This window comes from Nitrospirillum guanabarense (genome assembly GCF_034653355.1).
GTDB lineage: Bacteria > Pseudomonadota > Alphaproteobacteria > Azospirillales > Azospirillaceae > Nitrospirillum.
Genome location: NZ_JAYEER010000003.1, coordinates 1540636 through 1597606, shown reverse-complemented (window position 1 = coordinate 1597606; position 56971 = coordinate 1540636). Strand labels below are relative to the sequence as shown.

Genomic DNA, 56971 nt, shown 5'->3' with positions numbered 1-56971 from the left:
GATGATGGGATCGGTCTCGCCCGGGCGCGCGGGGGGCAGGAAGTCGGCCCGGGCCGGCACAGCGCCAGCCGACAGCGCCATCAGGATACCCAAGGCCCAGATACCCAGGCTGGAGACACGTCGGGGGAAAAAAGCCATGGCTGCGGTCCGGGCGGGAATGAAACGGGGCTGACTTTATATGGGGCGGAGCCCCTACTTTCCAACGGAAAGCCCCGGCGCCACCTGTCGCTCAGGCCCCCGCCTCCGCGAGGGCCGGCCCCTGGACGACCACCGTGCCCTTGCGGCCCAGGATCTTGGCCAAGGCGTCCAGGCGGCGCTGCACGGCGTCGCCGTCCAGCATGGCGGCGTCGCGGGGCAACAGCAGCGTCAGGGTATCGGGCGTCAGACGCAGGGCCGTACGCTGCAGCAGCGTGGCGGCGCCACCGGTCAACGTGTGGGCCAGGCGCAGCGCCAGGCCCACGATCACGGCCCGGCTGAGTTGCGCCTCCGACAACAGGGAACGGGTCAGGCCCAGGGGCTGGCCGTCCGTGGTGCCGGCATAGCGCACGAAGGAGGCCAGCGCCAGGAAGGCGCGCTCCGCATGGTCGGCACCGGCGAAAGGCATGCGCAACACCCGCAGATAGGCATGTTCCGCCCGATAGTCGGGATGTTCGGACCAACCCAGGTCGGACAGCAGGCAGGCAGCCGTGCGCAGGCGGGCGGCCGCCTCATCCTCGCCAACGAACAGCGGCGCAGTCCATTGCGTCAGGGTGGCGGCCTCGCCGAACCGGCCCAGCCGCTCCGCCACCTGGGTGCAGCTGTCGATCAGCGGGTCGCGCCGGCGTTCCTCGGCCGACAGCTGGTCGAAAAGGAAGCCTTCACGCAGGCCGTAGGCGGAGAAAACGACATTGGACGGCTGCACGGTGCGCAGCACCCGCTCCATCACCAGGGCCGCCATGGGCAGGGTTTCCAGCCGTCGGCGGGACACGCCGGGCATCTTTTCCAGCGACGCGCGGCTCTGCCGCCCCACCAGGCCGGCGAAGTCGGCCATCACCCGGGCATCGACCACATAGTGATGGATGATGTGCAGCGGGTGGCCCGTCTGCTCCATATGCATCTTGGCGAGCGCGCGCCAACCGCCGCCCACCGGGTGGAACTCGCGCCCCCGGCCATCCAGGGCCCAGGGCAGCTTGGCCAGCTGGGTGTCAATCAGTTTGGCGGCCGATCCCGGCTTGCCCTCCACCGCCTCGATCAGGCGCAGGGGACCCAGCGGCAGGGTGGCCTGGCGGCCGATGACGCCCTTGTCCAGGGTCACCAGTTCCAGGCTGCCGCCGCCCAGGTCGCCCATCAGGCCATCGGCGCCGGGCGTGCCCGACAGCACGCCCATGGCGGACAGCCGCGCCTCCTCCTCCCCCGCCAGCACGGTGACGGGAACGCCGGTCAGCGCCGCGACCTCGGCCACGAACTTGGGCCCGTCCTTGGCGTCGCGCACGGCGGCGGTGGCCAGGATGTCCACCCGGCCCACCTGCATGCCCTCGATCAGCCGGCGGAAGCGGGCCAGGTTGGCCAGGGCCAGCCTCACGCCGTCGGGATGCAGCTTGCCGGTCTTCTCCACCGACCGGCCCAGCCCGCACATGATCTTCTCATTGAAGATGGCGATGGGTGAACGTTCCAGGCGGTCATAAACCACCACCCGCATGGAGTTGGAGCCGATATCGATGACGGCCAACCGGTCGGCGCCGACGTGGCGTTCAGGGGCAGGTCGGTCAAACTTCACGGGCATGGCATCCGGTACGGGCTATAAGGCAGGCGGTTCAGTCGGCGCGCTTGGCGGCCTTGGCCGCCTTCAGCAACAGCTTGGTCGGCCCCTTGGGATCGGTGACCGCGCTGCTGCCCCGCCCCGATAGGCTGGGGTTGGTCATGAAGAACGTGTGGGCGTTGAAGGCGCCCAACGGAGCTTCGACGCGATGATACTCGCCATCGGGGTTCAACTGCCAGCTTTGCGCCTCATCCTTCAGGTTGGCGACCATGATCTGGTCCATCACCTGACGGTGGCAGGACGGCGTCTCGATGGGCACCAGCGTCTCGATGCGGCGGTCCAGGTTGCGCGGCATCCAGTCGGCGGAGGAGATGAAGACCTTGGCGCCAGGGTGCGGCAGGCCCACCCCGTTGCCGAAGCAGACCACGCGCCCATGCTCCAGAAAGCGGCCGACGATGCTCTTCACCCGGATGTTTTCCGACAGGCCCTTCACACCCGGCCGCAGGCAGCAGATGCCGCGGATGACCATGTCGATGCTCACACCCTGCTGCGAAGCCTCGTACAGCTTGTCGATGATGCGGGCGTCGACCAGGGAATTCAGCTTCACCCAGATCTGCGCCGGGCGGCCGGCGCGGGCATGGGCGATCTCCGCGTCGATCAGGCTGACCAGCCGGTCGCGCAGGCCGACCGGGGCGATGGCGATCTTCTCCAGCGCCTTGGGCGTGGCGTAGCCGGTCATGTAGTTGAACATGTGGGCCGCGTCGTGCACCAGCGCCGGATCGCAGGTGAAGAAGCTGAGGTCGGTGTATATCTTGGCGGTGATGGGGTGGTAGTTGCCCGTGCCGAAATGAACGTAGGAGCGCAGGCCCTTCTGTTCCCGGCGCACCACCAGCGACACCTTGGCGTGGGTCTTCAGGTCGACAAAGCCATAGACCACCTGCACGCCCGCCCGCTCCAGGTCGCGGGCCCAGCGGATGTTGGCCTCTTCATCGAAGCGGGCTTTCAGCTCCACCATGGCCGTGACGCTCTTGCCCGCTTCCGCCGCCTCGATCAATGCCGCGACGATGGGGGAGTTCTTGGAGGTACGGTACAGCGTCTGCTTGATGGCCAGCACCGACGGGTCCTGCGCCGCCTGGCGCAGGAACTGCACCACCACGTCGAAGCTTTCGAACGGGTGGTGGACGATGATGTCCTTGTGGCGGATGGCGGCGAAGCAGTCGCCGCCGAAATCACGGATGCGCTCCGGGAAACGGGCGTTGTAGGGCTGGAACAGCAGGTCCGGCCGTTCGTCGATGATCAGCTGCTTGGTCTCGGCCAACCCGATCAGGCCGTCCAGCACGAACACGTCGTCGGTGGGCACATGCAGCTGCCCCGCCAGGAAGTCGCGCAGGTCGCGCGACATGCCGGCGTTGACGCACAGCTGGATGACGCTGCCGCGGCGGCGGCGCTTCAGCGCCGTCTCGAAGGTGCGGACCAGGTCTTCCAACTCTTCCTCGATTTCGATGTCGCTGTCGCGCAGCACGCGGAAGAAGCCGTGGCCCTTCAGGGTGAAAGGCGGGAACAGCCGGTCGATGAACAGCAGCACCAGCTCTTCCAGCAGGATGAAGCGTACATCGTTGCCCGGCAGGCGCACGAAGCGGTCCAGCTGCGCCGGCAGCAGCACCAGGGCGTCGAGGTGGGTGTTGCGCGCCGGGTCGAACAGCTGGACGGCCAGCGAGAAGCCGGAATTGGCGATGAAGGGGAAAGGGTGGGCCGGGTCGACGGCGATGGGCGTCAGCACCGGGAAGATGTCGTCCAGGAACTTGGCTTCCAGCCAGTCGGTCTCCGACGGGGTCAGGTCGCTGGGGTCGATGGCGGCGATGCCGGCCTTGGCCAGATCGGCGCGCATCATCAGCCAGCAGGCCTGCTGCTCGCGCATCAGCTCGGCCGCGCGCTCGTTGATGGCGGCCAGTTGCTGCGCCGGGGTCAGGTTGTCGTCCGAAGGGGTGGCCACGCCCGCCGTCACCTGCGCCTTCAGCGCCGCGACGCGAACCGTGTAGAACTCGTCCAAGTTGCTGGCGGAAATGGACAGGAAGCGCAGCCGCTCCAGCAGCGGGTGCTGGGCGTTGTACGCCTCTTCCAGGACACGCTGATTGAAGGCCAGCCACGACAGTTCGCGGTTGATGAACCTGTCCGCCGAGGTCATATCGATGGGAGCGGGCTCAACTTCGCGGATCGGGGTTTCCACCGCCGTGGACATGGTCGCCTCATTGTCAGGAAAGGTATCGGGGTCAGGAAAGGTATCGGGCACAGCATCGGTATCGGATCGATCACCATAGGCCGCCAACGTTACCGTTTCTCGTTCCTTCGCCGTCGATGCCGTTGTTTTCGTTGTCATGACCTTTTTCTTTTCCGGGGCCGCCGGATGCACCGCGGGCTCGGGCAGCCGGTCCATCCTGGGGGATGTCACGTGAAGACCCTGTTCCTGCTCCGGCATATGAAATCCTCCTGGGACGATGACAGCGTCCCTGATCATGAGCGTCCCCTGTCGGCACGGGGGGAGCGCGCGTTAGCGACCATGGCCGACTATTTTAGGCGCCGCAAGGGTGGAACACCCCGGCCCGACCTCATCCTCTGCTCCACCGCCGTCCGCACCCGGGCCACGTTGGCGGGCCTCCTGCCCCTGTGGCACGAGCCGCCACCCATGAGCGTGGACCGCGTCTTTTATATGGCATCGGCCCCCGCCCTGGCCGACCGCCTGCGCGCCTTGGCCGATCCCACGGCCACCGTCCTGCTGATCGGCCACAACCCGGGGCTGGAGGACCTGGCGCTGGAACTGGCCCACCCGGAAGAGAGCCCCCTTCGCACCCGCATCATGGAAAAATACCCCACCGGCGCGCTGACACGGCTGGAATTCGCCATCGACCGCTGGAGCGACCTGGCCCCCGGCAGCGGTCGTCTGGCCGAATTCATCACGCCGCGGGAGGTGGCGCCGGTGTGACGGCCGGGCCCGAAGGTTCATCCGCCAGGGTTGTATAATCCATACAATCAAGCGGTGCGCATGAAGGCGAAATCCGCTCCATCCCAAATCCGCAAACTCCATCAAAAAAGTAAATGGCAGCGCGCTGGATCAATGATATAAGGCGCCCCGCTCTAGCGAATATGCGGCAGCGGAACACGAAACCGATTTCACTTTCGGACACCGCCTATAGGTTGCACATCGACTGTGCAGCCCCTTGCCCGCAATTTGGCCAATCCTCCACTTTCGGTTAGGAACTGGACAGCCTTGCTGTCGCGGATGAATAGGCCATCCCCCTTGATTCTTAACGACTTATTAACGGCAAGGCGCACCATTCGGCGACCGGCACGTCTTTTGCGTTAGCGTAGTAACGTGACGTTCTTTGCTGCGACGCACAAAAGCCAATCAAGAGAGTGGGGAGCCGATGGACAACAGCCTGATCGACCTGACGAAGAACGTTCTGGACGTGGCCAGCCAGAAGGTCTCGGTGATCGAGGATATCAACCGGACCACCAAGATGCTGGCCTTCAACGCGCTGATCGAGGCCGGCCGCGCCGGCGATGCCGGCCGGGGCTTCGCCGTCGTGGCCAACGAGGTCAATTCCATCTCCCAGCGCGTCAGCGTGGTGGCGGGTGAACTACGCAGCGAGATCGGCCAACTGGTCGACCGCATGACCACGGTGGGCGAGGATCTGATGACCCGCTTCCGTGGGCAGCGCCTGGCCGACCTGGCGCTGAACAGTATCGACATCATCGACCGCAATCTCTATGAGCGGTCCTGTGACGTGCGCTGGTGGGCCACCGACAGCGCCGTGGTCGCCGGCCTGCAGAGCCCGTCGCACGACGCGTTCCGCCACGCCAGCGAGCGGTTGAACGTTATCCTGCAGAGCTACACCGTCTATCTCGACCTGTGGGTGGCCGACCGCAGCGGCCGCGTCATCGCCACTGGCCGCCCCGACCGCTTCCCCCACGCCATCGGCACCAACGTTTCCAACGAGGCCTGGTTCATCGACGCCCTGCGCACCCGTGACGGTGGCGACTTCGCGGTGGAGGACGTGCGCCCCAACCCGGTGCTGGAGAACCGCACCGTGGCGACATACTCCACCGCGGTGCGCCGCGACGGCGCTCAGGACGGCGAGGTGCTGGGCGCGCTGGGCATCTTCTTCGACTGGGAGCCGCAGGCCCGGGCGGTGGTAACCGGTGTCCGGCTGGAGACGTCGGAACGCTCCAACACCCGCTGCCTGCTGCTGGACGCCGCCGGCCGCATCATCGCCGCCAGCGACGGCCGCGGTGAACTGACGGAAAGCTTCCACCTGGTCACCCAGGGCCAGCCCATGGGCCATTACCTGGACCGCCACGGGCGCCTGATCGGCTTCGCCCGCACCCCGGGGTACGAGACCTATCGCGGCCTGGGCTGGTATGGTGTCCTGGTCCACAACCCGCCCGGCCAAAGCTGAGCGCCGTCCAGCCAGACCAGGAAAAGCGAAGGGCGCCCTCCCAAGCCGCGGAGGGCGCCCTTTTTCATGGCACGCGTCAGCCGAAGAAGCCGATGCGCTGGGTGATGCCGTTGCCCACGCGGCGCACCAGGTCGTACAGGCTGGCGATGGGCTTGAAGATGCGCTCATTCTCCTGCCCGTAGTTCTGGCTGTCGTCGCTGACATAGGTCGCGGTCTCGCCGAACTCGCCATCACCCGCCGTCTCGGTCACCGGGAAGATGCGGGACAGCAGCTCCAGTGCCCACGGCACGTCCAGCTGCATCAGGCGGGCCAGCAGGCGGCGGTGGGTGATGTTGTGCTGGCTGGAGAACTGCGGGATGTGCGTCGCCCGCAGGAACAACTCCTGGATCAGGGCGATGCGCAGGGCGTGCAGCACCAGGAGGCCGTTGCTGAGCGCCTCATCCGGTGGCGGCACCTGGCCCGGCACCGGCTGGCGCTCCACCCGGGCCAGCCCTTCCTCCAGCACGTCGAAATCGCGGTAGAGCTTGCGGAAGATGCGGATCAGGCGGCTGTGGAGCGGGTTGTCCTCCAGGATGGCGGCCAAGCGCCGCATCTCCTCCACCCGGGCGGGGTCGGCGGTGTGCGCGGCGCGCAGCAGCCAGAAGGCCGGATCCAGGGTGTCAATGTAAGCCTTCAGCGCGTCCGGGCTGGCGATGGCCACGCCGTATTCCACCATGCCCAGCAGCTGCCGGAAGCGGGGAGAGGTGCGGTAGAGGTCGGCGAAGTGTTCCGGGTCCTTGTCGATGGCCTCGCCCACACCGCTGACGGTGTTCGCCGGCAGGCCCATCTGCTGCAGGATGGCATTGTGCGGGATGGCGCGGAACTGCGAGGCGCGGCTCTGGTCCACGTCGTCGGTGTTGCCGTCGTGCTGGCGCTTGATGGCCCGGCTGCCCGAAGGATACAGCAGGTTGGTCCCCAAGGCCGACAGCAGCGCGCCGTAGTTCGGATCCTCCACCAGCGACACCTGGAACTGCTTCACCGTGGTGAAGAACTCGCGGATGTAGTCGGCATCGCCATAGAAGGGGTCGTCGTCCAGGGTGGCGTGCTTGCCGCCCAGCATGTGCTCCAGGATGCGGGTGACCACCGCCAGGGCGCCCGGCTGGGTCACGAAGTAGAGATAGCCGTCGCCGCCCTGGAAGCTGACCTCCTGCTTGAAGGCGATCTTGTGATGGCTCATGAACGACAGCGTCGCCGGGGCCGCGACATAGCCCAGGCGCTCGGGGAAGCCCGCCGGATGGGCGCCACGGCCGATCAACTCGCCATGGGTGTCGAAGATCACCAGTTGCACGCCATCCAGGCGGTGCCGGGTGAACAGGCGCGCGATGCGCAGGCGCAGGCGCTCGATACTGGCGGAGGCGGGCGTCTGGCCCAGGTAGCGGCCGGCGTCGGAGAAGCCGGTCTGGATGCACAGGCGGCCGCGACGCTTCACATAGTCGCGGTAGTGGGGGTTGTCCAGCAGTTGCTCGATGACGCGGCTGCCCACCTCCAGCGCCCGTTCCGTCTCGAACAGGGGGCTGATGTCGACCTTGTCGGCCACGCCGAACAGGCGGGCGTAATAGAGGGCGGTCAGCACGGTGAAGGCCGATTCCGATTCGGCGATCAGGAAGCGGACGGGCACCGATGCGTCGGCGTACTTGAGCATCTGGGCCACGACCATGAACAGCCGCTTGGCCGAGGTGCGTTCGGCGATGATGCTGCCGAAATTGATGCGCACCGGCCGCACCTCGTCCAAGAGGCCGGTGATGGCGTTCAGGTAGGACTGGCGGTAGCGCGGATCGTCCGGCGCCGTCTCCATGCCCACCGTCTTGCGCACGGCGTTGTGCAGCTGGGTGGCGTTGATGCGCACATGGGTGTGCGCCTGACCCAGGCCGTAGTTCGACAGCTCCGCCTTCAGGATGGCCAGGCGGCGCACCGCCTCCTGGCCCTTTTCCCCCTTGCCGGCCGCCGTCGCCAGGCGGATGGCGCGCTCCACCTGCTCGATGGCGTGCGCGGCCTCGACCAGGCGCAAGGGCAGGCCCTCGTGCATGCGCTGGGCGATGGCCTCGATGTCCTTCTGGGTGGTCGTCTCCCTGCCGAAAGCGGCGATCTCATCCGTCACCTGGGCGATGGCCAGGGCCAGGCGGGATTCCAGCAGATCCAGCGTGTTGCGCAGGTCTTCCTGCACCGGCGCCACCTTGCGGATGGCCTGCACCTCGGCCAGGTAGTGGCGCAGCTGCCCCACCTGCACCACCAGCCGCTTGTGCAGGGTGTCGGACCAGCGGATGTCCGACCGGCCGTCCAGATCGTAGCCCACCCAGCTGGCCACGGTCAGCAGGCGCGGCGTCAGTTCCGACCATTGCTGGGGATAGCGCTCCCGCGCCACCGCCAGCACGATGTCGTAGACGATGCGCAGCGCGGCCTGGATGTTGGTGATGGCCTCCAGCGACAGGCGATGCTCATCGGCCAGCGACAACTCGCCCGGGCGCAGCTCGGCCGCGGCGACGGAGGCGATCAGCGCCTTGCGCGCGGCGGCCGTCAGGGGCACACCGGCGGCGTCGCGGCCAGTGGCCAGCTTGGCCATGGCGTCCATCAGCTCACCCGTCAGGTTGAAGGTCGGGTGCGCCGTGATGACGATGCCGAAAATCTCCTTTTCCACCTGGGCGCGGAAGGCCTCGAACGCCACGGCCTGGCCGTCGGCGCCCACCACCAGCCCCTCGATCAGGGCGCGGATGCGGGCGGCGTTGGCGGCGGGGTCGGCCTCGCCCAGATAGGCGCCCAGGCGCCGCGCGCGGGCCAGGAAGCCCTCGGCCCCCAGATATTGGATGGCCTGCTCCACCGCGGCCAAATCCAGTTCCCCGGAATGCAAGCGGCGGGAAACATCCAGCGCCAGCAGGGAGACCGGGTTGGCGAAGGGGTCGGCGTCCGCCAACTCGGTATAGCGGGTCAGGCGCGCCACCAGGTCGGCCGTCAGGCCCACGGCGTCATTCCTGGGCGCGCCGGGCTGGTCCAGGCTGGCGAACTTGGCCACCGGGCGGTCCAGCAGCGGGCCGGCCTGGGCCAGCGCCGCCAGGGCGGCGGCATCGGCCGCTTTCACATCCACGCCGGGTGTGGCGGTGGTGGAAGCGGTTTTGGAAGTCTTCGCCGGCGTCACGGTCTTGGCCGGGGCCTGCCCGGAGTTGGTGGACTTTTCCGCGGACTTTTCAGCATCCCGCGACGCTGCCAGCGATGACTTCATGATGGTTCGATGCCCAGTTTGGTTGCTCATCCCTGTCGCGCCGGACCGGCCTGTCCCCATTCGCCCCGCATCCATCCGGCGTTACGCATGACTTTGAGTCATTATCCTACCTCGCACTGGCGAAATGGGCTGGCGGGGCGGGGACCGGTTGAGGGCGGGTAAGGGTGGCGATTTATTGTGACGCAACGGAACCGTGAGACTATCGCAACTGTGCGCTGCAAGGCAACATAACGGAAAGAAATTTACCGATTGAACGGAATCGATGTAATTCCGCAACACGATCTTAACGTAAGCCCCGTCTTCGGTTATCCATGCAGGATGACGAACGGCCCCGCCCGCCCCACACCGACCACCAGCGGTCCCGACACCTCCGCCCAGGAGGCGGGGCGCGCCGTCGTTTCCTCCCCCGCCGCTTTTGAAACACCACCGTCGCCAGACGGTTCCCCGGCCATCGCCACCCCCCAGCCACCCAAGCGCGCCCTGGCCGTGCGGGAGGTGGAGGTGAAGCTGGCGGCGACACCGGCGGCGCTGGCCCGCCTGCAAGCGCTGCCGCTGCTGGCGCGCATGGCCGATGGCCCCCCGGCCCACCGCCACCAGGTGACGACGTATTACGACACGCCCGACCTGGCGCTGGCCGCCCACGGCCTGGCCCTGCGGGTACGGCGGCAAGGCGGCCAGCGGGTGCAGACGGTGAAGACCTGGGCATCCGACGCCGGCACCGCCGCCGCCGCCGGCCGGCGCGAATGGGAGTGGCAATTGCCGGTTGAGGGCGACGGTCCCGATATTGGCCTGCTGCCCGCCGGCATCTTCAACCTACTGACATCGGCACAGTGGGCGCAGGTCGCCCCCCGCTTCGCCACCGATATCGAACGCACCGCGCTGCTGCTGCATCCCGACCCGCGCACCAGCGTGGAACTGGCCCTGGATCAGGGCGAGGTCCGCCTGTCCATGCCCAATGCCCCTGAAACGGGCCCTGGGGAGGAGACCACCTGGCCGGTGGCCGAGGTGGAGCTGGAGCTGAAGGGCGGCCGGGTCGCCGCGCTGTTCGAGGTGGCGGCCGCCCTGCATCACCACGCGCCCCTGCGCATCACCACGGGCAGCAAGGCCGACGCGGGCCTGCGCCTGTTGACCGGCAAGCCGGCGGCGGCCGTTCCCGCACAACCGGCGGCCCTGACGCCGGTGACCACGGTGGCGGAGGGCTTCCGCCACGCCACCCGCCACGCCCTGGGCCATCTGCTGGAAAACGCCACCGTGCTGCTTGAAAGCGGCGACGCCCAGGCCCTGCGGGAAATGGCGGCGGCCAGCCGCCGGCTGGACACAGCGATGCGCCTGCTGCGCCTGGCCATGACCCTGCCGCCCGCCGCCGGTTCCGCTCCATTCGCCAAGACGGCGGCCAATCCGCATGCGGAAGCGGCGGACGGCCTGCGCCGGCGCCTGATCCCCCTGCGCGCCCTGCTGGAAGCCGCGCGTGGTTGGGACCGCCTGGCGGAACGCGCCGCCCAGCTGCCGGACCGCAAGGGGGCGCCGGGCCTCAGCAAACGCCAGCGCCTGGCCCTGGATCACGCCGCCACCCAAGCACGCCGCCGGGTGATGAAGCATCTGCGCGGCGCGGGCCATACCGCCCTGGTGCTGGACCTGGCCGCCTGGATCGAAGGCGGCGGCTGGGCCTCACCCGCCCTGGACCAGCCGCTGAGGACCGTGGCGCCCCGCCTGCTGGCCGAGCTGCAGGACAAGGTGGCCCGGGCCATCGATCGGCTGGAGCTACTGGCCCCGCCCGCGCCCGGCGCCAAGAACGCCATGCCGCAGCCTAAGGCGCCCCCCGCCGTCGACGCGCTGGAACGCCTGCGGCGCCGGGCACAACGGCTGTATGACACGGCGGAGGTCTGCCGCGGCCTCTATCCCGTGACGGCGGCCAAGCCCAAGGCGGCCAAGGGCGTCAAGACCGCGGCGCCCAAACGCCCCGCTGCGGACCCTCTGGCCCCACTCACCCGCCTGCACGCGGCCATCACCGCCCCCGTCCTCGCCCGCCAGGCCGCCCAGCTGGTGGCCCAGCTGGCCAAGGTCACCGGCCCCAAGGCCCGCAGCACCCGCCTGCTGTCCCGCCTGGCGCAGGAGGAGGCTCTGGCCCTGGCCAAACTGCCCGCCACCTGGCGCGGTTACAGCCGGCGGCGGATGTTCTGGATGACGGGGCGGTAGATCAATATCAGGAACAAAAACTATGCCATCCAATATAGTTCACAAAATCTTTATCAGCTCAACCTATACTGACCTAAAAGATGAAAGAGCTGAAGTTCAGATGGCAATATTGCGGATTGGTTGCCTGCCAATCGGCATGGAACTATTTGAATCAACATCCGAGGACACTTGGGATTTCATCAAGGGTCAGATTGATGATGCAGATTATTATGTTTTAATGGTGGCGGGCCGATATGGCTCTATTGCAGATGATGGTATTAGCTTCACAGAAAAAGAATACTTATATGCTATGGAAATTGGTAAACCTATAATTGCTTTCATCAGAAAAGATATCCAAGATCTTCCAGGAACAAAATTAGAATCTGATTCCGAAAACAGAATAAAGCTCGAGAGATTTATTACAGATATACAAAAAACAAGACATGTAAATTTCTTCACTTCCCCTCAAGATTTATCTTCAAAATTCCTTTCAAGTTTTTTTAGATTACGCGAAAAGAATCCTGCAGAAGGCTATGTTCGTGCGGGCGAGGTGGTTTCTGCTGGCCGCTATCTTGCATTACTTGATGAGAACAGAAAGCTAAAAGACGAAATATTAAGAACATCCGCGCCATCCCTGGACGCCATTCAAGAATTCAGTGAAATAATTTCCTTGGATATTACCCACAAAGCACAGCCAATCACCAAGAGCCTCAGCTTTGGGCAAATATTTATTCGTGTTTCAGAGATAATAATAATAAATTCAAATTCGGAGTCTGCGATAAATTGGGAACTGATTAGCACAATAATCTCACCGGAACTCCTTGACGCGGGCACAAGATTTGCCAACCAAAGTCAGTTTAATGACATAAAAATTAAATTATATAGGCTCGGCCTGATTGACGTAACCGAAACCAGGACCGCTCGAACATTGGGAGGCTATACAATGCATAATAAAGAATTTCATTGGTCTCTAACAGAAATGGGGAGGAAACATTATCAAGCGTTAATTAGAACGCCCGCTAGCCCTTGGTAATTTCCAGCACCTGGCGGCAGAAGGCCACGGTGATGGGCTTCTTGGCGGCCAGGGCGGCGCGGTCCAGCAGGGCCACGGTGCGGCGGGCGCTGTCGAAGGAGCGTTCGGTGTGGGTCATCAGCCAGGCGATGACCTCTTCCCCCACCCGCACCTGGCGATCGTCGAACAGCTTGACCAGCACGGCCATCAGCAAGGCATCGTCCGGGGCGGCCATGCCCACGGCAGGGGCGGCGACCAGGCGGGAGCGCAGGTCGGGCAGGCGCAGGGTCCAGTTGACGGGGGCGTAGTGGGCCAGCAGCAGCAGCTGGCCGCCCGCCTCCTTGGTCACGTTGTAGAGATGCAGCAGGGCACGCTCGCGCACCGTGTCGCCCGAGATCTCATGCGTGCGGTCGATGACGGCGGTGCGGGTGGGGCCCAGCAGGTGCGGCACCTCCGCCGGGTCCAGATCCTCCGGCCCCAGCAGGGGCGCGCGCGACCGGGCGCGCCACACCTGGGCCAAGTGGCTCTTGCCACAGCCGGGCGGCCCATACAGCACCAGGGCCGGCGCCGGCCAGTCCGGCCAGGCGTCCAGCCAGGCCACGGCGTCGGCGTTGCCTGGCGCCACCAGGAAGTCGGCCTCCCCCATGGCGGAACGGTGCCCCAGGTCCAGGGGCAATTGTCTCAAGTCGGCCATAATTCCAGGGTCTTACCGGCAACGGGCACGAAAGGCGGAACGAACGGGCACCGGGTCAGGGCACCGGCGGCGGCGGCGCACCGGTTTCCATCCCCGGCGGGACCGGACCTTCCTGGGCCAGATCCTCGCACTGCGCCTCCGCCGGAGGCACGCCGGTGTAATAGCTGCTGGCGAGGTACTGGCGCAATCCGAAGCGCACCAGCACGCCGATGACGGCCGCCACCGGCACGGCCAGCAGCACGCCGGTGAAGCCGAACAGGCTGCCGCCAGCCAGCAGGGCGAACATGACCCAGACCGGGTGCAGGCCCACCTTGTCGCCCACCAGCTTGGGCGTCAGGACATAGCCTTCCAGCAGGTGGCCCAGGATGTAGAGCGCCACCACCAGCCCCTCGCGCCACAGGTCATGGAACTGGAACAGGGCCACGCCCACGCTGGCGCCGAAGCCCACCACCGTGCCGACATAGGGGATGAAGGACAGGATGCCGGCGATCAGGCCGATGACCAGGCCGAAGTTCAGCCCCACCGCCGTCATGGCCAGGGCGTAGAAGGCGCCCAGCGCCAGGCAGACGGTGGCCTGGCCGCGCACGAATCCGGCCAGCGTGCGGTCGACGGCGCGCAGCTGCTCGCGCACCACCTCGGCATGCTCGCGCGGCAGCCAGCCGTCCAGCGTCGCCACCATGCGGTCCCAGTCGCGCAGCAGGTAGAAGGCCACCACCGGGGTGATGAACAGCAGGGACACGACCCCGAACAGGGCCGCACCGCCGGTGAACAGGTTCTTGAGGAAGTCCGCGCCCCAGCCCACCAGCGTTCCGACATACTCGCTGGCGGCACCGCGCAGCCGCTCGATGTCGTCCGGCGGCAGGGCGGCCATCAGGCTGCGGATGCGCTGCATGGTCTCATCCCTGGCCCAGGTGATGATGGCCGGCAGGCTTTCGATCAGTTGGGTGACCTGCTGCTGGATCAAGGGCACCAGCAGCAGGATGCAAAGCACCACGACGATGACGAAGGCCAGCAGCACCACGCAGGTGGCGGCCAGGCGCGGCAGCCCGAACCCCTCCAGCCGATCGGCCACCGGGTCCAGCAGATAGGCGATGGCCATGCCGGCGACGAAGGGCAGCAGCATGCCGCGCAGCAACCAGATCAGGGCGACGCCCACGACAAGACCGATCAGCCAGAACCGAATCTGTCGCCCCGCATGCGTTTCCGCCATCGTCCCCCCGACAACCCGTATCAGACACAAGCTCTGACTGTAACAGATAAGACCCTGGAATCAGGCCCCCTTATGACGGGGCGCTGGCCAGGCTGATCTGGTAATGCACCTCTGTCTGCGCCGTCGGCGCGGCGGCGGCGGCCGGCGACGGGGCGGCATCCACCTCGGACAGCATCAGGTCGCGCTGGGCCAGGGCCGTCCTCAGGTGGCCGACGTCACCCAGCACGGTCAAGGTCAGCAGGGCCTCGGTGGTCTTGAGCGCGCTGGTGTCCACCTGGGTGACCATGGGCACACCGGCCAGGCGGCGCCGCACCTCCACCAGGGTGGTGAGGTCGGTCAGGGGCACCCGCACGGCCACCTGTCCGGACTGGTGGGCGTCCACCACCACGCGGCGCTTCCACCCCTCCTCCACCCGGTCCACCACCGTGGCCACGGCCAGGCCCAAGGCGGCCGGCAACGGGGGTGGGGCGGCGACACCGGCAGCGGGGGCCTGGGTGTCGGCGGCGGTGGGCAGCGGGCGGGGGACGAAGGCCGATTGCGGCACAGTCTCGGCTGGCGACAGGCCCTCACCCGGCACGAAGGTGCTGAGCGTCAGCTGATAGCCCTTGGTGGCGTCGCCCTCCAGCCGGGCCACGATGACCTGGCCGGCACCGTGGCGGGCGGCGATGTGGGCCAAAGCGGTCGCGTCGGGTGTCAGCGCCGCCTTGGCCGGCAGCTCGTTCTGGTCGGCAGGGTCCGGCGGCACCAAGGCCACCGGCACCAGCCCATCCACCGGGCCGATCTGCGACCAGGCCTGGCGCCACGGGCCGTCGGTCCACAGCGCGGGCTCCCCCCCGTGGCGTCCAGGGGCAGCACCAGGGCGGGCTTGCCCACCATCTCGGCATAGCGCACGCCGTTCTGCTGCAGCAGCTGGCGCACGGCGGCGGGCCGGAACCGGACGGTGAAGCGGCCGACATAGCGGACGGAGGACGCACGCTCCTGCTCCAGCTCGAAGCCGGCCACCAGGGCCTCCAGCTCGCCCTGGCTGACGGCCGGGGGTTGGCGGCCGTCGGCGGCCGGCGTCAGCTTGCGGAACAGGCGGGCCAAGGCCTCGCGCTGGGCTTGCAGGATGGCCTGGTCGCGGGCCTGGTTGGCGTTGCCGGCGGTGACGTCCACATCCACGCCCTGTTCCACGAAGGCCTGCTCCGCCGCGGCGCTGGTCTTGCCCGCCTCGGCGCGACTGCCCACCGGGAACGCCCCGGCCGCCAAGGCCAGGAAAACGGCGCCCCGAAACCCGGTCTGGCGCAAGAGGGGGATGCAGCGGTGCGGCATTGCAAAGCCTTCCGATATTGCTATGTTCGGCGCCGAAACCCGGGCGGGTCACGGGAACCGTCTTGAAAGGACGGTCGCGGGCGGCGGCCTTCGAGCAGCGGCCCCCGGACGGACGCCCCTTCTTAGCCCAGGCCCTGCGAGGACGCCATAAGCACCTATTCGTACAAGGACGCCGGTGTCGACATCGACGCGGGCAACGCCCTGGTCGAGGCCATCAAGCCCCTGGCCAAGTCCACCGCGCGCACCGGTTCCGACGCCGGCCTGGGCGGCTTCGGCGCCCTGTTCGACCTGCGCGCCGCCGGCTTCACCGATCCCCTGCTGGTTTCCACCACCGACGGCGTGGGCACCAAGCTGAAGGTCGCCATCGACGCCAAGCGTCATGACACGGTCGGCATCGACCTGGTCGCCATGTGCGTCAACGACCTCGTGGTGCAGGGCGCCGAACCCTTGCTGTTCCTGGATTATTTCGCGACCGGAAAGTTGGACGTGGCCGCCGGCCGCGCCATCGTCGCGGGCATCGCCGAGGGTTGCCGCCAGGCCGGCTGCGCCCTGGTGGGCGGTGAGACGGCGGAGATGCCGGGCATGTACGCCGACGGCGACTATGACCTGGCCGGCTTCTCCGTCGGCGCGGTGGAGCGGTCCCAGGTGCTGACCGGCGCCGGTGTCGCCGCCGGCGACGTGGTGCTGGGCCTGGCGTCCAGCGGCGTGCATTCCAACGGCTATTCCCTGGTGCGCAAGCTGGTGTCCGTCTCGGGCCTGACGTATGAGGACGAGGCCCCCTTCGCTCCGGGCAAGACCCTGGGCGAGGCCCTGCTGACCCCCACCCGGATTTATGTGAAGAGCACGCTGGCGGCGGTGCGCGCCGGCCTGGTGAAGGCCATGGCCCACATCACCGGCGGCGGCCTGATCGAGAACATTCCGCGCGTGCTGCCCGACGGCCTGGGCGTCACCCTGGATGCCACGTCCTGGACCTTGCCGCCGGTGTTCCGCTGGATGGCCGGTGTCGGCAACATCGCCGACCTGGAGCTGGCCCGCACCTTCAACTGCGGCATCGGCATGGCCGTGGTGGTGCCCGCCGACAAGGCGGATGAGGCGATATCCGTCCTGACCCAGGGCGGCGAAACCGTCACCCGCATCGGCCAGGTCGTGCCGGTGGCGGCCGACGCCGCCCATCGCGTCACGGTGACCGGCACGGACAAGGCATGGCACTCGTAAACAGCGGAACGCCCGGCAAACTCAAGCTGGGCGTTCTCATTTCCGGTCGGGGCAGCAACCTGCAGGCGCTGCTGGACGCCGCCGCCGCGCCGGACTTTCCGGCCACGGTGGCGTTGGTCCTGTCCAACAAGGCGGACGCGGCGGGGCTGGAGCGGGCGCGGGGCGCCGGCATCCCGGCCTTGGCCCTGCCGCACAAGGACTATGCCGACAAGCCGGCGTTCGAGCAGGCCATGACCCGCGCGCTGGAGGATGCTGGCGTGCAGCTGGTCTGCTTGGCCGGCTTCATGCGCCTGCTGTCGCCCTGGTTCGTGGACCACTGGCGCGACCGGCTGATCAACATTCACCCGTCGCTGCTGCCGGCCTTCCCCGGCATCGACACCCACCAGCGGGCGCTGGACGCCGGCGTGCGCTTCCACGGCTGCACCGTGCACTATGTGCGTAGCGAGGTGGACAGCGGCCCCATCGTGGCCCAGGCCGCCGTGCCAGTGCAGGCGGACGACACCGCCGATACCCTGTCGGCCCGCGTCCTGACGGCGGAGCATGAGCTCTACCCCCTGGCCGTGCGCCTCATCGCCGAGGGCCGGGTGGCGGTGCAGGGCGACCGTGCCGTCCTGAGCGGTCCCCTGCCCCTTCCGGCCATCGCCTTCAACCCCACTGTTTAAGGCTTGTCGGCGCCCTTGTTCCCGGGGGGGTGAGGGTCGCCAGCGTCCACCCACTCCTTGGCCCGGTCGGCCAGGCGGCGCAGCAGCCGGGTCAGGGTGGCCTTGTCCTCTTCCGTCCAGTCAGCCAGCACCGCCGCGTACATGCGACTGCGCGCCTGGCCTATGGTGTCGACCATGGCCTGGCCGGCGGGTGTCACCACGGCCTCGCGCACCCGCGCGTCGGTGGCCCCGGCCCGGCGCTCGACCAGCCCCAGACTTTCCAGCTTCGCCACCTGCCGGCTGACCGTGGAATGATCGCGGCCGGCCAGTTCCGCCAGGTCCACCACGCCGAGGGGCCCACGCAGGCCGATGCGCACCAGCAAGGGGAACAGCGCCCGGTCCAGCGACACGCCGGCCAGGTTCAACAGGTATTGGTCCGGCTGGGGGCGGTTCACCACCCCCACCAGATCCATCAGCGCTTCATGCAGCTCGTTCCTCATGTGTGCATTATGCACATTTTTCTTGGCAGGCGTCCAGGGTGCCGATATATGTGCATTATACACGGATATCGCGGCTGATCGCGCCTACATCCGTGCGTCATGCACATAATTGGAGAATCCCGTGGCTCGTTTCGATACCGATATCCTGATCGTGGGTGCTGGTGCCGCCGGCCTGACCCTGGCGCTGGATCTGGCCCGCCGGGGCGTGGATTTCCGCCTGGTGGAAAAGAACGCCGGGCCCTTCCCCGGCTCGCGCGGCAAAGGCCTGCAGCCCCGCAGTTTGGAGGTGTTCGAGGATCTGGGCGTGCTGGCCGACCTGCAGGCCGTAGGCGGCCCCTACCCCACCGTCCTGACCTATGACGGCGGCCAGGTTGTGCGCACCCAGCTGCACGACGTGCAGCCGCCCACCCCGGCGGAACCCTACGGCAATCCGTTGATGGTACCGCAATTCCAGACGGAGGCGGTCTTGCGCCGCCGCCTGGCGGGCTTCGGTCACGCCCCCGCCTTCGCCACAGAGCTGACGGGCTTCGACCAGGATGCCGAGGGCGTCACCGCCCGACTGCGCACCAGTGAGGGGGAGGTCAGCTTGCGCGCCCGCTACCTGGTGGGCACCGATGGCGGCCGCAGCTTCGTCCGCCATGCGCTGGCTATCGGCTTCCCGGGTGAGACGCTGCCCTTCCGCGCCGTCATCGGCGACATGCCCATCGCCGGGTTGGCGTTCGACGCCTGGCACCGCTGGTACGCCCCCGACGCCCAGCTGGCGCTGTGCCCGCTGGCCGGCACCGACCTGTTCCAGGTGGTGGCCCAGGTGCCGGATGAGGTAACACCCACCCGGGACCTGATCAGCGCCATCGTGCGGGAACGCACCGGCCGCGACGACCTGGCGGTAGGGGAACCCACCTGGCTGTCCACCCTGCGCGTCAACCTGCGCCTGGCCGACCGCTACCGCGTGGGCCGCGTGTTCATCGCCGGCGACGCCGCCCATGTGCACCCGCCGACGGGCGGCCAGGGCCTCAACACCAGCGTGCAGGACGCCTATAACCTGGGCTGGAAGCTGGCCGCCGTGCTGCGGGGGGCGTCTGACGGCCTGCTGGACAGCTATGAGGCGGAGCGCCGGCCCATCGCCGCCCACGTACTGGGCCTCAGCGGCCGGCTGCTGGGCCAGATGGGCACGGCGGAAGGGATGCGCCGCGGCCGGGAGACGCGCGAACTGGACCTGAGCTACCGCGACGGCCCGCTGGCCACCGAAGTCCAGGCCGACCATGGGCGGGTGGTGGCCGGCGACCGGGCCCCGGACGCCCCCTGCCGGACGGCCGCCGGCATCCCCACCCGGTTGTTCGAGGTTTACCAGGGGCCGCACTTCACCCTGCTGGGCTATGGCGTGGACAAGGATGCGGCGGGCGGCGGCTGGCAGGAGGAGGTCAGGGTGTTCACCGTGGCGCCGCAAGGCAGCGGACAACCGGCCGACCTGATGGACGACGCCAGGCACGTCGCCCAGGCCTATGATCTCACCCCCGGCACTTGGGTGCTGGTGCGGCCCGACGGCTACATCGCCGCCACCGCCCGGGAACCGGGTGTCATCCGCGATTGGCTGCGGGCCACAACCAAGGCGTGACCTGAACCGTTCGGCGAACAACGCGGCCCCTTGCCAGGGGCCCGCGTTTGCGCATAAACCTTGGGAAACGGGTTTCGTCTCGGGATAAGGGAGGGCAAGATATGGCCGGTGCTCACAGCGGTGCGGTCGCGGTCAGCGACGCGGTGGTCAAGGAACATGCCGACGGCTGGCATTCGTTCACCCGCTTCGTGAAGGCGGGCATCATCTCCGTCGTTCTGCTGCTGCTGATGTTCCTGGCGCACTTCGCCCTGGGCTGGGGCTTCTCCATGTTCCTGATGATCGTCGGCGACATTATCCTGGTCCTAGCCCTGCTGCTGGGCAAGGTCTAGCCTTTCCCCCTGGGCCATTAGGTTGGGCCGTCAGGCCGCCTTACCCATCGGCGCCCTCCGCAGTTCGTGCATCACGAAGTCGCGGAAGGCGCCGATGCGTTTTGAGCCGCGCAGCGCCACGGCGTAGACCAGGTAGGCATCCAGGCGCGGGGCAGGCAACGCCGGCAAAATCCGGATCAGGCCCTGGTCCTGGGCCTTGGCATCCTCGGCGAAGAAACACGGCAGCGTGCCGATGCCAAGGCCACTGCGGATGGCGAGATGCACCGCCTGCGCGTCGTCGACCGCCAGGGCCGGCTGGCGCGCCCCCTCCTCCCCCGCCCCCGCATACAGCAGCCAGTTTCCCTCCGCCGCCAGGGCCGAGCCTGGGACCGTCAGGCTGTCGCGATAGGCGATCAGGCGGTGCCCGTCCAAATCCTCCGGCCGCTGCGGCAGACCGTGGGCCCGGACGTAGTCCGCCGTGGCGTACGCCTGGATGTAGGTGGCGAACAGCGGCCGCTGGATCAGGTCCAGCTGGCTGGGCGCGCCCATGCGGATGGCGACGTCGGCCTGACGCAGCGCCAGGTTGGCATTGCCCTCATCCAGCTGCAGCACCACGCGTACGTCCGCATGACGGTCCTGGAAGGCCTTCAGCCGGGGCGCCAGCCATTGGGCGAAGGCCGCCGTGGTGCTGATCCGCAGGGTGCCGCCCGCCTGTTCCAGGCTGTCGCTCACCCTCGCCTCCGCCATCGCCAGGCGGTCGATGACGTCGCGGGCGGTCTGGTACAGCACCTCCCCCTGCTCGGTCAGCACCAGGCCACGGGCATGGCGGTGGAACAGGCGGGCCTTCAATTGCTGTTCCAGGCTGCTGATCTGCCGGCTGATGGCCGACTGGCTGAGGGCCAGGACCGCGCCGGCATGGGTGAAGCTGCCGGCCTCCGCCACCGTGTGGAATACCCGAACCCGATCCCAATCCATCGCACCGCCTCCTTGACGCGTGGTCTTGGCCCTCGTTGTTGATGAGGCGCCATTGATGAAGGCAGTGTCGAATCGGGAAGCCGATCCGCCAATCATATCTGGGTATAGGGGGCTTATCGGAAGGGCTCGCCCCCCAACGCGACGCCGAGACCTTCGCCGTTGACCTCCTGAGACTGATGCGGGCGATTTGAGCCGCCAGGCCGCTACTTGGCCTTGTCGTGCAGGTCCAGGGCAACCGACTTGTAGTCGTAGGTCAGGTAGAATTCCGTGCGGAAGGCACCCCAGGCCGTATCTTCGATGATGCGGTTGACTTCCCGCACCCGGGACGCCGGCAGCCGCAGGGTCACCACCTGGCCGATGCCCATCAGCACGTTCCAGCTGACCACCTCCACGCCCGCGGGCGGAAAGGCCTTGAAGAAACCCTGCTTGGTCAACTGGGCGTTCAACTCGCCCAAGGGCCGGGATTCGTCGTGCTTCAGGAAAATGGTCAGCAACACGGCGTTGTCCGCCGTGGGCGCGGCGGTGCTGGACGGGACATTGGTCGGCGCCGCCGATTGGGCGGCCGCCGTCCCCGGCAGGCCCAGCATCGTGCCTGCCAGCAGCAGATGGCCCACACGCTTCATGGTCATGCTCGCCTCCCTCAGTAAACCGTCTCGCCCGGCGGCACCGCCGACCAGGGGGTCAGCACGATGACATTGCCCTCGGCGTTGCGGGCCCCCAGGATCAGGATCTCCGACAGGAAGCCGGCGATGTTGCGCGGCGGGAAGTTGCAGACGCAGACCACCTGGGCACCCACCAGGTCGTCGGGCGCATAGTGCGTGATCTGGGCGCTGGACCATTTGACGCCTAGTTCGCCCAGATCCACCGCCACCTTGTAGGACGGGTTGCGCGCCTTGGGGAAAGGCTGGACCTCCGCCACCCGGCCCACCCGGATGTCCAGGTTCAGGAAATTCGCCACCTCCGCCTGCGGCTTCAGGGGTGCCACCGCCATCGTCGTCCTCCCATGCCTCGATGCCTGGGACTATGGCAGGCGGCGGAGGCGCCGTCTTGGCCCAGGCTACGGTTTCCTGGGCCTGGCCTCCACTTCGTCACAGGTGATCACGCCGCCGGCCGACGCATGAGCGCGGCGTACAGGATGGTGGAAATGAACAGGCCGGTGAACCAGGCGTAGCTGTAGATGGCCTGGAAGAAGGCCGGCACGCCGGCGAAGGCCGCCGGAAAGGCGGCGTGCAGGAAGCCCGGGATGTTGGGCAGCACGGCGAGGACGAAGGCCGCCAGGGCCGTCAGGTTCCAGCCGCCGCTGTAGGCGTAGGGTCCGTTGAGGTCGAACAGGCCCTCCAGGCTCAGGCGCGCCCGGCGCACCAGCCAATAGTCGGCCAGCATGATGCCCAGCAGCGGCCCCAGCAGGGCGCCATAGCCCAGCAGCCAGGTGAAGATGTAACCCTCGGTGCTCTCGATCAGCTTCCACGGCATCATGATGACGCCGATGGCGGCGGTGATGTAGCCGCCACGGCTGAAGTTCACGGCGCGGGGGAAGATGGCGGCGAAGTCGTAGGCCGGTCCCACCGTATTGGCCGCCAGGTTCACGCACAGCGTGTCGATGACGATGATGGCGAGGCCGATGGCCACCGCGATGCCTTCCATCCGACCGGCCAGGTCCACCGGGTCCCAGATGGCCTTGCCATAGACGGTGATGGTCGCCGACGTCACGGCCACGCTGATGAAGGCCAGGCCCGCCATGGGCAGCGGCAGGCCCAGCGCCTGGCCCTGGTACTGGTCCTTCTGGCTGCGGGCGAAGCGCGTGAAGTCCGGGATGTTGATGGCCAGCGTGGACCAGTACCCCACCATGGCCGTCAGGCCCGGCAGGAAGGCCGCCCAGAACCCGCCTTCCTTGGCGCCGCCGGGGCCGAACTGCGACGGGGCGGACAGCAAGCTGCCGAAGCCACCGGCCTTGTCGTAGGCCCACCATAGCAGCGCCAGGATGATCAGGATCTTCAGGGGCGCCGTCACCGTCTCCACCCAGCGGATGGACTCGGGCCCCTTGGCGATGAAATAGAGGTGCAGCGCCCAGAACAGGAAGAAGCATACCAGTTGGCCGGCGTTGATGCCGACCCAGCCCAGCTTGGCCCCGTCCAGCGCGCCAGCCGTCAGAATGTTGCCGATGGCGTAGATGGCGCTGCCGCCCACCCAGCACTGGATGCCGAACCAGCCGCAGGCGATCAGCGCGCGCAGCAGGGCCGGCAGCTTGTTGCCCCGCACACCAAAGGCGGAGCGGACGATGACGGCGAAGGGCACGCCGTACTTGGCGCCGGAATGGCCCACCAGCAGCATGGGCACCAGCACGATCAGGTTACCCAGCAGCACCGTGCCGACGGCCTGCCACGCCGACATTCCCTGTTCGATCAGGCCCGACGCCAGCATGTAGGAGGGGATGCACATGACCATGCCCACCCACAGCGCCGCGAAGTGTATCCATCGCCAGGTGCGGTGCCCCGCATCCACCGGCGCCAGATCCGCGTTCCAGATTTCGGAGGTCGTATCGACCCCGTGCCCCGTGCCCATCTATGCCCCCAGTCCAACCTTATGGTTGCTTATACCTGCGGCAATCCCAACCCGTTCTCATTTTTTTATTTTTTGAGAAAGTTAGAGGCGCTCAGCCCCGGTCGACGCCCGTGGGCTTCAGCGCCTCCTTGCGCTTGGCGGCGGCGTCGAAGCCGGGGGCGAAGGCCGGACGGTTGATGTGGCGACCGGCGCCGCGCACGGCGCGCAGATCGCCGTCCTGCCAGGCGACACGGCCGGCGGTCAGGGTCACGCGCGGCAGGCCCGTCACCTCCATGCCTTCGAAAATGTTGTAGTCCACGTTCTGGTGGTGGGCTTTCGCGGAGATGGTCTTGGTGGCCGCTGGGTCCCAGACCACCAGGTCGGCGTCGGCGCCAACTGCGACCGAGCCCTTGCGCGGGTAGATGTTGAAGATCTGCGCGGCGTTGGCCGAGGTGACCTTGACGAATTCGTTCATGGTCAGCCGGCCGCTGTTCACCCCGTGGTGCCACAGTACCGCCATGCGATCCTCCACCCCGCCCGTGCCGTTGGGGATACGGGTAAAGTCGTTGCGGCCGGCGGCCTTCTGCGGCGCGCAGAAGCAGCAATGGTCGGTGGCGGTGGTGTGCAGGGTGCCCGACTGCAGGCCGTGCCACAGGGCGGCCTGATGATCCTTGGGGCGGAAGGGAGGGCTCATGACATGGGCGGCGGCCACCTCGAAATCGGGATGACGATAGACGCTGTCGTCCACCAGCAGGTGGCCGGCCAGCACCTCGCCATAGACGCGGTGGCCATCCATGCGGCCGCGCGCGATGGCCTCCAGCGCCTCGCGGCAGCTGACATGCACGATGTAGAGCGGCACGCCCAACACCTTGGCGATCTGGATGGCGCGGTTCGCCGCCTCCCCCTCCACCGCCGTGGGGCGGGACAGGGGGTGGGCCTCGGGGCCGGTCAGGCCTTGGGCCAGCAACTGCTTCTGCAGTTGGAACACCAGCTCGCCGTTTTCGGCATGGACGGTGGGCATGGCCCCCAGTTCCAGGGCACGGGTGAAGCTGTTCACCAGCACCTCGTCATCGCACATGATGGCGTTCTTGTAGGCCATGAAGTGCTTGAAGCTGTTCACGCCGTGCTCACGCACCAGGGTGCCCATGTCGGCGTGCACGCTGTCGTCCCACCAGGTGATGGCGACGTGGAAAGAATAATCGGCCGCCGCCTTCTCCGCCCAGCCGCGCCAGGTGCGGTAGGCTTCCATCACGTTCTGCTTGGGGTTGGGGATGACGAAGTCGATGATCATGGTGGTGCCGCCGGCCAGGCCCGCCGCCGTGCCGGTATAGAAATCATCACTGGCGACCGTGCCCATGAAGGGCAGTTGCATGTGCGTGTGCGGATCGATGCCGCCCGGCATGACATGGCAGCCGCCGGCATCCACCACCGTCACGTCCGACGGCGCGTCCAGGTCCGGGCCCACCGCCTTGATCACCCCATCCTCGGCGTAGACATCGGCGCGGAAGGTCTGGTCGGCGGTGACCACGGTGCCGCCCCGGATCAGGGTGCGCACGGAAGTGGAAGCGGTCATGGCGGTATCTCCCGGGTTAAGCGGAACTCAGGGGGCCCTGTCAGGCCGTTGGCAGCGACAGGCCGGCCCCCCGCAGGATGAAGCGCACGACCTCCACCGTGATGGCGTCGAAGTCGCGGCGGGTCAGCTTCTTGCGGCCCAGCACGGCCCGCACCTGGGCGTCGAAGTCGGCGTAGTGCTGGGTCACCGCCCAGATGAAGAAAAAGAAGTGCCGGGTATCCACCGGCGCCATGCGGCCCTCGGCGATCCAGCCGTCCAGCACGGCCGACTTCTCATCCACCAGTTTCTTCAGGTCGGACGTCAGGAAACCTTCGATCTCGGCGGCACCATGGATGATTTCGCTGGCAAAGACCTTGGACACCACCGGGCGGTCGCGCGTGGCCCGCATCTTGGCACGGATGTAACCCGCCAGCGCCTGGGCCGGATCACTGTCCGGCGTGACATGGGCCAGGGGGTCCAGCCATTGCTTCAGGATATCGGCCAGCACGGCGCGGTACAGCTCGTGCTTGGTGCTGAAATAATAGTGCACGTTGGCCTTGGGCAGGCCGGCGCGCAGCGCGATGGCCGCCGTGGTGGCGCCGCCGTACCCCTGCTCGGCGAACACCTGTTCCGCCGCCGTCAGGATGCGCCGCAGGTTCTCCCGCCGGATCCCACCCTCGGGCGCCGCGGCCGACGCGTCCGCCCGTACCGTCTTCTGGTCCTTCTTGGACGCTCCCCCAACACCTTGCGCCATCTGTACTCCCAACCCCTCGGCCCATTGCCTGGAACGCGGGTCAGGTGGCGTCGGCCTTTGCCACCACGGCCCGCAACAGAACATTGCATCCAGCCTCACACCATTCAGGATGCGCGTGCTCGATCTCGTTATGGCTGATGCCGTCCACACAAGGAATGAAGATCATTGATGTCGGGGTCACACGGGCGAGATAGCAGGCGTCGTGCCCCGCCCCGGACACCATGTCACGGTTGCTGTAGCCCAATTCCGCCACGGCACCGCGCACGGCATCGACGCAACCCGCATCGAACTTCACCGGGGCATAGTACCAAATCTGCTCGAATTCCGTTTCCAGGCCGATCTCCTGGGCAACTCGTGTAACGGCGTTACGCAGCTTGGCGTCCATCTCCGCCAGCACGGCATCGTCCGGGTGGCGGAAGTCGACGGTGAAGAACACCCGGCCGGGGATGACGTTGCGGGAATTGGGGTGGATCTGCATCAGGCCCACGGTGGCGCAGGCCAGAGGGGCGTGTTCCAGGCCAATGCGGTTGACCGCGTCCACCACGCGCGCGGCGCCCAGCAGGGCATCGCGCCGGCGGCTCATGGGCGTGGGGCCGGCGTGGGCCTCCTGGCCCGTGAAGGTGATCTCATACCAGCGCTGGCCCTGGCAGTCGGTGACCACGCCAATGGTCTTGTCCTCCGCCTCCAGGATGGGCCCCTGCTCGATATGCGCCTCGAAATAGGCGCCCAGATCGCGGCCGCGAATGGGAGCGTCGCCGGCGTAGCCGATGCGCGCCAGCTCCTCCCCCATGGTCTTGCCGTCCAGGTCCTTGCGCGATAGGCCGTACTCCAGGTCGAAGGTGCCGGCGAAAACGCCCGACGCCACCATGGCCGGCGCGAAACGGGACCCTTCCTCATTGGTCCAGGCCACGACCTCGATGGGCGCCTCGGTCTGGTAGTTCAGGTCGTTCAGGGTGCGCACCACCTCCAGCCCGGCCAGGACGCCATAGACGCCGTCGAACTTGCCGCCCGTGGGCTGGCTGTCGAGATGGCTGCCCATCAGGATGGGCGGCAACGCGTTGTTGCGGCCAGGGCGGCGGGCGAAGATGTTGCCGATGGCGTCCACCGTGATGGTGCAGCCGGCATCCTCACACCAGCGCACGAACAGGTCGCGGCTCTGCTTGTCCAGGTCCGTCAGGGCCAGGCGGCAGACGCCGCCCTTGGGCGTCGCGCCGATCTTGGCCATCTCCATCAGGCTGTCCCACAGGCGGCTGCCGTTGATGGCGACGTTCGTTCCGAATTTTGCTTCCGTGCTCATATCGCAAACGCTCCAGCTTATTCGGCGGCTTTTGGCGGCAGGACGCGGGCGGGGTTCTGCGGATGCTCCGGCCAAGTCAGGTAGGGACGGCCCGTCTCCTGCTCATGCATGGTGATGCAGTCCGGCACGGGGCAGACATGGGCGCACAGGTTGCAGCCCACGCATTCCTCATCCACCACCTCGAACAGGCGTTTCCCGTCGCCGGGCAGGATGCGGATGGCCTGGTGCGAGGTGTCCTCGCACGCGATGTGGCAGCGGCCGCAGTCGATGCACAAATCCTGGTCGATCTTCGCCTTGGTGACGAAATTCATGTTCAGGTCGTTCCAGTTGACGACGTTGGGCACGGCGCGGCCCTGGAAATCGGCCAGGGTGCGGTAGCCCTTCTCATCCATCCAGGCCGACAGGCCGTCGATCATGTCCTCGACGATGCGGAAGCCGTAGGTCATGGCGGCGGTGCAGACCTGGACGGAACCGCAGCCCAGGGCCAGGAACTCCGCCGCGTCGCGCCAGGTGCCGATGCCGCCGATGCCGGAGATGGGCAGGCCCCGCGTGTCCGGATTTCGCGCGATCTCCGCCACCATGTTCAGCGCAATGGGCTTCACCGCCGGGCCGCAGTATCCGCCGTGGGTACCCTTGCCGCCCACGGTGGGGGTGGGCGCCATGGCGTCCAGGTCGATGGAGGCGATGGAGTTGATGGTGTTGATCAGCGACACGGCATCGGCCCCGCCGCGCTTGGCCGCCTCAGCCGACCACAGGACGTTGGTGATGTTGGGCGTCAGCTTCACGATCACCGGCAGGCGGGTGGCGTTCTTCACCCAGCGGGTCACCTGCTCCACCATTTCCGGCACCTGGCCGATGGCGGAACCCATGCCGCGCTCACACATGCCATGGGGACAGCCGAAGTTCAGCTCCAGGCCGTCGGCGCCCGTGGGCTCGATGCGCCGGGCCAGGCCGGCCCACGCCTCCTCCGTCATCACCGCCATGAGGGAGACGATGACGGCACGGTCGGGCCAGGCCTTCTTCACCGCCGCGATTTCCCGCAGGTTGACCTCCAGCGGGCGGTCGGTGATCAACTCGATGTTGTTGAAGCCGATCATGGTGCGGTTGCTGTCCAGCAGGGCGCCGTAGCGGCTGCTGACGTTGACCACGGGCGGGTCCTCGCCCAGGGTCTTCCACACCACACCGCCCCAACCGGCCTTGAAGGCCCGGACGACGTTGTATTCCTTGTCCGTGGGCGGGGCGGATGCCAGCCAGAACGGGTTGGGCGATTTGATGCCGGCGATGGTGCCGCGAAGATCGGCCATGGGTCGTCCCTCCCCTGCTCAAGCCTTGAGGTAAGCGTCGATGGCGAAGGCCGCCGCCTTGCCGTCCGCCACGGACTGCACGGTCAGATCCTCGCCGCTTTTGATGCAATCGCCGCCGGCATAGACGCCGGGCAGGCTGGTGGCCAGGGTCTCGTCCACCTGGATGCGGCCGCCCGCCAGGGCCAGGCCGTCCAGTCCGCCGGGCGTCAGCTTCTGACCCACGGCCTTCAGCACGACGTCGCAGGGGACGGTCACCGTCTCGCCGGTGCCAACCAAGCGGCCGGCATTCATCGCCATGTGTTCCAGCACGATGCCGCTGACGGCGCCGCCGGTTCCCAGGATCTCGCGCGGCGCCAGCCAGGTGCGCAGGACCACTCCCTGGGTGCGGGCCAGATCCTGCTCATGCCCGGTGGCGCCCATCTCGGCCGTGCCCCGGCGGTAAGCCATGGTGACCTCCGCCGCCCCGGCGCACAGCGACTGGATGGCGGCGTCCACCGCCGTGTTGCCCCCACCGATGACCACCACCCGGCGCCCAGCCAGGGGGCCGGCCAGGGCCACCGGCGGGGCGGCCCGCTGACGCAGCGCGGCGATGACGTCCACCGCGTCGGCCACACCGGCCAAATCCTCGCCGGCCACGCCCAAGGTGTTGATGCCCGCCAAACCAAGGCCCAGGAACACGGCGTCATGGTCCTGGCGCAGTTGGGCCAGCGTGACGTCACGGCCCAGGGCCATGCCCGTCTTCACCGTGATGCCGCCCAGGGACAGGATGAAGTCCACCTCGCGCTGGGCGAAATCGTCGACCATCTTGTAGGCGGCCAGGCCATATTCGTTCAGGCCGCCGGCCTTGGCGCGGGCCTCGAACACCGTGACCTCGTGCCCCAGCAAGGCCAGCCGGTGGGCGCAGGCGAGGCCGGCCGGGCCGCCGCCCACCACCGCGACATGCTTGCCGGTCGGCGCCTGCCGCGTGAAGGGCTGCACGCCCGCCTTGAACAGTACGTCAGTGGCATAGCGTTGCAGCCTGCCGATCAGCACCGGTTCCGCCTCCGCCTTGTTGCGCACGCAGGCCTGTTCGCACAGCACCTCCGTCGGGCAGGCGCGGGCGCAGGTGCCGCCCATGATGTTGGCGTCCAGGATGGTGCGGGCCGCCCCCTTGACATTGCCGGTGCCGATCTTGCGGATGAAGCCCGGAATGTCGATCGCGGTGGGGCAGGCCGTAACACAGGCCGCCTCGTAACAATAGAGACACCGGCTGCTCTCCGCCATGGCCTGCAAGGCGGTGAAGGGGGAGACCAAGTCCCGCTCCAGGCTAAGCTGGTTACTGTGGGCGGCCCCGTTTACGCCACTCATCTACTGCTCCCGTCCTTTCCCGCCCTTTACTGGGCCACCGCCGGGACGGTCGTACGTTCCCGGTGGTCCTGTTCAGAGGCACGCGTGTCGCAGGCGTATGCCTTTGTTCGTTTTATTTTTTCGATCTTTATTTTCTGCCGAGCCATTCTGCCCCTTTGGATTGCCAATCCTCACGGCAGTTCGCGCAGCACCTCGGCCAGCGTGCCGAAGATTTGGTCGATGTGGCTTTTCTCGATGATCAGCGGCGGCGACAGCGCGATGATGTCGCCGGTGGTGCGGATCAACAGGCCCTTCTCGAAGGCCCGCAGGAAGGCGTCGAAGGCGCGTGCCGTGGGCTTGCCGGCGATGGGCTCCAGCTCGATGCCGGCGATCAGGCCCAGGTTGCGTACGTCGATAACATGAGGCAGACCACGCAGGCTGTGCGCCGCCTCCTGCCAGTAGGACGCCAGCTCCGCCCCCCGGGTCAGCAGTCCTTCTTCCTTGTAAATCTTGAGGGTGGCCAGTCCAGCGGCGGTGGCCAGCGGGTGGCCGGAATAGGTGTAGCCGTGGAACAGCTCGATGGCGTTCTCCGGCCCGGTCATGAAGGCGTCGTAGATTTCATTCTTGAAGAACACCGCGCCCATGGGGACCGTGGCGTTGGTCAGGCCCTTGGCCGCGGTGATGATGTCCGGCACCACGCCGAAATAATCGGTGGCGAAGGGCGCGCCCAGGCGGCCGAAGCCGGTGATGACCTCATCGAAGATCAGCAGGATGCCGTGGCGGTCGCAGATGGCCCGCAGCTTTTCCAGGTAGCCCTTGGGCGGCAGCAGCACGCCGGTGGACCCCGCCACCGGCTCCACGATCACGGCGGCGATGGTGGAGGCGTCGTGCAGGGTGACGATGCGCTCCAGCTCATCCGCCAGATGCGCGCCCCATTCCGGCTGGCCCTTGGTGAAGGCCTGGTGTGCCTTGTCATGGGTGTGCGGCAGATGGTCGACACCGGCCAGCATAGGCCCGAAGAACTTGCGGTTGGTGACGATGCCGCCGACGGAGATACCGCCGAAGCCCACGCCGTGGTAGCCGCGTTCGCGCCCGATGAAGCGGGTGCGCGTCCCCTCCCCCGGGCGCGGTGGTAGGCGAGCGCCACCTTCAGCGCCGTGTCCACGGATTCGGAACCGGAATTGGTGAAGAACACCTTGTCCATGCCGGTGGGCAGCAGGGCCGCCAGCTGCGCCGCCAGCTCGAAGGCGCCGGGATGGCCCATCTGGAAGGCGGGGGCGTAGTCCATGGCCGCCACCTGGGCCTGCACCGCCTGAACGATCTCGGGCCGGCAATGGCCGGCGTTCACGCACCACAGGCCGGCGGTGCCGTCCAGCACCTGGCGCCCGTCGTCGGTGGTGTAGTGCATGTCCTTGGCACCCACGAACAGGCGTGGCGCCTTCTTGAACTGGCGGTTGGCCGTGAACGGCATCCAGAAGGCGTCCATGTTGTTCGGAACGCCACCGGTGCCCCGGCCGTCGGGGGCCGCGAAAGGAACGGAAGGGTGGACGCCGAAGCCGTCGTGACGCTGTGCCAAAGCCGCTCTCCCAGGAAGCGCCCAGCCCCCGCCGGCCAGGCATGCCCATATTCCATAGCCCGTAATTTATGGGATGGAGAGTGACACGAATTTGACCATTTGGTCAGGATTTTTTTGACTGCACGGCCAGAAAAATGCGCAAAGCCGCGCCAGCGCCCATCACTGCCCAATTTAATGGCAAAATTCCGCCGATTCCAATCCCCTAAACCGCCGGTCGCCGCCACCTGTCCCACCACGGCGGTCCACCTGCGGCCAAAAGAAAAGCGGCCCCGGGGTATCCGCCCGAGGCCGCTTTCCCTAGATCGTCATCCGTGACGTCGGCGGTCAGCCGACGATCTCGGTGCCGGCGAAGAAGTAGGCGATCTCGATCTTCGCGTTCTCCAGGCTGTCGGAACCGTGGACGGAGTTGGCTTCGATCAATTCCGCGAATTCCTTGCGGATGGTTCCGGCGTCGGCGTTGGCCGGGTTGGTGGCGCCCATGATCTCGCGGTTGCGGGCCACGGCGTTCTCACCTTCCAGGACCTGCACCACCACCGGGCCGGAGGTCATGAAGGACACCAGGTCGCCGTAGAACGGGCGGGCGGCGTGCACTTCGTAGAACTTCTCGGCCTGCTGCTTGGTCATCTGGATGCGCTTCTGCGCGACGATGCGCAGGCCGGCTTCCTCGAACTTGGCGTTGATCTTGCCGGTCAGGTTGCGACGGGTGGCGTCGGGCTTAATGATCGAGAAGGTCTGTTCGACGGCCATAGCCGGATCTCCTGGGATTTGATACGAGGAATCTCGAAAGTGGCGGCGTTATATACGGGCGCACGCGGGGCCGCAACAGGCGTCGCTCTGCCCGCGATGCGCACCCGTCAGGCCTTTTCGGCACCACCCGGCCCCTTCGCCAGGTCGCGCGCCGCCTGGAAAATGGGCTTTGCCCAGTTTGGAATGGACGCCAGCGCAGCCCAGTCCCCGGCCGATGGCACAAAAACTTCACGGTCCCGCATCTCCAGGACCAATCGCGCCGGCGGGATGTCGTCACCCGCCCCGACAGTAAAACTATTGTCGAAAAGCTGAAGGTGACTGATCACCGGCAGGATACGGACCAGATTGGCGCGGGAGGTGACCCAGCGTTCCCGTATCTTAGCTTCCGGGATGGCATGCCCACCGAAGGCCACGCGCTGAGCGACCCGCCGCAGATGCAGCTCCACCGTTTCCAATCCACAATACAGCATGATGATCCGATGCGTGGCCGCCGCCTTCAGCAATAGGGAAGGAATGGCGTTTCCGCTCAGCGTGGTCTCGAACGCGTAGCTGGTTCCATCAGCGATAGCCTGACGGAGATTGCTCAAGCCCTGGCGCCCGGCTCGCACATCCGCAGCCTCGGCCCCCATCCCGGTTTGTGCGACTATTCGACGGGCCATCGTGTCCGGGTTAAAGAATGATAGGCCGTGGGTCGCCAAGATCGTACCACCGACAGAGCTTTTGCCGGCGCCGTTCACCCCCGCCAGCACCACAATGAAGGGCCTGGGGTCGCTCAATATGAATAGCCCGCCTTCGGTCGAGGCCCACCCTGGCCTTTGGAAGCCAGCATGTCCTCAAGCCGATCCCTGGCCCCGGGCTCCCGCAGCGTGGCCAATTCCGCATCGAACTGTGCCACCAACCGATCCAGGGTAGCCTGCTGTTGCGCCAGACCGCCAGCGGCCTTGGTCGCCAGCCGTTCGTATTCCTCAGCCGAAACCAACACCATTTCCACCCGGTCATGGTTGGTGATGGCCACGCTGCCGCTGACCTGCACTTCCCGCGCCACCTCTGCCCAGCGACTGCGCACTTGGGTGGCGTTGCGCCGGGGCAAGGCTTCGATGCTCGATCGCCTGGCGACCATAAACACAGCTCCTTGATATCTCATGATGTATATTAGGTACATTATATACGTACTGTACAGTTCGCCTTTCTGAGACCTGACCGGCTAAGCTGAGCAGTGCCTTCCGGCGCGCCTCATGCTAAGAGGGCCGCCATGCTGACCATCACCGACCTGACCTACCGCATCGCCGGCCGCACCCTTCTGGACCAGGCCTCCGTCGTCGTGCCCAAGGGCCACAAGGTGGCGCTGGTGGGGCGCAACGGCACGGGCAAGTCCACCCTGTTCAAGCTGATCGCGGGTGAGCTGCACCCCGACGGCGGGGAGATCACCCTGCCCGGCGGCGTGCGCATGGGCATGGTGCGGCAGGAGGTGCCGGCCGGCGCCACCAGCCTGCTGGACACGGTCATGGCGGCGGACACCGAACGCACCGCCCTGCTGGCGGAGGCCGAGACCGCCACCGATCCCACCCGCATCGCGGAGGTGCATACCCGCCTGGCCGACATCGGCGCCCATTCGGCGGAGGCGCGGGCGGCGCAGATCCTGTCCGGCCTGGGTTTCGACGCGGCGGCGCAGCAACGGCCGTGCGCCGACTTCTCCGGCGGATGGCGCATGCGCGTGGCGCTGGCCGGCGTGCTGTTCACCCAGCCCGACCTGCTGCTGCTGGACGAGCCGACCAACCATCTGGACCTGGAAGCCACGGTGTGGCTGGAGAGCTATCTCAAGAACTACCCCCACACCATCCTGCTGATCAGCCATGACCGGGAGCTGTTGAACAAGGTTCCCACCACGACCATCCATTTGGACCAGCAGAAGCTGACCGCCTACAGCGGCGGCTATGACCAGTTCGTCACCGTGCGCGCCGCCAAGCTGGAGAACCTGAAAGCGCAGTCGGCCAAGCAGGAAGCCCAGCGCAAACACATGCAGGACTTCGTGGACCGCTTCCGCGCCAAGGCCACCAAGGCCAAGCAGGCGCAAAGCCGCCTGAAGGCGCTGGAGAAGCTGGGCCCGGCCATCACCGTGCTGGAGGAACACCGCACCCGGTTCGACTTCCCCTCGCCCGAGGAGTTGTCGCCGCCGCTGATCAACATGGACGGCGCCGTCGTCGGCTACGGCGACAAGGCCATCCTGCGCAACCTGAACCTGCGCATCGATCCTGAGGACCGCATCGCGCTGCTGGGCGCCAACGGCAACGGCAAGTCCACGCTGGTGAAGATGCTGGCCGGGCGGCTGGCCCCGATGGGCGGCGAGGTCCGCCGATCCTCCAAGCTGAAGGTCGGCTACTTCGCCCAGCACCAGGCGGAAGAGCTGAACCTGGCCTGGACGCCGGTGCAGCAGACCCAAGCCGCCATGAAGGGCACCACCGAGCAGCAGGTGCGCAACCACCTGGGCCGCTTCGGCTTCCCCCAGGTGAAGGCCGACACCCTGATCCGCGACCTGTCGGGTGGGGAAAAGGCGCGGCTGCTGTTCGCGCTGATGAGCCGCGAGGCGCCGGGCATCCTGCTGCTGGACGAGCCGACCAACCACCTGGACATCGACAGCCGCGAGGCCCTGGTGGAGGCCATTAACGGCTATCAGGGTGCCGTCATCCTCATCAGCCACGACCCCCATCTGGTGGAGTTGACGGCCGACCGGCTGTGGCTGGTGGCCGACGGCACGTGCAAGCCCTATGACGGCGACCTGGACGAATACCGCGCCTGGCTGCTGGACCAGCGGCGCAGCGACAGCGCCTCACGCGACGTCACCCCCGCCGCCGGCCGCGACCGCAAGGAAGAGCGACGGGCCGCCGCCGAGCTGCGCCAGCAATTGGCCCCCCTGCGCCGCAAGGTGGAGGACGCGGAAAAGCGCATGGGCCAGCTGGGCACCAAGAAGGCCAAGCTGGATGAGAAGCTGGCCGACCCCGCCCTGTACCAGGGCCCGAAGGAGGCTGTGACCAAGCTGCAGATCGAGCTGGGCCAGGTGCAGAAGGACCTGGACGCCGCCGAAGAAGCCTGGCTGACCCTGTCGGAACAGCTGGAGGAAGCGATGGCGGCAGGGGCATGAGCCAACACACGACGCCGCCCAGCGCCCGTGCCCTGCGCCCCACCGCCGCACCCCGCCCCTAAAGTCTAATCCGGAATTGCGTAACGGAAACGGGGGTGTAACACACCCGTCATTGCAAATCGGGGCGGTGCGTGCCATCTCTGCCCCTATGTTCCGTGCACGCGACCGTTTCGGGGGCCTGGGCCCCCCGAGTACCGACCTGAACAGAGCCTTGACGCCCCGGTTTGGGCGCACCGCCGCTGGAATGCCGATGCTGAGGAACGCCTGAATCATGCCGACCGACCGCGCCGAGACGACCTTGAACGGCAAGAAGTTCGCCGCCCGGGGTTCCGCCAAGAGCTGCCATCCGCGCGGCCATTCCCCCCGGGCGCAGAGCCCGGCCAATGAGAATCCCGCCTGGCTGTTCTTCCGCCGCTGGGCCGCCAACCCCGTCTCCATCGCCTCCATCACCCCCTCGGCACCGTCGCTGGGTCGCCTGATGGCCCGCCACGTGCGGCGCGAGGCGGATGAGATCGTGGTGGAGTATGGTGGCGGCACGGGCGCCATCACCAAGGCCCTGCTGGACTCCGGCATCCCCGCCTCGCGCCTGTTCGTCATCGAGCGGGACAAGGAACTGCACGCCTACATGACGGCCAAGTTCCCCGGCGTCACCGTGCTGCTGGGCGATGTGAAGGACGTGCGCAGCCTGCTACCCCCGCAATGGGTGGGCAAGGTCGGAACCATCGTCTGCGGCATCCCCATGATCCTGATCCCGGCGGAAGCGCAGCGCCTTATCATGGATGAGGCCTATGCCGTCATGCCCAAGGGCCGGCAATTCCTGTCCTTCACCTATTCCCTGCGCTCCCCCCTGCGCCGCCAGGCCCTGCACCTGTCGGGCAAGCGCCTGGGCTGGGCTGTTTCCAACATTCCGCCGGCGGCGGTGTGGGGCTATACGCGGGACTGAGGCGCGACGCGTCAGAAGCTGGGGGGCTGCGGCGCCACCGCCTCCCCGGAAAGGGAATCGGTCGCTGGCCGCGCCCTCAATCCCCCCAGATACCGCCCAAGGGCACGCAACGCGCGCTGCATCGGCTGGTCGAACGTGACGCTGACCAGCAGGGAAGCGGCGTAGAGCAGTAAGAGGCCGGCGAGGAACAGCCCGCGCAGGGCCCACCCGCCCGCACTGAACGCCGGCAGGTTCAATTCCAGCGCCAGCAGCAGCGGCATGTGAAGAATATAGAGGGGATAGGACAAGGCACCCGCCCGATCGGCGAAACGGCCCAGCCGCAGCATGCCATGACCTTCCAGCGCCGCCAGGCCCAGCAGCGTGACGGCGAACAGGATGGACATCCGCATCATCATGGCCGGCGTCCCATAGTCCCTGCCCCAATCGATCTCCGGCAACGTCGCCAGGATGGTCACCACGCCCAGCGCCACCAGGGCCAGGCTGGACCGGTGACCCGGGCGGCGTTTGAGGAAGATCCAGCCGGCGGCCAGTCCCGCGATGAAATAAAAATTGAAGTAACTGAAAAGCCGCTCGCCCAAATAGGTTTCCACCACGTGATTGAGCCAGGTGGGATGCGGCAGGCGCAGCATGTCCAGCGCCGGCCACGGCACCCACCGCCAAAGGGTGGCGCCGATCCACAGGGCCAGGATGGGACGGCCGACGCGCGGCATCAGCGCCAAGCCAAAGAAGAAATAGAACACCAGCTCATGGCGCAACGACCAGGCGGCGGGAATGAAGTCCTTATCGTGCCAGGGCGAGAGCAGATACATCTGCGGCAGCGACGTCGGCGCCACGGTGCTGTGCAGATAATAAACCGGGATCAGTAAGGCCAACCAATAAGTGGGATAGATGCGGCACAGCCGCCGCCACCAGAAGCGCGGCACGGCGGCGACGTCGCCCCAATCCCCGTGATGGGCCGTCATCATGACAAAGCCGGACAGCACGAAGAAATAAGTCACGCCGAACGCCCCGGGGGGCCGCCATCCGCCCAAGAGCGGATCCGTGCCAGGGGCCGCCAACTTGTTCACCCACAGGAGGAGGTGAGTCAGGACGATGATGGTCGCGGCAAGGAAACGGCCAAGTTCCAGCGTACGCAGCTTGGCCGCGCCGACACCCACGCCCGCGTCACGATCCGGTCGAACACCTGCATGTGATGCCAAGGAGCCTGTTCCCCAACCCAACCCCAAGACGCCCAGGCAGTGGACAGAGCACCCCAAGATCGTCGCAGGACCGCTACGACTTATGTTTCCAGTCTAGAGACCGTTTCCCCCGACATCAAGCATGCCGCCAGAGGCGGCCGGGGCGGCATCGGCCACCGCCGCCACGACCCAGTCGATGAAGGCCGTCATGGCCGGCGTCGGCGCCCGCGCCGCCGCCCAGACCAGCCAGTGGGCCACCTGGGGCGTCTCCACGACCACCTCCGGGAACAGCGACACCAGCGTGCCGGCCCGCAAGCGATCCTGGACCAGCAGCGCCCGGCCCATGGCGACGCCCTGCCCTTCCACCGCCGCCTGCAGCACGATGTTGTAGTCGGTCAGCTGCACCGTGCGGGCCGCCTGCAACTCCACGCCCGCCGCCGCCGCCCAAGCCCGCCATTCCAGCGGTCGGATGGTGAACAGCAGCGGATGGGCGAGAAGGTCACCCGGCGTCCGGAGCGGCGGCCCGCGCCGCAGAAGGGCGGGTGCGGCCACGGGTGCCAGGCGGTCCATGTGCAGCAACCGGCCCGCCAAGCCGTCACCGGGTTCCGGCCCCGCCCCATAGCGGATGCCGATGTCGGCCTCGCCATTCGGCACGTCCACCTTGCGTAGCGTGGGGTCCAGGATCAGGTCGATGTCCGGATGGGCGGCGGCAAAGCGGTCCAGGCGCGGCACCAACCAATTGGCCGCGAAGGACGGGACCATGCTGACGCGCAACGCCTGGCGCGTGGCGTGGGCCCGCACGTCGCGCGTGGCCTCCGCGATCAGGCCGAAGGCTTGGCGCACCGCCGCCAGGTACCGGGCGCCCGCCTCCGTCAAGGTCACGCCCCGGGCGTGGCGGAGGAACAGGGGCACGCCCAGGCTGTCCTCCAGCTGGCGGATGTGGTGGCTGACGGCGCTCTGGGTGATCAGCAGTTCCTCCCCCGCCTGGCGAAAGCTGAGCAGCCGGCCGGCCGCCTCGAAGGCGCGCAGGGCCGGCAGGGGCGGCAGGATGGGGGACAGACGCATGGGCCACACTGTAGCCCGCGACCGACCCATGAGCCAGATTGATCGCTCCCCCGTACACCTTTGAATTGGCGGCGAGCGTTGGCGGCGGGCATCCTGACGCCACATTACTGAATTCCGCAGTCAAGGAAATGCCGCCGCCATGCCCATCTCAATCGCCGGAAAGGTCCAGTCCCTGGGCCTGACCCTGCCGCAGCCCTCCAGCCCCGCCGCCAACTATGTCTCCACCACCCGGGTGGGCCCCTTGCTGTTCGTGGCGGGGCAGATCGACCCGGCGGGCGTCCAGGGCCGGCTGGGGGACCAGGTCGCGGTGGAGGATGGCGTGCGCGCGGCCCAGGCCGCGGCTCTGAACGTCATCGCCCACGTCGCCAAGGCGGCGGGCGATGATCTGGCCAAGGTGCGCCAAGTGGCCAAGCTGACGGTCTTCGTCGCCAGCGCGCCGGACTTCACCCAGCAGCCGCTGGTGGCCAACGGCGCGTCGGACCTGATGGTGGCGGTGTTCGGCGAGGCCGGACGCCACGCCCGATCCGCCGTCGGCGCCGCCGCCCTGCCGCGCGGCGCGGCGGTGGAGGTCGAGGCCATCATCGAATTGGCGGAGTGATCCCCATGCCCCTCCTGACCGACGCCCTGATCGAAGCGCTACGCGCCGATACGCCCGGTTGCGCTGGTTCCCGCGTGCACTTCAACCACGCCGGCGCCAGCCTGCCCTCGCGCCAGACCCTGGCGGCCATCACCGCCCACCTGGAACTGGAGGCCCGCGTTGGCCCCATGGAGGCGGCGGTCATGGCGGCAGACGGCGTGGCCCGGACGCGCGCGGCGGCGGCCACCCTGCTGAACGCCGCGCCGGAGGAGATCGCCTTCGCCACCGGCGGCTCCGCCGCGTGGGGCACGGCCATCGCCAGCCTGCCGCCCCTGCACAGCGGAGACCGCGTTCTGGTGGGTCGCCAGGAATGGGGCGGCAACCTGACCACCCTGCGCGACAAGGCCGCCCGCGCCGGCGCCGGGGTGGAGGTGATTCCCAGCCTGGAGGACGGCCGGGTGGACGCCGACGCCCTGGCCGGCCTGATCGACGACCGCGTGCGCCTGGTCAGCCTGACCTGGGGGGCTGCCAACGGCGGCCTGGTCAATGACGCGGCGGCGGTGGGCCGGGTGACCCGCGCCGCCGGCATTCCCTATGTTATCGACGCCGCCCAGGTGGTGGGGCAAATCCCCGTCGACGTACGAGCGCTGGGCTGCGACATGCTGAAGGCGCCGGGACGCAAGCACCTGCGCGGGCCCCGTGGCACCGCCCTGCTGTATGTCCGCCGCGACTTCCTGGACAAGGTCACGCCCGCCTGGCTGGACGTGCAGTCCTCGCCCTGGGCCACGCACTTGGGGGCAGACCATGGCCCGGTGTCGCCCCGCGACGACGCCCGCCGCCTGGAAGCGTCGGAGGCCTCGGTGGCCCTGCTGCTGGGCCTGGGCAACGCTTTGGAGCAAGCGCTGGCACTAGGCATCGACCACATCCGCGCCCGCATCCATCACCTGGCCCAGGGCCTGCGCGCCCGCCTGGACGCCATCCCCGGCGTCACCGTGCGCGACATCGGCGATCCCGAAACCCGCAGTGGCCTGGTGTCCTTCACGGTGGAGGGCCTGGCGGGCTCGGCGGTGCGCGCCCGGCTGATGGACCAGGGCCTGACCCTGGGCGCCAACGGCGTGCCCTACACACCGCTGGACATGACGACGCGCAGCCTGACGGAAATCGCCCGCGCGTCCCTGAGCTATCTGACGACGGAGGCAGAGTTGGACAGGTTGGCCGACGCCGTCGCCGGCCTGGCGCCCTAAACCTTGCGCGGGGCCTGGGCCAGCAGGGCGTCGGTCAGGCCGGGGGGCAGGACGCCCAGCAGCCAGGACACGGCATAGGTGGGCCAGGGGAAGGCGATGCGCGCCCGGTTGGCGGCCAGCCCCCCCACCACGATGCGCGCAGCCTTGTCCGCGTCCATCAGGAAGGGCATGGGGAAGCTGTTCACCGCCGTCATGCGGCTGCGCACGAAGCCGGGGCAGATGACGTTGACCTGCACCCCCTTGCCCATCAGCTCGCCCCGCAAGCCCTCGCCGTATGACCGCACCGCCGCCTTGGAAGCACAGTAGGCGGGCGCCCCCGGCATGCCGCGGAAGGCGGCCAGCGAGGACATCAGCGCCAGCTGTCCCCGCTTGCGCGCCACCATGCGCGGGATCAGGGGGTGGATGGTGTTCAGCACGCCCTCGATGTTCACGGCCAGGATGCGACGCGCCTGCTCCTCCGTCTCGCCCGAGGTGGCGGCATCCCCGCCGCCCGTGCCGCCCGAGATGCCGGCGTTGGCGATGGCGAGGTCGATGGGCACGCCGTTGTCGGCGGCGATGATCCAGTCGGCCAGGGCCTGGCGGTCGAGCACGTCCAGCGTGGCCGCCGTCACCCGGGCGCCCTTGGCGCGCGCGGCGTCGGCCACCGCGTCCAGCCGCGCCGAATCACGGCCGGTCAGCCACAGCTGACGCCCACGTACCGCATAGGCCAAGGCCAGGGCCTCGCCAATGCCGCTGGACGCGCCGGTGATCAGAATGCTGTTCGGCGACTGCACCGCCCGTCCCCCTCTATTGTCCCCGTGGTTAAGCCCGCATCATCAATGGGGCCACGCACTTACCGCAACCGGCCCACCCCCGGGCCTTGCTTGTTTGTCGCCGCCGCCACGGGCTATAACCCTAGCCTCAAGACGATGCAGCATGTCTCGCCGCCGGTCCAGCCGGCAGCGCGGCGGAGATTGCGTCCCTGTCGCCTTCCTCCTTCCCTTGGGGACCCGCCCTTTGAGCAAGACTTCCCCCCTCGCCAGCATGACCGGCTTCGCCCGCGCGGAAGGTGCCGCCGGCGGCGCCTCGTGGATCGTCGAGGTGAAGAGCGTCAATGGCCGCGCGCTGGACCTGCGCACCCGCCAGCCCTCCGGCTTCGACGCCATCGAGGCCCTGGCCCGCGCGGAGGTGAACCGCCTGATCCGCCGCGGCAACGTCACCCTGAACCTGACCGTCAACCGCACCGCCACCACGGCCCCGCTGCGGCTGAACCGAGAGTTGCTGGCCCAGGTGCTGGAATTGGCGCGGGAGATCGAGGGCGCCGGCGCGGCGCCGCCCCGCCTCGACGCCCTGCTGTCCGTGCGCGGCGTCATCGACACGGGCGAGGAGACGGAACAGCCGGAGGAGCGGGCGGAACTGGAGGCTGCCATCGGTAAGACCGTGACCCAGGCCATCCTGGCCCTGGCCAGCGCCCGCGCCGCCGAGGGCGCGCGCCTGCACGCGGTGCTGACCGGCCACCTGGATGAGATCGCGTCGCTGACCGAGGCCGCCGCCAGCACCGCCGCGCTGCAGCCCGCGACACTCCGGGACAAGCTGAAGACCCAGGTGCAGGCCCTGCTGGAGGCCGTGCCAGCCCTGCCGGAGGAGCGCCTGGCCCAGGAGGCGGCGCTGCTGATCGCCAAGGCCGATGTGCGGGAAGAACTGGACCGCCTGCGCGCCCACATCGCCCAGGCCCGCGACATGCTGGCCGAGGGCGCCGCCGTGGGCCGGCGCCTGGACTTCCTGTGCCAGGAATTCAACCGTGAGGCCAACACCCTCTGTTCCAAGTCCGCCGACGTGGAACTGACCCGCATCGGCCTGTCGCTGAAGGCCACGATCGAGCAGTTCCGCGAACAGGTCCAGAATATCGAATGAGCACGCCCCCCCTAGTGAGTACGCCCATGACCGCCGACACCCCGTCCCCCGCCCTGCCCCCCTACATGCACCGCCGCGGCCTGATGCTGGTGCTGTCCTCGCCGTCCGGCGCGGGCAAGACCACCATCGCCCGCCGCCTGCTGGAGCAGGATGATGAACTGACCATGTCGGTTTCCGCCACCACCCGCGCCAAGCGGCCGGGCGAGGTTGCCGGCGTGGACTATCACTTCACCAGCCTCACCGAATTCGACCTGATGGTGAACCAGGGCAAGCTGCTGGAATACGCCAAGGTCTTCGACAACTACTACGGCACCCCGCGCGAGCCGGTGGAACAGGCGCTGGCGGGCGGCCGCGACGTGCTGTTCGACATCGACTGGCAGGGCACGCAACAGCTGAAGGAAAAGGCCCGCGACGACCTGGTCAGCATCTTCATCCTGCCCCCGTCGGCCCGCGAACTGGAACGCCGCCTGACCAGCCGCGCCCAGGACAGCCAGGCCGAAATCGCCAAGCGCATGAGCAAGGCGTCCAACGAGATGAGCCACTGGGCCGAGTACGACTACGTCATCATCAACAACGACGTGGACAGCTCCGTCGCCAAGGCCCACGCCATCCTGACCGCCGAACGCCTGGTGCGCCGCCGCCAGGTGGGCCTGTCGGAGTTCGTGAAGGGCCTGCAGGCGGGGGTGTGAGGCGATGCGCCGCTACCTTTTGCCCTTGCTGGCGGTGGCGCTCCTTGCACTGATGGCAAGTACTTCATCCTGGGCCAGGGTGGCGGAAGACAAGCCTCTTCCCCCAGCCCAGGATAAGGGTATCTGGCTGCTGACCAAGCTTCGGGAGATCGCCGATTCAGGTCAACCGCTCGAGAAAAATTATCTCGAGAAGGCTCTGAATATCCATCTAGCCGGCGAGGTGTCTTACCTAGACAGCTCCGGTTGCAAATTTTCCCATGAGAGCGCCGGTGGGCAAAATTCACGCCTGAAGGCAGAGGGCGGCTGGTATGCCGCGACGCCGGAAGGCGTACAAAGGATGGAAATTCCAGGCTATGCCATCAATCAAGCGGGACACGTTGAAGGACAACCCACCATCTATTATTCTTCATCCACTTACAAGAATTGCACCGGATGGGAAGACGTTCTCTTCAAATCTGAAACGACATTGAAGTTCGGCGCCTTTCCGTCGTTCGCATGCGTGACCCCCGAGGCCATGAGCAAGGCCTTGCCAGAATTCAAGTTCACGCAAGCGACGGACGGTGTCGCGTTCTTTTCGTATCGGGGCGGAGAGAAAGTGGGCCAAGGAACGTCGATTACGGTAACGTACCGCATGGGCGCCAAATGCATGCAGGGCATCAAGATAACCCAATCTACTGAGTCCGGATCGACTTATGCCAAGGCCTATTCCACCTTTTGGCCCTGCAGTAGAAAGTTTTTTGATATTTATTGGACAACGATCCTCAAGAGACCCTTGCCACAATATACAGAACTTCAGAAAACCGCACCAGGAATGTATGATATCTTATTGGACTCGGAGAAAGAGAAAGAGGCGTTTCGCGAATACGCGGTAAAGCAATGCGGTTCCTTCGAGTCGATATTTCAGAAATATGCGAAAGATAAACAATAGCGTCGTTTGACGACGCCGTTCCCGGACAGTCATCCATCCCTACTCCGCCGCACCGGCCGCCCGCGCGCCCGCCAGGAAGCGTTTGGCCTGCTCTATCAGGGCGCGGCGGCGGGCGGTGTCCTCCGCGTGGCGGGCGGCCTCAGCGGCCACGTCGGACCCGCAGTGGGGACAAGCCTCCTCATGCGGCCAGATGTACTGGTCACAGCCCCGGCAGACGTCCAGCTTCGGCGGGGTGGTGCCGCCGCCGGCCGCGCGTTCGCGGGGGTGGATGTGCACCTGGGCCGGGTCGCGCGCCGGCAGGGGGCGCGCGTCCGTCACGCCAGGGATGGCCTCGGTGATCAAGGCGAATTCGCCGATGGCGAAGCTCTCCGGCGGCGCCTCCTTGACCTTCACCACCCGCTCGCGCAGGCCGTGCTTGGCCAGATCCAGCACCCGGTGGTGGCAGTAGGGGTTGTTGCCCCGGCGGCCCAGCAGCGATTCGGATGTCCAGGTGCAGCCGGCGCGGCAGGCGTCAGCATAATAACAGGTGCGGCAATAGCCCCACATCTCCTCCACCGAGCGCAGGCGGCCGAAGCTGATGCGCTCCGTATGGCGCCAGATATCCTCCACCGTCATGTCGCGCACATGACCGGCGGAATAGAGCGAGGTGGCCAGCGAGGGGCAGCCCTTGATGGTGCCGTCGGCCTCGATGCCGATGGTGGTCTGGCCGGCGGCGCAGCCGGTCCAGTGCATGGTCTCGTCACCATAGCCGCGCCACATGCGCTCATAGGGGCCGAAATAGCCGATGTTGTTGCCCACGATCATCAGCAGCCCGCGCTCCACCCCCTCCTGGTACAGGCGGGCCAGCAGCGGCATGACGTCAATCAACTGATAGGGCTGCAACAGCAGGTCGGGGTTGTCGACGGCGTTGCCCATGGCCACGGTCAGCTGGATCTGCCAATGGGTGGCACCCGCTTCGATGATGCGGTCCATCAGGTCCGGCAGATGGGCCGGCGTCTCCGGCCCGATCTGGGTGTTGACCGACACGTCCAGGCCCCGCGCCTTGGCCCGGCGCAGCGCGCTGATGGCCTGGTCGTAGGAGCCAGGGACGCCGCGCACCCGGTCGTGCAACTCCGGCAGGCCGTCGATGGACACGCCCAACCCCTGCAGGCCGGCCGCTACCGCCTGGTCCAGGCGGGCGTCGGTCAGGTTACGGGCGCCGGTCTGGATGGCGGTGCGCATGCCGTGCTCGCGGCAGCGGCGAACGATGTCGATCCAGTCGCGGCGCAGATAGGCCTCCCCCCGATCAGGGTCATCTCGCGCGTGCCGAGGGCCGCCAGCTGGTCAACCAGGTCCAGCGCCTCCGCCGTGGTCAGCTCATCGGCACGGGGCCGGCCGGCGCGGGAGCCGCAGTGCTGGCACTTCAGATTGCAGGCCAGCGTGATCTCCCACACCACATGCACCGGCACCAGGTTGTGGTGGTCCTCCATCCGGCGGAAACGGACGGGAACGTCGCCATCGGTCGGCGGCAGGAGGGGTGTGCTGGTGTCCATGGGCGGGGTCCTTGACGGAAGGGAAAGCGGCCGGCGCCCGGAGGCGCCGGCCGATCTCAAGACGGCGCCGGGCTCAGGGCTTGCGCGCCTCGGCCTTGGCGATCTCCAGCTTCAGGTGCGTCAGCAGGGTGGGCACGTCGCCATACTGCCGCACATGCGCCTCGGCTTCCGCGGCCAGCTTCTTCAGTTCCGCCAGGTCGCCCTTGGCGATGGCGTCGGTGATGGCGACACCGTACAGGGTGTGAACGGATGACATGGGCTCCTCCTCGGTTAAGTGCCTGGATTCAGGGCTTGCCGGCCTCGGCCTTGGCGATTTCCACCTTCAGCAACTGCAGAACGGTGGCGACGTCGCCGTACTCCTGCAGATGCTTCTCGGCTTCGGCATGCAGGCTCTTCAGCTGCGCCAGGTCGCCCTTGGCGATGGCCTGGGTGGCGGCGACGGCGTAGAGCGGGATGTGACTCATGATATATCCCTCATAAGTTGTTGTTGCGGATATGGGAAGGCCTGTCCCGACGGGCGGGATCAGGGCGTCTTGCCGGCCTCGAGCTTGGCGATGGCCGCCTTCAGGTGCGTCAGCAGCGTCGGGATGTCGCCGTACCGTTGCACATGGTCCTCGGCCAGGGCCTTGGCCCGCTTCATTTCCTCCAGGTCGCCGCTCGCGATGGCCTGGGTGATGGCGACGCCATAAGGCTGAATGATCGTCATTGTTTCCTCGCTGTTTTGAAGATCGCGGAAGGCGTGCGGGCGCGACCACCCCGCCCGAGGGCGGGGGCCTGACATCACGGGACGTATGATCAAAAACAGGACGGTCCCCGCGGACTGGGCGGCGGGTCCAGCGGATGGGCGCCGCCTCCCAAGCGGCAGGATGGTCAGGCCACGGGTTTCTTGGTCTTGCCCGACTTTTCTGGCGTGGAGCGCTCAGTTAGTCAACTTAAAAGATTGCAATATACAGTTAATGCAACCTTGCGGAATCACTCCCGCCCCGGCCGCCAGATGGCACCGGTAAGGGTGGCGGTGACGCATAGCGCGGCCGAAGCCAGGGAGGCCGCGGCCACCAGCGCGAACAGGGTGCCCAGGCTGGCGCCCAGACCCACCGCCAGCCAACCCAGCCCCGCCGCGACAATCAGGCGCAGCGTACCCGCCAGGAAGGCCCACAGGGGCCGGCCACCGCCTTGGGAGGCGAAGCCCAGGATGAAGGTCAGGCCGACCGCGCCATAGACCGGCCCCACCGTGCGCAGGTAATGGGCGCCATGGGCCAGCACGGCGGGGTCATGGCTGAACAGGTCGACCCAGGCGGACGGCCACAGCGCCACGCCCAGGCCGATCGCCTCGGTCACCGCTGCCCCCATCAGGGCGCCGATCCAGGCGGCGCGGCGCGCCCGGGCCTGGTTTCCCGCCCCCATGGCCGTGCCCACCAAGGTCAACACCGCCGTGCCCAGGCCGAACAGCAGCGGGATCAGCAGGTAGTCGAGGCGGGAGCCCATGCCGAAGCCGGCCAGCGCCTCCGTCCCGAAGCGGCCGACGGCGCCGGTCACCAGGATGGTGATCAGGTTCAGTTGCAAGGCGCTGAGGGCCGAGACGACGCCCACGCCCAGGATGTCGCGGAACAAGCGCCCCTCCAGCGGGACGCGGCGCAGGGTCAGGCCCGAGCGACCGCGCGCCAGATAGCCCAGCAACGCCACCGCCGCCACGGTGTAATAGCCGCTGACCGCCATGCCGGCGCCGGCGACACCGAAACCGTGGATGGGCCCGATGCCGAAGATCAGGAAGGGCGATAGCGGGATCATGACCGCAGCCCCCACCAGGGTGACCAACGCCGGCACCCGTACATTGCCGATACCGCGCAGCACGGCCGACATGAGGTTGATGATCCACACCGGAATGGCGCCGGCGAACAGCCAGCCGGAATAGGACAGCGCCGCGTCCAGCGCCCCGCCGGTGCCGCCCAGCAGCCGGTACAACGCCGGCCCGCCCAGCCGCAGCGCCAGGGTGAAGACCAGGCCAAAGGCGGCGGCGAGGACCAGGGCATGGAACACCAGGGCGTTGGCGTCGCGCGCCCGCCCCGCTCCCATGGCACGCGACACCGCCGCCGCCACGCCGCCGCCGATGCCGCCGGCCGCCACCATGGTCATCAGCATGGAAACCGGCAGCACCAGGGCCGCCCCCACCAGGGCGTCCGTGCCCAGCGCGCTGACGTAATACGTCTCCGCCACGCCGACGGCCGTCTGGATGACCAACACCACGATGGTGGGCAGGGCCAGGCGCAGCATGGTGGGCACGATGGCCCCGTGCAGCAGGGCGTGGCGGGCGGGTGGCACCGGCCTGGCCTCCACCCGGGCGCCTTCCCCGGCCTCGGATAAGGTCTCGGCCGGCGCCGTGCCGATGTCGGTGGTCATGATACGCGTCCCCATCTTGATGAATAGGAGGATATGCTCTTATATAGACGCATATACTCCTATCTGGCGCGGTGCGCCAGCGCCTGATAAAACAGCGGCGGAAGGAGAGCGGAATGAGTTTCGACCAGCAGCGCGACGGCGTCGCCCATTGCAACTGCGGCGCCCTACGGCGGGCGGCCCGGCGGATGACCAACTTCTATGACGCCAAACTGGCGCCCACCGGTCTGCGCATAACGCAGTTCTCGATGCTGGCGATGGTGTACGAGGCCGGCACGCTGTCGGTGAACGAGATGGCGGCGCGCCTGGATTTGGATCGCACCACCACCGGCAAGAATTTGCGCCCGCTGGAGCGGGAGGGTCTGATCCAGACCACCCCCTGCCCCACCGACCGGCGCAGCCATGAAATCACCCTGACCGACAAAGGCCGCGAGGCCCTGCGCGCCGGCACCCCCCTGTGGCGGGAAGCCCAGCGGGAATTCGAGGCGGCCAATGGCGGGGACAAGGCGGCCGCCCTGCGCAACACCCTGGGCGGCCTGAGCGTCCCAACCTGACCGGCCCGCCTAGAACGAGACGCGGCCGGTGAAGACCCAGGCGTGGTCCAGGGTCGGGGTCAGCGCCGGCTCCCGCTGCAGGCTGGGCGAAACGGCGAATTGGTAACCGAAGCCGAAGTTGGCTTTGGAATGGCTGCCCAGCGGAAAGCGGCCGAAGATGATGCCGGGGGTCAGCAGCACCTGGTTCTTGCCGTCGCGCAGGCCGCCGGACCAGTAGGTGTCGTTCACCTCCAGCTCCGGCCAGAAATAGTCGTCCAGGTGATACTGGAAGGTGACGTTGGTCGCCACCGCCGTGCCGATGGTGTTCTCATGCGCCATGGGGATGGCCACGCCCACGGTGCCCTGCACGTCGAAGCGGCCGAAGCCCTTGCCGGCGGCCAGCGTTGGCGTCACCAGCCAGGCGTCGTTGGTGAAGGCCTTGATGCCGGTGGGCGCCTGGAAGCCCAGAAAGGCCGTGACGATGTAGTCACCTTCCTCCGCATTGGCGGACAGCAGGCGCTGCTTCACCAGCAGCACGGGGTCATCCCCGAAGCCCTGCACCGGCTTGACGTTGCTGCGCACCTGGTAGGGCGGGATGTTCAGCACCACCTCGGTGGTGGCGGTGGGGATCAACTCCAGGCCTTTGCCGCCGCCATAGTTGCGAACCATGGCGCCGGTGCCCTGGTACTGGTTGGTCTGGTCGAAGCGGAATTCCTGCTCCAGCCGCGGGGTCACCGTAACCAGGGGCGTCACCCAGCTGGGCTGGGTCGACTGGGCCTGATCCACGCGGGCGTACCAATTGTTGAAGTAATCGTTGATGGCATCGGTGCCTGCCGCACGCGCCGGGCCAGCCAGGGCGCCAAAGACAAGCAAACTTGACACCACAGCGCCGACGGCAGTGTGACGGACCATGACGGGGACTTCCTATGGGATTTTCGTTATATTTCCCCGTATACATCGCCCTTAGCCCATGGCCGATTAAAATACTTTTTAATCAGGCGCTGAGCCGCGCCATCCTCTGGAAGGCCTGGGGCGGCTGGCCGAAGGCGCGCAGGAAAGCGCGGCGCATGCGCTCACGATCGCCAAAGCCGGTTTCGCGCACGATGATCTCGATGGGATGCCGCCCCTCCTCCATCAGCACGCGCGCGGCCTCCAGCCGCAAGTTTTCCACCGCCTTGGCCGGCGACTGGCCGGTTTCGGCATGGAAGGCGCGACTGAACTGCCGGGGGCTGAGGTTCGCCACCTCCGCCAGTTTTTCCACCGACAGATCCGCCGTCAGGTTTTCGCGGGCGTGGCGCAGCGCTTTCTGGATGCGATCGGACCGGGGCTCCAGCTCCAGCAGGGCGGAGAACTGGGACTGTCCGCCCGGACGGCGATGATAGACCACCATCTTGCGCGCCACGGCCCGCGATATCTCCACACCCAGGTCGGCCTCCACCAGGGCCAGCGACAGATCGATGGCGGCGGTCATGCCGGCGGAGGTCCAGATGGGTCCGTCCTGGATGAAGATGCAGTCCTCATCCATACGCACCGCCGGAAAATCCCGCTGCAACGTGCGAGCATAGACCCAGTGGGTGGTGGCCCGCCGGCCTTCCAACAGGCCAGCCTCGGCCAGGATAAAGGCGCCGGTGCAAACACTGGCCGTGCGGCGGGAAACACGAGCAGCGTCCCGGACCAGGTCCACCAGCCCAGGCGATGTCGGCGTGATCTCCATCTGCCCGGCCACCATCAGCGTATCATAGGCCAGCTCGTCCGGGGCGCGGCTGTCCACGGCCACCCCAGCGGAGCTGACGACCAGGCCGCCCGTCTCCGACACCAGGTGCACGTCATAGATGGCGCGCCCGGCGATGACGTTCGCCACCTCGAACACCGTGACCACTACCAGGTCCAGAATCTGGAAACCGGGGAAGACGACGAGACCAACGCGCCGCATGGCGACCTCCAACACCCTGACGGCAACGCCCTGCCGGACATGATGTCCTAAAAGGTGGCATCAATGACATTCAGGTCATGACCGTGCGCTCGTATTCTTCCCTTGTCAACGCCGGCATCCCGCCGGCCTCAAGGGAAACCGGATCATGAGCACCACTTCTTCCTCCAAGGGCACCGCTGTCGTCACCGGCGCTTCCTCCGGCATCGGCGCCATCTATGCCGATCGCCTGGCGCGCCGCGGCTATGACCTCATCCTGGTGGCGCGCAACGCCGCCCGGCTGGAGAGCCACGCCCAGCGCCTGGCGGCCGAGACCGGGCGCAAAGTGGAGGTGCTGGCGGCCGACCTGACCAAACCGGCCGACCTGCGCGCCGTCGAAGCCCGCCTGCGGGAAGACCGCGGCATCACCGCCCTGGTCAATAATGCCGGCGTGGGGGCGACCGCCCCGCTGCTGGAGGGCAACGTGGACGCCATGGAGGCGATGATCCAGTTGAACGTCACGGCCCTCACCCGTCTGACCTACGCGGCGGTGCCCGGCCTGGTGGCGCGGGGCGGCGGCCTGGTCATCAACATCGCCTCCGTCGTTGGCATCGTGCCGGAGCTGATGAACGGCACCTACGGCGGCACCAAGGCCTTCGTCGTGGCATTCACTCAATCTCTGCATCATGAGCTGGCAGGTAAGGGCCTCCGAGTCCAGGCCGTGCTGCCCGGGGCCACGCGGACGGAGTTCTGGGATGTGGCCGGCGTGCCGGCCGACAACCTGCCGCAGGAATGGGTGATGTCGGCGGAAGAGATGGTCGACGCCTCCCTGGTCGGCCTGGACCAGGGCGAGCTGATCACCATTCCCGCCCTGCCCAACCAAGCCGACTGGCAGGCCTATGAGGACGCCCGGCAGAAGCTGAAGCCCAACCTGTCCCACTCCAGCGCCGCCGCCCGCCTGAAGCCGGCCGCGTAAGCCAGCGCAAGAAACGGAACGGGCCGCCCCATCGCTGAGGCGGCCCGTTTGCTTACACCTGAGGTATACTCAATAAACAGTCCCCGTTCCCGTTCCCATCTGCGTGCTCTGCTGTTGCGCCGCCGGGGTGGCCTGCACCCAGACGCTGCCGCTGTCACCACCGTCCAGCACGCCTTCGCCACCCTTGGGCTCGGTGCCGGGAATGAAGGCTTCCCAGATGGCCTTGCGGTCGCCGGGTTCGGCCAAGCGGCCGGTTTCGGGGTTCACGCGCACCAAGCGCACGCCGGGCGGCACGCGAAAGGGCAGCGAGGGCTTGTCAGCCAGCGCCGTCTCCATGAACTCCTTGAAGATGGGGACGGCCACCGAGGCGCCCGTCTCATGATCGCCCAGGGAGCGCGGCTGGTCGTAGCCGGTGAAGACGCCGAACACCAGGTCGGGGGAAAAGCCCATGAACCAGGCGTCCTGGCTGTCGTTGGTGGTACCGGTCTTGCCCGCCAGGGTCTTGCCCAGCACCCGCAGCGACGCGGCCGTCCCACGATCCACAACGCCCTGCAGGATGTTGACGATCTGGTAGACGGTGCGGGGATCCTCAATCTGCTCGCGCGTGTCGGGCACGTCCGGCACCGCGCCCACGTCAGCGGTGGGGGCAACGGAGCCCGGCGTCAGCTGGCAGCCCTCACACGCCCGCTGGTCGTGGCGGTAGATGGTCTTGCCGCTGGCGTCCTGCACCCGGTCGACGAAGGTCGGGGTGATGCGCTTGCCGCCATTGTCCAGCATGGCGTAGGCGGTCGCCAGCTTCAGCACCGTGGTCTCCCCGGCGCCCAGCGCCATGGACAGTTCCGGCGCCAGGTGGTCGCTGATGCCGAACAGCTTGGCCTCTTCCACCACAGCCGGCATGCCGATGTTCTGCGCCAGGCGCACGGTCATGACGTTGCGCGACTTCTCGATGCCCACGCGCAAGGGCGTCGGGCCGTAGAACTGGTCGGTGTAGTTGCTAGGCCGCCACTTCTCCTGCCCCGCCCCCTGCTCCAGCGAGAAGGGCGCGTCCAGCACCAGGCTGGAGGGGGTGAAGCCACGGTCCAGCGCCGCCAGGTAGACGAAGGGTTTGAAGGCGGAGCCCGGCTGGCGGTTGGCCTGCGTCGCGCGGTTGAAGGCGCTGATGCGGGCGCTGAAGCCGCCGCTCATGGCCAGGACGCGGCCGGTGCGCGGGTCCATGGCCACGACCGCCCCTTGCAATTCCGGAATCTGGCGCAGGGCGTAGACGCCGGGTATGGGCGCCGGCTCTTCCGCCTTCTGGCCCTTCGACGCCGGCTTGGCCTCCGACATCGCGGCATCGACCATGATCAGGTCGCCGGTGGCCAGGGCAGCGGCACGCTTGGCCCAGCGCACGTCGGCCGGCAGCAGCTTGCCCTGGCTGCCGCCCTTCAAGCCGATGGTGGCCTCTTCCCCGTCGGCCTTCAGCACCACCGCCAGCTGCCAGCGCTCACCGCCGGCCGGCAGGGTCGCCTTGGCCAGCTGGTCCTGCCAGTTAGCCGGGCCGTCCAGGTGGGCCACCGGGCCGCGCCAGCCCTTACGGCGGTCGAACGCCTCAAGCCCATGGCGCAGGGCCTCCACCGCCGCCTGCTGCAGTTTGGGATCGAGGGTGGTGCGGATGGACAGGCCGCCCTCATACAACTTGGACTCGCCGTAGACGGACAGCAGCTCGCGCCGCACCTCCTCCACGAAGTAATCGGCGTCGACCTGTCCCTCGGAATGGCGGTCGCGGAAGGTCAGGGGACGGGCTTGCGCCTCCTTGGCCTCGGCGGCGGTGATGTAGCCATCCTCGGCCATGCGGCCCAGCACGTAGTTACGGCGGGCGATGGCGGCGTCGTGGAAGCGGTCGCGGTAATAGCGGTCCGGCGCCTTGGGCAGGGATGCCAGGAACGCCGCCTCATCCACCGTCAGCTCATCCAGCGACTTGTTGAAATAGTTCAGGGCCGCGGCCGCCACGCCGAAGGAGCGGTTGCCCAGGAAAATCTCGTTGAGGTACAGCTCAAGGATGCGGTCCTTGGACAGCGCGTCCTCGATCCGGTAGGAGAGGATGGCCTCCTTGATCTTGCGGACGTAGCTGACCTCGTTGTTCAGCAGGAACAGGCGCGTCACCTGCTGGGTGATGGTGCTGGCGCCGATGGGCCGCCGGTCCTGCCCCACACGTTCCACGTTGGTCGCCATGGCGCGGGCGATGGCCAGCCAATCCACGCCGCCGTGCTGGTAGAAGTTCTGGTCCTCGGCTGAGACGAAGGCCTGGCGCACGCGCTTGGGGATCAGGCTGATGGGCACGAACACCCGCCGCTCGGCCGCGAACTCCGCGATCAGCCGGCCATCGCCGGCCTGCACCCGCGTGGCGGTGGGCGGCTGGTAGTCCACCAGCTGGTGATAGTCCGGCAGGTCGGCCGCGTAATGGCGATAGCCCAGGTAGAGGCCGACGCAGCCGGCGCCCGCCAGAATCAACAGCACGACCAACAGCTTGACGAGAATGCGCATGGAACCGACCGACACCCGCAGGCGATAGAACCGAAAGACGGCGGCACCCTAGCAGGAAGCGCCCGCCCTGTCGCCGTCCGGGCGGCGGCGGCGCGCATGCCCCAGGCGCACGACTGCCGGCGACAGCCTGTCGCGCCGAGTGTGGCTTATTTGCGTGAGGGGACGCGGCGCGGCCCAAAATAGCCGTCTATGGCACGCACCAGGTCGGCGGCGAAGCGGCGGCGGTGGCTGTCCGAGGCCAGCAGGCGGGCGTCGGTGGGATGGGAGAGGTAGCCCATCTCCACCAGGATGGCGGGCACGTCGGGCGCGGTCAGCACGGCGAAACCGGCGGAGCGCAGGGGCGAGTTCAACAGCGCGATGTCGCGCCCCACCGACTCCACCACCAGGTTGGCCAGGCGACGGGACTGGTTGCGGGTGTCGCGCTGCGCCAGGTCGATCAGGATGCTGGCCACCTGCGCGCTCTGGTCCGCCAAATCCATGCCGACGATGGCGTCGGACCGGTTTTCGCGCTGGGCCAGCATGTCCGCCTCGCGGTCGGTGGCCTTGTCCGACAAGGTGTAGACCGACAGGCCGCGCACCGGCCGCCCCACCACGATGTCGGCATGCAGCGAGATGAACAGGTCGGCGCCCAGCGCCCGGGCCTTGCCGGGCCGCTCGCGCAGGGGAATGAAGACGTCGCTGTCCCGGGTCAGCGCCACGCGGTAGCGGCCGGTGGCCTCCAGCGCGCGGGCCACCGCCCGGGCCATGGCGAGCGTGATGTCCTTCTCATGATCGCCGGTCACGGCGGTGGCGCCGGGATCGTCGCCACCGTGGCCGGGGTCCAGCACGATCAGGGGCGTGCGGTCGCGCAGGGCGGGCTTGGCGCCCGGCGCCGGCGGCACCATCACCACCGGCGCCGCCTTGGGCGGGGGTGGCGGGTCGGGCGGCAGGGTGGGCAGGGCGCCCACGCGGTTGGCGGCGGGCACGACAGCGGCCCCTACGGACGGAACGCCCGGCGGCGGCGCCTCCGGCAACACGGCCAGGGCCTTCTCTTCGGACCGGGGCGTCGGCGGCGCGGACGGGCCGGCGACGGCGGCCATCAGACTGCCCAGATCGCCATGGGCCAGGTCCAGCACCAGGCGCGGCGGGTGGCCGTCGCGCGCCGGCAGGAAGTCGGCGTTGGCCACGCGCACCGGGCCGTCGGTCTCCAGCACCACCTGGGCCGCCCCGGTCAAGCTGCTGGTCATGCGCACAGTCTTGACCAGGCCCCGGCCGGCGCCGGGCAAGGCCGCCTGCCAATTGACGGATGGCAGGTCGATGACCACCTGCGTCGGGCTGACCGAGGTGGCCACCCGGTAATCGGTGCGCTCGCTCATCTCCAGGACGAAGCGGGTCTCGTCGCCTTGCAAGCCCAGGCGCACGGCCAACACGGCGCTGCGCTTGGGCGCGGACGGCACGCGCAACACCTGCGCCTGCGCCATGTCAATGGTGCCCAAGCTGCCGGCGGAAGCCGGCATGGGAATGGTCGCGCCCATCAGGAAAAGGGTGCCCGCCAGGGTCCCGGCCAGGGCCGCGCGCGGCGTCCCCCGGTGCCCCCAGAACAAACGTTGTCGACGCCCAAAGGCGGACAAGACGAATCCCCCCGAAACAGAACGAGACGGGCTCAGCACCGGGCCTTATACCGCCCTTGAATCAATCGCTTCAAGCATGATCATGAGATCTTGCCTAAGAAACGGCGCCTAGGCGGCGCCGGCGCGGCGCGCGTCAGCGGCCCGGCGCCTGCTGGAAATGGCGCCCGCGTCATGATCCGGTCCGTTTCCGCTCCATATCCACCGCCGGGGGCCGTGATTCTTTCATTGTAGTATGGGCCACCCCGTGTTTATCTTGAATTCGCGACAACCAGCATCCTGGCCCGCCCCTCCCCGGGGCGGGGCGTCGCCCCCGGGTTTCGTGCCACAGCCAGCCAAGTCCGCTGTGATGCGATCCGTGGGTGTGACGCCTGGAAGGATGCTCGGTCCTGTGAAACCACGAAGCCGGCGCTGGCCCCTTTGAAAGTCTGGGCCGGCGCCAGGTTCCGGTCGCCCGCCCCCCCGCTGGCCGCTTCCTGGAAGCGCCGTTTCGGGGTGTTCTTCCCTCGGCGGCGATGGGGATCCGATGCTTCGGCACTAAACGGTGGCACACCGGTCAACCCGTTCGTCGCGCGGGCCGGCCGTCCCTGTGCCATGAGGATAAAAAATGGCCAAGCGTATGCTTGTCGACGCCACGCATCCGGAGCAGACCCGGGTCGTCGTGGTCAATGGTAACAAGCTCGACGAGCTTGATTTCGAAATCGCCAGCCGGAAGCAGCTGAAGGGCAATATCTATCTTGCCAAGGTGATCCGGGTGGAGCCGTCGTTGCAGGCGGCTTTCGTGGAATATGGCGGCAACCGCCACGGCTTCCTCGCCTTCTCTGAAATCCATCCCGACTATTACCGCATCCCGGTCGCCGACCGCGAAGCCCTGCTGCGTGAGCAGGAGGAGCTGGAGCGCGAGCGCGAGGCGATGGAGCACGAGGAGGATGAGGCCCTGCACGCGGCGGAGCACCCGCCCCTGCTGGAAGCCGGCGCCTCCGCCGTCAGCTACGGGGAGGCCCCGCCGGCCGAACCCACCGCCGCTTATGAAGCGGTGGCCGACGAGGTCGGCGCGCACGAGACGGTGGCGACCGACCTGGTGGTCCCCGAGGGCAACCCCGAGGACGCCTACGTCCCGGCGGCCCAGCCCCTGATCATCGAGCAGCCCTACATCACCGAGGAACTGCCGGGCGGGCACGCCACTAGCGGCGACGCCGATGGCGAGACCGCCGAGTTCACCGAGGGTGCCGAGTTCACGGAAGGTGACGGCGAGGACGACGACGCCGAGGAAGGCGACGAGGGCGCCGAGGGTGACGAGGGTTCGGAAGGCGAAGCGGCCGAAGGTGAGAGCGCCCGCCAGGGCGGCGACCGCCGCCGCCACCGGGGCCGTCGGGGCCGCCGCGGCCGTGACCGCAACGATCGCAACGGTGATCGCGCCCCGCACGAGAACGGCCACGGCGAGGCCGCGCACGCCGATGAGGAGGGCGAGGAACGCCGCCGTCCGCGCTCGCTGCGCTCTTACAAGATCCAGGAAGTCATCCGCCGCCGGCAGATCCTGCTGGTGCAGGTGACGAAGGAAGAGCGCGGCACCAAGGGTGCGGCCCTGACCACCTACCTGTCCCTGCCCGGCCGCTACTGCGTGCTGATGCCCAACACCCCCC

General features: G+C 67.6%; 50 protein-coding genes and 2 pseudogenes (2 of these 52 running past the window's edge). 18 read left to right on the top strand and 34 right to left on the bottom strand.

Annotated features, from left to right (window positions below; translation table 11 throughout):
- The 3 genes from UAA55_RS16360 to UAA55_RS16350 all read right to left on the bottom strand — a co-directional run.
- Positions 1–138, bottom strand: the 5' portion of a protein-coding gene (locus UAA55_RS16360) for a hypothetical protein (protein WP_322954032.1). It extends 519 nt beyond the left edge of the window; only the first 138 of its 657 coding nucleotides appear in the window; its start codon is at positions 136–138; the stop codon falls past the left edge of the window.
- Between the two features lie 91 nt (positions 139–229).
- Positions 230–1762 carry a Ppx/GppA family phosphatase gene (locus UAA55_RS16355; protein WP_322954031.1) on the bottom strand — a complete coding sequence of 511 codons (1533 nt, stop codon included), beginning with the start codon at positions 1760–1762 and terminating at the stop codon, positions 230–232.
- Between the two features lie 31 nt (positions 1763–1793).
- The gene (locus UAA55_RS16350; protein WP_322954030.1) at positions 1794–3977 is read right to left on the bottom strand and encodes an RNA degradosome polyphosphate kinase; all 2184 of its coding nucleotides are present in this window, start codon (positions 3975–3977) and stop codon (positions 1794–1796) included.
- A 210-nt stretch (positions 3978–4187) separates the two neighbouring features.
- Between UAA55_RS16350 and UAA55_RS16345 the strand changes: the two genes are divergently transcribed.
- Positions 4188–4718, top strand: a complete 531-nt coding sequence (locus tag UAA55_RS16345) for a SixA phosphatase family protein (protein WP_322954029.1) — start codon at positions 4188–4190, stop codon at positions 4716–4718.
- A 442-nt stretch (positions 4719–5160) separates the two neighbouring features.
- On the top strand, positions 5161–6192 hold the full coding sequence (locus tag UAA55_RS16340) for a methyl-accepting chemotaxis protein (protein ID WP_322954028.1): 1032 nt from the start codon (positions 5161–5163) through the stop codon (positions 6190–6192).
- Positions 6193–6268: 76 nt separating this feature from the next.
- Here the strand turns inward: UAA55_RS16340 and UAA55_RS16335 are convergent, their stop codons facing one another.
- Positions 6269–9445, bottom strand: coding sequence for a phosphoenolpyruvate carboxylase (locus UAA55_RS16335; RefSeq protein ID WP_322954027.1), 3177 nt, complete (start codon positions 9443–9445; stop codon positions 6269–6271).
- Between the two features lie 318 nt (positions 9446–9763).
- Here UAA55_RS16335 and UAA55_RS16330 point away from each other — a divergent pair, with 318 nt between their 5' ends.
- Entirely contained in the window at positions 9764–11641 is a 1878-nt protein-coding gene (locus UAA55_RS16330; RefSeq protein WP_322954026.1) for a CYTH and CHAD domain-containing protein, read from the top strand.
- A 22-nt stretch (positions 11642–11663) separates the two neighbouring features.
- Positions 11664–12653, top strand: a complete 990-nt coding sequence (locus UAA55_RS16325; RefSeq protein WP_322954025.1) for a DUF4062 domain-containing protein — start codon at positions 11664–11666, stop codon at positions 12651–12653.
- On the opposite strand, the gene UAA55_RS16320 is transcribed toward UAA55_RS16325, so the two are convergent.
- The 4 genes from UAA55_RS16320 to UAA55_RS16305 form a co-directional block, all read right to left on the bottom strand.
- Positions 12640–13317: an HdaA/DnaA family protein gene (locus UAA55_RS16320; protein ID WP_416235198.1), complete on the bottom strand. Its 678-nt coding sequence runs from the start codon at positions 13315–13317 to the stop codon at positions 12640–12642. The two genes, UAA55_RS16325 and UAA55_RS16320, sit on opposite strands and share 14 nt — an antisense overlap.
- A 64-nt stretch (positions 13318–13381) precedes the next feature.
- On the bottom strand, positions 13382–14536 hold the full coding sequence (locus UAA55_RS16315) for an AI-2E family transporter (protein WP_322954023.1): 1155 nt from the start codon (positions 14534–14536) through the stop codon (positions 13382–13384).
- A 70-nt stretch (positions 14537–14606) separates the two neighbouring features.
- Complete coding sequence (locus tag UAA55_RS16310; protein WP_322954022.1) at positions 14607–15296, bottom strand: hypothetical protein; 690 nt, start codon at positions 15294–15296, stop codon at positions 14607–14609.
- On the bottom strand, positions 15230–15847 hold the full coding sequence (locus UAA55_RS16305) for a DUF2066 domain-containing protein (RefSeq protein ID WP_322954021.1): 618 nt from the start codon (positions 15845–15847) through the stop codon (positions 15230–15232). The genes UAA55_RS16310 and UAA55_RS16305 overlap by 67 nt, the downstream gene beginning before the upstream one ends.
- A 147-nt stretch (positions 15848–15994) precedes the next feature.
- Between UAA55_RS16305 and purM the strand changes: the two genes are divergently transcribed.
- Together purM and purN are read left to right on the top strand one after the other, a co-directional pair.
- Complete coding sequence (purM, locus tag UAA55_RS16300) at positions 15995–17062, top strand: phosphoribosylformylglycinamidine cyclo-ligase (RefSeq protein ID WP_322954475.1); 1068 nt, start codon at positions 15995–15997, stop codon at positions 17060–17062.
- The gene (gene purN / locus UAA55_RS16295; RefSeq protein ID WP_322954020.1) at positions 17050–17724 is read left to right on the top strand and encodes a phosphoribosylglycinamide formyltransferase; all 675 of its coding nucleotides are present in this window, start codon (positions 17050–17052) and stop codon (positions 17722–17724) included. The genes purM and purN overlap by 13 nt, the downstream gene beginning before the upstream one ends.
- On the opposite strand, the gene UAA55_RS16290 is transcribed toward purN, so the two are convergent.
- On the bottom strand, positions 17721–18203 hold the full coding sequence (locus UAA55_RS16290) for a MarR family winged helix-turn-helix transcriptional regulator (protein WP_322954019.1): 483 nt from the start codon (positions 18201–18203) through the stop codon (positions 17721–17723). The genes purN and UAA55_RS16290 overlap by 4 nt on opposite strands.
- A 121-nt stretch (positions 18204–18324) precedes the next feature.
- On the opposite strand from UAA55_RS16290, the gene UAA55_RS16285 reads away from it, so the two are divergent.
- Positions 18325–19818: an FAD-dependent oxidoreductase gene (locus tag UAA55_RS16285; protein ID WP_322954018.1), complete on the top strand. Its 1494-nt coding sequence runs from the start codon at positions 18325–18327 to the stop codon at positions 19816–19818.
- 101 nt (positions 19819–19919) lie between these two features.
- Positions 19920–20147, top strand: a complete 228-nt coding sequence (locus UAA55_RS16280; protein WP_004272315.1) for a hypothetical protein — start codon at positions 19920–19922, stop codon at positions 20145–20147.
- Positions 20148–20177: 30 nt separating this feature from the next.
- On the opposite strand, the gene UAA55_RS16275 is transcribed toward UAA55_RS16280, so the two are convergent.
- The 13 genes and pseudogenes from UAA55_RS16275 to UAA55_RS16215 all read right to left on the bottom strand — a co-directional run bounded on the left by UAA55_RS16275 (position 20178) and on the right by UAA55_RS16215 (position 33318).
- Positions 20178–21101 (bottom strand): LysR family transcriptional regulator, encoded by a 924-nt coding sequence (locus tag UAA55_RS16275; protein ID WP_322954017.1) that lies wholly within the window; start codon positions 21099–21101, stop codon positions 20178–20180.
- A 203-nt stretch (positions 21102–21304) separates the two neighbouring features.
- Positions 21305–21730 carry a hypothetical protein gene (locus tag UAA55_RS16270; RefSeq protein ID WP_322954016.1) on the bottom strand — a complete coding sequence of 142 codons (426 nt, stop codon included), beginning with the start codon at positions 21728–21730 and terminating at the stop codon, positions 21305–21307.
- 11 nt (positions 21731–21741) lie between these two features.
- A complete protein-coding gene (locus UAA55_RS16265) occupies positions 21742–22092 on the bottom strand; it encodes a tRNA-binding protein (protein WP_322954015.1) in 351 nt (116 codons plus the stop codon).
- 107 nt (positions 22093–22199) lie between these two features.
- Positions 22200–23663 carry an NCS1 family nucleobase:cation symporter-1 gene (locus UAA55_RS16260; protein WP_322954014.1) on the bottom strand — a complete coding sequence of 488 codons (1464 nt, stop codon included), beginning with the start codon at positions 23661–23663 and terminating at the stop codon, positions 22200–22202.
- A 91-nt stretch (positions 23664–23754) separates the two neighbouring features.
- Positions 23755–25215, bottom strand: coding sequence for a dihydropyrimidinase (hydA, locus tag UAA55_RS16255; protein ID WP_322954012.1), 1461 nt, complete (start codon positions 25213–25215; stop codon positions 23755–23757).
- Positions 25216–25255: 40 nt separating this feature from the next.
- Positions 25256–25948, bottom strand: a complete 693-nt coding sequence (locus UAA55_RS16250) for a TetR/AcrR family transcriptional regulator (RefSeq protein ID WP_088873164.1) — start codon at positions 25946–25948, stop codon at positions 25256–25258.
- A gap of 40 nt (positions 25949–25988) precedes the next feature.
- On the bottom strand, positions 25989–27245 hold the full coding sequence (locus UAA55_RS16245; protein WP_322954010.1) for a Zn-dependent hydrolase: 1257 nt from the start codon (positions 27243–27245) through the stop codon (positions 25989–25991).
- Positions 27246–27262: 17 nt separating this feature from the next.
- A complete protein-coding gene (gene preA, locus UAA55_RS16240) occupies positions 27263–28549 on the bottom strand; it encodes an NAD-dependent dihydropyrimidine dehydrogenase subunit PreA (protein WP_322954008.1) in 1287 nt (428 codons plus the stop codon).
- A gap of 18 nt (positions 28550–28567) precedes the next feature.
- Positions 28568–29896 (bottom strand): NAD(P)-dependent oxidoreductase, encoded by a 1329-nt coding sequence (locus UAA55_RS16235; protein WP_322954007.1) that lies wholly within the window; start codon positions 29894–29896, stop codon positions 28568–28570.
- A 170-nt stretch (positions 29897–30066) separates the two neighbouring features.
- Positions 30067–31346, bottom strand: a pseudogene (gene aptA / locus UAA55_RS16230) (omega-aminotransferase AptA).
- A 429-nt stretch (positions 31347–31775) separates the two neighbouring features.
- Complete coding sequence (ndk, locus tag UAA55_RS16225) at positions 31776–32198, bottom strand: nucleoside-diphosphate kinase (RefSeq protein WP_322954005.1); 423 nt, start codon at positions 32196–32198, stop codon at positions 31776–31778.
- A 107-nt stretch (positions 32199–32305) separates the two neighbouring features.
- A complete protein-coding gene (locus tag UAA55_RS16220; protein ID WP_322954004.1) occupies positions 32306–32974 on the bottom strand; it encodes an AAA family ATPase in 669 nt (222 codons plus the stop codon).
- Positions 32971–33318, bottom strand: coding sequence for a type II toxin-antitoxin system Phd/YefM family antitoxin (locus tag UAA55_RS16215; RefSeq protein ID WP_322954003.1), 348 nt, complete (start codon positions 33316–33318; stop codon positions 32971–32973). The genes UAA55_RS16220 and UAA55_RS16215 overlap by 4 nt, the downstream gene beginning before the upstream one ends.
- 132 nt (positions 33319–33450) lie before the next feature.
- Between UAA55_RS16215 and UAA55_RS16210 the strand changes: the two genes are divergently transcribed.
- Entirely contained in the window at positions 33451–35337 is a 1887-nt protein-coding gene (locus UAA55_RS16210) for an ABC-F family ATP-binding cassette domain-containing protein (RefSeq protein WP_145610177.1), read from the top strand.
- Positions 35338–35608: 271 nt separating this feature from the next.
- On the top strand, positions 35609–36280 hold the full coding sequence (locus UAA55_RS16205; protein ID WP_322954001.1) for a class I SAM-dependent methyltransferase: 672 nt from the start codon (positions 35609–35611) through the stop codon (positions 36278–36280).
- Positions 36281–36291: 11 nt separating this feature from the next.
- Here the strand turns inward: UAA55_RS16205 and UAA55_RS16200 are convergent, their stop codons facing one another.
- Positions 36292–37347 carry an acyltransferase family protein gene (locus tag UAA55_RS16200; protein WP_322954474.1) on the bottom strand — a complete coding sequence of 352 codons (1056 nt, stop codon included), beginning with the start codon at positions 37345–37347 and terminating at the stop codon, positions 36292–36294.
- A gap of 225 nt (positions 37348–37572) precedes the next feature.
- Positions 37573–38523, bottom strand: coding sequence for a transcriptional regulator GcvA (gcvA, locus tag UAA55_RS16195; protein ID WP_322954000.1), 951 nt, complete (start codon positions 38521–38523; stop codon positions 37573–37575).
- A gap of 139 nt (positions 38524–38662) precedes the next feature.
- Between gcvA and UAA55_RS16190 the strand changes: the two genes are divergently transcribed.
- Both UAA55_RS16190 and UAA55_RS16185 read left to right on the top strand, forming a co-directional pair.
- Positions 38663–39121: a RidA family protein gene (locus UAA55_RS16190; RefSeq protein WP_322953998.1), complete on the top strand. Its 459-nt coding sequence runs from the start codon at positions 38663–38665 to the stop codon at positions 39119–39121.
- 5 nt (positions 39122–39126) lie between these two features.
- Positions 39127–40344: an aminotransferase class V-fold PLP-dependent enzyme gene (locus tag UAA55_RS16185; protein ID WP_322953996.1), complete on the top strand. Its 1218-nt coding sequence runs from the start codon at positions 39127–39129 to the stop codon at positions 40342–40344.
- Here UAA55_RS16185 and UAA55_RS16180 read toward each other — a convergent pair.
- Positions 40341–41117: an SDR family NAD(P)-dependent oxidoreductase gene (locus tag UAA55_RS16180; RefSeq protein WP_322953995.1), complete on the bottom strand. Its 777-nt coding sequence runs from the start codon at positions 41115–41117 to the stop codon at positions 40341–40343. The two genes, UAA55_RS16185 and UAA55_RS16180, sit on opposite strands and share 4 nt — an antisense overlap.
- A gap of 250 nt (positions 41118–41367) precedes the next feature.
- Between UAA55_RS16180 and UAA55_RS16175 the strand changes: the two genes are divergently transcribed.
- Genes UAA55_RS16175 through UAA55_RS16165 form a run of 3 tightly spaced genes read left to right on the top strand, consistent with a single transcriptional unit; the run spans position 41368 to position 43854 of the window.
- Positions 41368–42237 (top strand): YicC/YloC family endoribonuclease, encoded by an 870-nt coding sequence (locus UAA55_RS16175; RefSeq protein WP_322954473.1) that lies wholly within the window; start codon positions 41368–41370, stop codon positions 42235–42237.
- Between the two features lie 26 nt (positions 42238–42263).
- Complete coding sequence (gmk, locus tag UAA55_RS16170) at positions 42264–42926, top strand: guanylate kinase (protein WP_088873152.1); 663 nt, start codon at positions 42264–42266, stop codon at positions 42924–42926.
- A 4-nt stretch (positions 42927–42930) separates the two neighbouring features.
- Positions 42931–43854 (top strand): hypothetical protein, encoded by a 924-nt coding sequence (locus tag UAA55_RS16165; RefSeq protein ID WP_322953993.1) that lies wholly within the window; start codon positions 42931–42933, stop codon positions 43852–43854.
- 39 nt (positions 43855–43893) lie between these two features.
- Here the strand turns inward: UAA55_RS16165 and UAA55_RS16160 are convergent.
- From UAA55_RS16160 to UAA55_RS16140, 5 genes and pseudogenes are all read right to left on the bottom strand, one after another.
- Positions 43894–45323 (bottom strand): annotated as a pseudogene (locus UAA55_RS16160) (GDL motif peptide-associated radical SAM/SPASM maturase).
- Between the two features lie 136 nt (positions 45324–45459).
- Positions 45460–45642 carry a DUF1843 domain-containing protein gene (locus UAA55_RS16155; protein WP_322953992.1) on the bottom strand — a complete coding sequence of 61 codons (183 nt, stop codon included), beginning with the start codon at positions 45640–45642 and terminating at the stop codon, positions 45460–45462.
- Positions 45643–45670: 28 nt separating this feature from the next.
- Entirely contained in the window at positions 45671–45850 is a 180-nt protein-coding gene (locus UAA55_RS16150; RefSeq protein WP_322953991.1) for a DUF1843 domain-containing protein, read from the bottom strand.
- Between the two features lie 59 nt (positions 45851–45909).
- On the bottom strand, positions 45910–46092 hold the full coding sequence (locus UAA55_RS16145; protein ID WP_040847170.1) for a DUF1843 domain-containing protein: 183 nt from the start codon (positions 46090–46092) through the stop codon (positions 45910–45912).
- A gap of 266 nt (positions 46093–46358) precedes the next feature.
- Positions 46359–47783, bottom strand: coding sequence for an MATE family efflux transporter (locus UAA55_RS16140; protein ID WP_322953990.1), 1425 nt, complete (start codon positions 47781–47783; stop codon positions 46359–46361).
- A 113-nt stretch (positions 47784–47896) separates the two neighbouring features.
- On the opposite strand from UAA55_RS16140, the gene UAA55_RS16135 reads away from it, so the two are divergent.
- Complete coding sequence (locus UAA55_RS16135; protein ID WP_322953989.1) at positions 47897–48334, top strand: MarR family winged helix-turn-helix transcriptional regulator; 438 nt, start codon at positions 47897–47899, stop codon at positions 48332–48334.
- 9 nt (positions 48335–48343) lie between these two features.
- Here the strand turns inward: UAA55_RS16135 and UAA55_RS16130 are convergent, their stop codons facing one another.
- Entirely contained in the window at positions 48344–49225 is an 882-nt protein-coding gene (locus UAA55_RS16130; protein WP_322953988.1) for a hypothetical protein, read from the bottom strand.
- 82 nt (positions 49226–49307) lie between these two features.
- Positions 49308–50246, bottom strand: coding sequence for a GlxA family transcriptional regulator (locus UAA55_RS16125; protein ID WP_322953987.1), 939 nt, complete (start codon positions 50244–50246; stop codon positions 49308–49310).
- Between the two features lie 145 nt (positions 50247–50391).
- Between UAA55_RS16125 and UAA55_RS16120 the strand changes: the two genes are divergently transcribed.
- A complete protein-coding gene (locus UAA55_RS16120) occupies positions 50392–51198 on the top strand; it encodes an SDR family NAD(P)-dependent oxidoreductase (protein WP_322953986.1) in 807 nt (268 codons plus the stop codon).
- A 69-nt stretch (positions 51199–51267) separates the two neighbouring features.
- Here the strand turns inward: UAA55_RS16120 and UAA55_RS16115 are convergent, their stop codons facing one another.
- Together UAA55_RS16115 and UAA55_RS16110 are read right to left on the bottom strand one after the other, a co-directional pair.
- Positions 51268–53721: a penicillin-binding protein 1A gene (locus UAA55_RS16115; protein WP_322953985.1), complete on the bottom strand. Its 2454-nt coding sequence runs from the start codon at positions 53719–53721 to the stop codon at positions 51268–51270.
- A 146-nt stretch (positions 53722–53867) separates the two neighbouring features.
- On the bottom strand, positions 53868–55217 hold the full coding sequence (locus UAA55_RS16110) for an N-acetylmuramoyl-L-alanine amidase (RefSeq protein WP_322953984.1): 1350 nt from the start codon (positions 55215–55217) through the stop codon (positions 53868–53870).
- A gap of 718 nt (positions 55218–55935) precedes the next feature.
- Between UAA55_RS16110 and UAA55_RS16105 the strand changes: the two genes are divergently transcribed.
- Positions 55936–56971, top strand: the start of a protein-coding gene (locus UAA55_RS16105) for an Rne/Rng family ribonuclease (protein ID WP_322953983.1). 2138 nt of this gene lie beyond the right edge of the window; only the first 1036 of its 3174 coding nucleotides appear in the window; it begins with the start codon at positions 55936–55938; its stop codon lies beyond the right edge, outside the window.

Coding starts and splice junctions, on each gene's coding strand:
- UAA55_RS16355 (WP_322954031.1), bottom strand. CDS start 1,762: ATGCCCGTGAAGTTTGACCGACCTGCCCCTGAACGCCACGTCGGCGCC.
- UAA55_RS16350 (WP_322954030.1), bottom strand. CDS start 3,977: ATGTCCACGGCGGTGGAAACCCCGATCCGCGAAGTTGAGCCCGCTCCC.
- UAA55_RS16340 (WP_322954028.1), top strand. CDS start 5,161: ATGGACAACAGCCTGATCGACCTGACGAAGAACGTTCTGGACGTGGCC.
- UAA55_RS16335 (WP_322954027.1), bottom strand. CDS start 9,445: ATGAAGTCATCGCTGGCAGCGTCGCGGGATGCTGAAAAGTCCGCGGAA.
- UAA55_RS16330 (WP_322954026.1), top strand. CDS start 9,764: ATGACGAACGGCCCCGCCCGCCCCACACCGACCACCAGCGGTCCCGAC.
- UAA55_RS16325 (WP_322954025.1), top strand. CDS start 11,664: ATGCCATCCAATATAGTTCACAAAATCTTTATCAGCTCAACCTATACT.
- UAA55_RS16315 (WP_322954023.1), bottom strand. CDS start 14,536: ATGGCGGAAACGCATGCGGGGCGACAGATTCGGTTCTGGCTGATCGGT.
- UAA55_RS16305 (WP_322954021.1), bottom strand. CDS start 15,847: ATGCCGCACCGCTGCATCCCCCTCTTGCGCCAGACCGGGTTTCGGGGC.
- purN (WP_322954020.1), top strand. CDS start 17,050: ATGGCACTCGTAAACAGCGGAACGCCCGGCAAACTCAAGCTGGGCGTT.
- UAA55_RS16290 (WP_322954019.1), bottom strand. CDS start 18,203: ATGAGGAACGAGCTGCATGAAGCGCTGATGGATCTGGTGGGGGTGGTG.
- UAA55_RS16280 (WP_004272315.1), top strand. CDS start 19,920: ATGGCCGGTGCTCACAGCGGTGCGGTCGCGGTCAGCGACGCGGTGGTC.
- UAA55_RS16275 (WP_322954017.1), bottom strand. CDS start 21,101: ATGGATTGGGATCGGGTTCGGGTATTCCACACGGTGGCGGAGGCCGGC.
- UAA55_RS16270 (WP_322954016.1), bottom strand. CDS start 21,730: ATGACCATGAAGCGTGTGGGCCATCTGCTGCTGGCAGGCACGATGCTG.
- UAA55_RS16265 (WP_322954015.1), bottom strand. CDS start 22,092: ATGGCGGTGGCACCCCTGAAGCCGCAGGCGGAGGTGGCGAATTTCCTG.
- UAA55_RS16260 (WP_322954014.1), bottom strand. CDS start 23,663: ATGGGCACGGGGCACGGGGTCGATACGACCTCCGAAATCTGGAACGCG.
- hydA (WP_322954012.1), bottom strand. CDS start 25,215: ATGACCGCTTCCACTTCCGTGCGCACCCTGATCCGGGGCGGCACCGTG.
- UAA55_RS16250 (WP_088873164.1), bottom strand. CDS start 25,948: ATGGCGCAAGGTGTTGGGGGAGCGTCCAAGAAGGACCAGAAGACGGTA.
- UAA55_RS16245 (WP_322954010.1), bottom strand. CDS start 27,245: ATGAGCACGGAAGCAAAATTCGGAACGAACGTCGCCATCAACGGCAGC.
- preA (WP_322954008.1), bottom strand. CDS start 28,549: ATGGCCGATCTTCGCGGCACCATCGCCGGCATCAAATCGCCCAACCCG.
- UAA55_RS16235 (WP_322954007.1), bottom strand. CDS start 29,896: ATGAGTGGCGTAAACGGGGCCGCCCACAGTAACCAGCTTAGCCTGGAG.
- ndk (WP_322954005.1), bottom strand. CDS start 32,198: ATGGCCGTCGAACAGACCTTCTCGATCATTAAGCCCGACGCCACCCGT.
- UAA55_RS16215 (WP_322954003.1), bottom strand. CDS start 33,318: ATGGTCGCCAGGCGATCGAGCATCGAAGCCTTGCCCCGGCGCAACGCC.
- UAA55_RS16210 (WP_145610177.1), top strand. CDS start 33,451: ATGCTGACCATCACCGACCTGACCTACCGCATCGCCGGCCGCACCCTT.
- UAA55_RS16205 (WP_322954001.1), top strand. CDS start 35,609: ATGCCGACCGACCGCGCCGAGACGACCTTGAACGGCAAGAAGTTCGCC.
- gcvA (WP_322954000.1), bottom strand. CDS start 38,523: ATGCGTCTGTCCCCCATCCTGCCGCCCCTGCCGGCCCTGCGCGCCTTC.
- UAA55_RS16190 (WP_322953998.1), top strand. CDS start 38,663: ATGCCCATCTCAATCGCCGGAAAGGTCCAGTCCCTGGGCCTGACCCTG.
- UAA55_RS16185 (WP_322953996.1), top strand. CDS start 39,127: ATGCCCCTCCTGACCGACGCCCTGATCGAAGCGCTACGCGCCGATACG.
- UAA55_RS16175 (WP_322954473.1), top strand. CDS start 41,368: ATGACCGGCTTCGCCCGCGCGGAAGGTGCCGCCGGCGGCGCCTCGTGG.
- gmk (WP_088873152.1), top strand. CDS start 42,264: ATGACCGCCGACACCCCGTCCCCCGCCCTGCCCCCCTACATGCACCGC.
- UAA55_RS16165 (WP_322953993.1), top strand. CDS start 42,931: ATGCGCCGCTACCTTTTGCCCTTGCTGGCGGTGGCGCTCCTTGCACTG.
- UAA55_RS16155 (WP_322953992.1), bottom strand. CDS start 45,642: ATGTCATCCGTTCACACCCTGTACGGTGTCGCCATCACCGACGCCATC.
- UAA55_RS16150 (WP_322953991.1), bottom strand. CDS start 45,850: ATGAGTCACATCCCGCTCTACGCCGTCGCCGCCACCCAGGCCATCGCC.
- UAA55_RS16145 (WP_040847170.1), bottom strand. CDS start 46,092: ATGACGATCATTCAGCCTTATGGCGTCGCCATCACCCAGGCCATCGCG.
- UAA55_RS16140 (WP_322953990.1), bottom strand. CDS start 47,783: ATGACCACCGACATCGGCACGGCGCCGGCCGAGACCTTATCCGAGGCC.
- UAA55_RS16135 (WP_322953989.1), top strand. CDS start 47,897: ATGAGTTTCGACCAGCAGCGCGACGGCGTCGCCCATTGCAACTGCGGC.
- UAA55_RS16130 (WP_322953988.1), bottom strand. CDS start 49,225: ATGGTCCGTCACACTGCCGTCGGCGCTGTGGTGTCAAGTTTGCTTGTC.
- UAA55_RS16125 (WP_322953987.1), bottom strand. CDS start 50,246: ATGCGGCGCGTTGGTCTCGTCGTCTTCCCCGGTTTCCAGATTCTGGAC.
- UAA55_RS16120 (WP_322953986.1), top strand. CDS start 50,392: ATGAGCACCACTTCTTCCTCCAAGGGCACCGCTGTCGTCACCGGCGCT.
- UAA55_RS16115 (WP_322953985.1), bottom strand. CDS start 53,721: ATGCGCATTCTCGTCAAGCTGTTGGTCGTGCTGTTGATTCTGGCGGGC.
- UAA55_RS16110 (WP_322953984.1), bottom strand. CDS start 55,217: ATGCCGGCTTCCGCCGGCAGCTTGGGCACCATTGACATGGCGCAGGCG.